This window comes from Acrocarpospora corrugata (assembly GCF_009687845.1).
Taxonomy (GTDB): Bacteria; Actinomycetota; Actinomycetes; order Streptosporangiales; family Streptosporangiaceae; genus Acrocarpospora; species Acrocarpospora corrugata.
In genome coordinates, this window is the sequence record NZ_BLAD01000037.1 from 227,416 (window position 1) to 284,306 (window position 56,891).

Genomic DNA, 56,891 nt, shown 5'->3' on the forward strand with positions numbered 1-56,891 from the left:
GGGGCCGGGGGAGTGGGGTAGGGCGGGGCGGTCACCAGGTAGTCCGGGAAGGCCGAGGGCCGCGGACGATCGGGTCCGGTGCCGGGAAACGGATTGCGGCGCATGCCGCTCCTTCGGGTCAGCGGGCGCGCGGCCCGCGTTGAACTGGGGTTCGGGTGGTCCGCGAGGACCAATGTTCAGTGACCTGCTATTTCTTCTCGACGACGTTCTTGACAAGATTCAATTCTTTGAGTCGGGAGCATAGACAGGCGAACTCGAATCACGCTAGGGGTTCGATGAAAGTTCACATAAATGGCACGCGAACGGGCGCTTTTCTTGACTCCAGTAAGCTTACTGACTGGCCATTTCTGTCAGGTGAGAAGGGGGTATCAGAAATGTCATGACGGTGCCCTTGACAACCGTGTGTCAAGGGCCTGACCATCACATTGATTGCCTGGCGTGCTAGGGGAGTCAGTCACCGCAGGGTGGCGGAGAAGGGCGCCAGGCAGTCGGAAAACTAAATCAGCGACTTATCTAGAGAGCTTTGCGAGCCTTATCTAGAGACGTTACTTCATATTCCCGATGCAATTCCCGCCGAGTAGAACGGTGGCCGCTGTGAACCTCGCCTATCCGTATTCAGATGCCGATGACCAGGAACCCGCGCCGACCCCGGTGCGCCGTCCGTGGCCGCACCGCAGGGCCGTTCGCGCGGTGCCGGAGGCCGGCCCGCTGATCGCGATGATCGGCGGCGGGCAGGCCGACAGGACCGGCCGCGAGCACCTCTACCGCCGGCTGCACGAAGCCGGGGTCCGGGTGCTCTCCTTCGACCGGTCCGCCCCCGCCGCGTGGCAGCGGCCGTACCTGGCCGGGCACAAGTGGGTGTCCGCGATGAACGCCGCCACCCTGTCGGCGGTCGTGGCCGCCCACCCGGACCCGGTCAACGGGATCATCTGCTGGGAGGACCGGCACTTCGCCGCCGCCGCCGCGGTCGCCGACCGGCTCCGCCTCCCCGGGTACGGCCGGACCGCCGCCACCGCCAGCCGGGACCGTGCCGTCACCCGGACCCTGCTGGAGGCCTCCGGCTGCGCGGTGCCGCGCTCGGCGCTCGCGGTCGACCTGGCCGAGGCCGAGGAGGCGGCCAGGACGCTCGGCTACCCGGTCGTGCTCAAGCCCCGCCTCAAGACCACCGGCTACCCGGCCAGGCTGGCCGAGGACCACGGCCGCCTCATCACCGGCTTCGCCGCCACCGCCGGGGCCGCCACCGCCGCCGCGGCCACCCTGGGCGCCCGCCGCGGCGTGCTGGTGGAGCAGCGCCTGGACGGCCCCGAGATCGTCGCGATCTGCCTGACCGTCGGCGGGGTCACCCAGCTGGTCAGCATCGTCCGCACCATGGTGGACTTCACCCCCAGCGCCGCCGACCTGGGCCACCTGGTCGACGCGGCCGATCCGCTGCTGGACGACCAGACCATCAGGCACGCCGCCAACGTGAGCCTGCGGGCGCTGGGCGTCCAGGACGGCGCCAGCCAGGTGAGCATGCGCCTCACCCCGGCGGGGCCGTGCGTGATGGCCGTCAACCCCGGGCTGCACGACCTGGTCACCCGGCTGGTCTACCTGGCCACCGGGGCGGACCTGGCCACCGCCGAAACCATGATCGCCTGCGGCGCCCCGATGACCGTCACGCCGCAGCGCCACCACCGGGTGGCCGCCGTCACCTACCTCAGCGCGCCCGCCCCGGGCAAGGTCTCCCGGCTGGAGCTGGGCGCCCAGCTGAGCGACCAGGTCGGCCGGGCCGCCTGGCTGGAGCGGCTGGTGCTGGACGTCGCGCCGGGCAGCGCCGTGGACCCGTCCCCCGACGGGCACACCGCGCGGATCGGGCTCGCCGTCGTCACCGGCCGCAACCGCAGGGAATGCCACGAACGGCTGGACCGGCTGCGCAGGGCGCTGAAGGTCACGGTCGTCGCCGCCGACGGCTCCGCGCCGCCGGCCATGTCGGTGTCGGGCTCCCGATAACGATCACGTTCGACCTCTTCCGGGAGACAAAGGGAATGGTAAGCCGAGCACCGCAGGACCCGTCGGAAGCCGCTCCGCCGAAGGCCCCCATCATGCGGTTACCCGCGGCCGAAGATCTCATCTCCGACCACGGGCGGAGCCTCTACGACTACTGTTCCCTCTGGCTCGGCGACAAGCTGGCCACCGTCAACGCGGTGCGCAACACCTTCGCGCTGGCGGTGGTGCACCAGGACCTGTACCCCGGACACGAGCACCTGCGCTCCTGGCTGTACGCCATCGCCCGGGTGCACTGCCTGGCCCAGCCCCACTACGGCGGCTTCACCACCGCCCCCTTCCCGCCGATCAGCGGCACCCCGCACGGGGACGACACCGAGCTGACCGCCAACGCCATGGGCGCGCTCGGCCGCCGCGAGCGGGAGGTGCTGGAGCTGATCCACCGGCACGGGCTCTCCATCCCCGCGGTCGGCCTGGTGCTCGGGGTGCCCACCGACGAGGCGGCCCGCCTCGCCCTGAGCGCCCAGGACCTGGTCGAGTCCTTCGTGACCTGCGTCCGGCTGGCGCAGACCGGCCGTTCGGTCTGCCGGGCCGGCGAGCCGATCGCGCTGGACTGGCTGGAGTCCCCGCGCAGGGAGCTCCGCAGCCGGCTCAAGACGCACCTGCTGACCTGCGGCACCTGCGCCCAGGCGGCCAACCTGACCGTCTCGGTCCCGGCCCTGCTGGCCCGGCTGCCGATCGCCGAGCTGGACGACCTGGCCCGCGCCAGGATCGAGCAGCCGGCCCGGCCGGAGAGCGTCGAGATCCGGTGGAGCCAGCACGACTACCCGCTCCAGCCGGACGCGTACGACACCCACGACGCCTACCGCGAGCCGGCCAAGCCGCTGGCCCGCCGGCACCGGCAGGAGAGCGGGCACGCGCCCAGGCGGCGGCCCGAGCCCGAGCCCGAGCCGATGTTCCGCGACTCGCGGGGACGGCCGCGCTCGATGCCGCTCGGCGCGCCCGTCTACGCGGACTACTACGCCGACACCGACACAGAAACCGAATCCTCCGGTCCTTCCGGCCCATACCCGACGGAAGACGCCCGGGAGGAGCGTCGCCCTCCCGCCCCCCGCCTGCCGGAGGAGGTGCGGGAGGGCCGCGCCCCGCTCCCGTGGGAGGACAAGGTCTGGGAGAACCGTCCCGCGCTCCGCCTGCCGGACTCCGCCTGGGACGACGCCACGCCGCTGCGCACCCGCCGCCCGCGCGCCAACCCGCACCTGATCCCCGGGCCGCGCCGGCCGCTGGACGACGACCTGGGCGACCTCGCCCCGGCCGAGGAGATCTGGGACCGCCGCATCACCGCCCGGGTCCCCGCCCCTGTGCGGGAACGTTCCGTGGTGACCGGCGCCGAGGTCTGGGACGAGAACGTCTCCACCCGCGGCAAGCTGTCCAGGCGCGGCACCAGGGCGCGGGCCAGGCGGCGCAGGGAGAGCAGGGAGCGGCGCAGGGAGAACGGGGAACGCCCCCGCCGCCCGGTCAGGGTGGTCGCGCTCGGCGCGGCGGCGCTGCTCATCGTGTCGCTGGCGTGGCGCGGCCTGTCGGCCCGGGACTACCACCCGTCGGGGCTGACCGTCGCCACCACCGGGGCGCGGGAGCCGGTCGCCGTGCCGCAGCTGACCAAGCCGGTGCCGACCCCGGCCAGGGCCGAGCCGAGCGCCGTGCCCGCCGTGCCCGTCACGTCGGCGAAGCCGAAGCCGTCTCCGGCGCAGCGCCGTACCCAGCCGGCCAGCAGTAAGCCCGTGGTGCGGCCGGTCGTCAAGCCGGTGGTCAAGAAGCCGGCGCCGGTGGTGCGCCCGGCCCTGACCGTACGGCCCCAGCGGATCGAACTGCAGGACGGCGTCGGGACCGTCGCCTTCTCGGTCAACGCGGGGACGGTCAAGTGGCGGGCCGTCAGCGAGGACGGCCTGGTCGAGCTCAATCCCGGCTCCGGCGCCATCGCGGCCGGCCAGAAGATCCGGCTGGAGATCGGCCTGACCGACGCGGGCCTGGGGACCTCCTCCTGCCTGTTCGAGTCGGACGACGTGCTGGACGTGGAGACCAGCGCGATGGACGTCATCACGATCAGGTGGACCGGCAGGAACAAGGGCGTCAGCACCGACGGGAAGATCACCCTCACCGTCGTCAGCTGCGCGTCCAACTGAGCTCGGGCTCCGGGGGCGGGCGGGCGCGCGGCAAGGCCGCCCCCGGAGACCGGATTATCTGCGCACCTCGGGCGGGTTGATCCCGTGGTCGCGCAGCGCCTTGTAGACGGTGGCCTGGGACAGGCCGGTCCTTCGTTCGATCAGCGACAGGTTGTGGGTGCCGGCCCGCCAGCACTCGGCGATCAGCTGGTCCCGCTTGCCGCGGGCGGCCAGTTCGGCGTCCGCGGTGTGCGCGAGGATCTCGCTCAGCCGGCCGATGCCCTGCAGGAGCCGCAGGCTGATGCCCTGGCGCAGCTGGGTCAGCTCGCCGATCTCGGCCACCGACCGCTCCAGCGCCTCCACCACCGGTGAGGGAGGCGCGTGCCGGCCCCGCCCGGGATGGCGCTGGTAGCCGTTGCCGCGGGCGGCCAGGATGATCCGCTCGACCTCGGACTTGGGCAGGCCGCTGGCCCGGCGCAGCGCGGCGGCGTTGGTGGCGCCGCTCTCCCAGCAGGCCACGACCAGTTCGGCCCGCTCCCGGTCGGCGCGGGCGATGGCCGCCCCGGCCGCGCTCAGGTCGGTCAGCAGCGGCCGCCACTCGGCCAGCCGCTCGGGCTCGTCGGCGTGCTCGGCCCGGTGCGCGATGATCTGCCGGAGGGTGCCCTGCCGCAGGCCCGAGGCCGCGGCCAGCCGGGCGCTGGCCGTCTCGCCCGAGATCAGGGCGAAGGTCCGTACCAGGTCGTTGCGGTCCCGGCGGCCGGCCGTCACCTCGGCGGAGACCTCGCGCCACCGGCGGGCCGCCTCGGCGGCCTCCGCCAGCGCCATGACCGCCTCCGGCCGCGGCGCCTTGGCGGCGCGCTCCCGCAGCCGCTCCCGGCGCAGCTGGGCGGCGTGCCTGGGGCAGCGGCCGAGATCCCTGGCCCGCTCCTGGCAGTCCGCCACCGCGCACGGCCGCCGCTCCCAGCGCGGCGGCACCCGGGTCGGGTCCCCGTAGGCGCGGCGGCGCTGGTAGTGCATCCCGCACAGCTCGCGGCTCCACACCGCCCGCTCGCACCCGTCGATCGCGCACAGGTGCTGCGCCGCCTCGGCCCGCGGCCGCTCGGCTGGCTCCTTCTGGCGGGTACGGCGCGGCCGGGCGTCCCCCGGGTCGCCGGTCTTGGTCAGCCGGGCGTAGTGCATGCCGCACAGCTTGCGGGCCACCACCGGCTTCTCGCAGCCGTCGATCGAGCAGGGCAGCCCGTGCGCCAGGTAGTGGCCGCGGCACAGCCCGCGCGTGAAGATCTTCAGCTCGCAGCCGTCCTCGCCGCAGAGCCCGTCGGTGGAGCGCAGCCGCGAGGCCGCCTCACCCGCCCGGCCGGACTTGCGCACCCGCTGGACGTGCAGCCCGCACATGCCGCTGTCGGCGGCTGGGCGCTCGCAGCCCTCGATGGAGCAGGGCTCGGCCACGGCGAGCCGCCAGAGGCGGTAATGCGAGGTGCACAGGCCGCGCCGGTGGACCTGGCGGTCGCAGTCGGCCGTGCAGGTGGAGCGTTTGTCTGGGGCGCCGTAGTAATGCTGGGCGCATACGCCGAGGGCCAGGACGGTCCGTTCGCATTCCCGGACGGAGCATCCCTTATCTGTCATGAGCGCTGGAGTGGTCATCGGCACCCGTCAATGCGACCTGTCAAGGTTTCCCCCGGAGCCCCGCGCGTTCCATGAGCCTGACCTCGTTGACGAGCTGCCGGGGCTCGTGCCCGAGATCCCGGAGCAGGCAGCAGATATAGGCGTGCACGTCGGAATCGAGCGGGCGCGCCTCGAACGCGCGTGAGACGAGGTAATGCACATAAGCCACGGAGAGGACGTAAGTCCGCCCGGACAGCTCCTCAAGCGAATTCACCTCAGATCCAGGAAGGAACTCCGGCGACCAGTTTCCGCGGACGAATTCGATCAGCTCCGGTCCCATCGCCGGCAGCGGATCGCGCAGCCGCGCGTGCGCGTGCGACGAGTACGGGCAGGACGGGATCTCCAGCTGGAACTCGCCGTCCACCGATTCCGCCCCCTCCAGCCGGTACGGCAGCGCCCGCCCGTTCGTCGTGATCGCGTCGGGGTCGGTCAGCGGGAAGGCGGCGTCCACGATCTGGGCCACCGTCACCGCGACCGGATAGCCGAGAGTGAGCCCGCGGACCGCGCCGCCCACCTCGTCCAGCTGGCAGTGCGCGGCCACGTAGGTGGCGAGCGACAAAGTGCGGTGGTACTCAAGGGATTCGATCTCCCGCTCCGCGATCGCCTTCGGCAGCACCTCACGGTAACCGTCGATGATGGCGTCGATGGGGAACAGCCGCCCGTACGTCTCGTCCCGGGAGGCGGTGATCAGCAGCAGATCGTTCCCGGCCTCGGCCAGCGGGTCGGGCGGCCCGCCCCGGGTGATGTTGGCGATCACGCCGGCCCGCCCGGCGGCGGCGCACCAGCGCAGCGCGTCGGACTCCGGCAGGGTCAGCCGGGCGAAGGGCAGCAGGCCGTCGAGGAGCGCCCGCGCCTTCCATAGATCGATCCAATTGGCCCGCCCGCTGGGTTCGGGGCCGGCCCACTGGAGGCTGCGTCCCGCCTGGTCGGCCCGCGCCCTGACCAGCCAGCCGGAGGCGGCGAAGTCGTCGGCGTAGACCAGGTTCCAGATGCTGAGCAGCGGGGACGCGTCCACGGTGAAGCGTGCGGCTTCCTCGCCCTGCCACAGCCGGTGGCCGTTCCAGGTGACGAGGAGGTCGCAGAAGGCGGCCTTGGTGGGCCGCCGGTACACCCCGTGCATGGGGTGACCGTCCACGACGAAACGGCCTGGCGGGGGTTCGGCGTCAGGCAGTGCCGGGCAGCGAGGATCTGGCGAGACCTCCCAGTCGCCCACGTGGCGCCTCCTCTTATGCATTAAGGCAACTTTAAGGCTTGTCCAAAACTAGATATTTCGACTTACTCTTTCTCGGCTCCGGCACTTCCCTCGCCAGTCAGAAGCAGTCGGAGTGGGTTACGGGCGGGACCAGATGTGCACCCTGGTGACATGAGGGAAACTCCTGCCTGTCCGGGGCTTTGAACGCTATCCAGGGGTGGTAATCGGGAGGTTGCAACCCAGTCAGCATTTAGTCATGGCCTGGAGACAGAAAGGCAGTAGTATCTCCACTGCGCTGTTTTCAACGGATTCCCGGTCAATGTCATGTTGTTGACGCGCACCTCCGAGCGGATTGGGGGCCAGGCGTTGCACTTCCGGATCTTGACCCGGTTGGAAGTGATCCCGGACGAGGGCGGCCCGCTGGCCATTTCGCCGATCAAGAGAAGGGCCCTGTGCGCGCTTCTGCTGGCCGGTGAACAAGGGCTGTCACCGGGTGAGTTGATGGAGGCCGTCTGGGGGGACGGGTACGCCCGCGACGGCTCGCTCAAGACCTGCCTCTCGCAGCTGCGCCGGGTGCTGCCCGGCCGGATCCCGGCCGGCGGTTCCGGCGGCTACCGGATCGAGTTCGACCCCGCCGACACGCTGGACGCGCACCGGTTCCGCGCCCTGGTCGCCGCCAGCGCCGAGGCGGTCAGGCTGGGCGAGCACGAGACGGCCGTACAGACGCTACAGGAGGCCCTGAACCTCTGGGGGCAGGGGGAACCCCCGCTGGCCGACCTGCCCGACCACACCGCCCGGCTGCGGCTGATGCGGGACGAGCTGATCTTCGAGCGCCGGGCCGCGCAGATCTCGCTCTTCCGCGAGCGGATCCAGCTCGGCGACCACCGCGACGTCCTGGGCGACCTGCGCCGCGGCATCGCCGAGGACCCGTTCTCCGAGCAGCTGCACGCGCTGCTGATGACGGCCCTGTACCGGTCCGGCTACCGGGCCGAGGCGCTCCGGCACTTCGACGCGGTCAGCACGCTCCTGCTGCGCGAGGCCGGCAGCGGCCCCGGCCAGGCGTTGCGCCAGCTCAGGGACGCCATCGACGTCGACGACGAGGCGCTGGTGCTGGACACCAGGGCGCCCGCGCCGGCCGCCGCCACGCCCGCCCCCGCGCCGCCGCCCCCGCCGCTGGCCCAGCTCCCGCCTGACGTGATCGACTTCACCGGCCGCGAGGACGAGGTCGCCCGGGTGGCCGAGTTCCTGACCCCGGGCCCCGACGTGATGGGCGTGCCGATCGCGTCCCTGATCGGCCCGCCGGGGGTGGGCAAGTCCGCGCTGGCCATCCACATCGCGCACCGGCTGCGCGCCGCCTTCCCCGACGGCCAGATCTACATCCACCTGGCCGGCATGTCCGCCCGCCCGCGCGAGGCCGCCGAGGTGCTCGGCGAGCTGCTCACCTCGATGGGGGCGCCCGCCGACAGCCTGCCCGCCGGCACGGGGGAGCGGGCCGCGCTGTTCCGGTCCATGCTGGCCGGCCGCCGCGTCCTGGTGGTGATCGACGACGCCGCCGGCGCCGACCACGTCCAGCCCTTCCTGCCCGGTACGGCGGGCTGCGCCGTGATCGTCACCTCCCGGGCGTACCTCACGGGCGGGGCCGGTATCCGTCCCTTTCGGCTGGACCCGCTCCAGCGCCAGGAGGCGCTGCGCCTGCTGGAGGAGATCATCGGGGCCGACCGGGTCGCCGCGGAACCGGAGGCCGCCGACGAGGTGATGGCCGCCTGCGGCGGCTTCCCGCTGGCCGTGCGGATCGCGGGGGCCCGGCTGTCCGCCCAGCCCAACTGGCCGATCGCCTACTTCGCCGGGCGGCTCAGCGACCGGCTGCGCGCGCTGCGGGCCAACGAGATGACCGTCAGCGCCAGCATCGCCGACAGCTACGACGCCCTGCCCGCCCCCGCCAAGCAGGCGTTCCGGGTGCTCGCGCTGGCCGGTCCCGGCGACTTCCCGGTCTGGCTGATCGCCATGCTGCTGGGCACCCTGGAGGCCGAGGAGCTGCTGGAGACGCTGTCGGACCGGAGCCTGCTGGTCACGGTCAGCGCGGGCACCGTCGGGCAGCCCCGCTACCGCCAGCACGACCTGCTCCGCGACTACGCCGAGCAGCAGCTGCAGGACCACGTGAGCGAGCGGGACCTGGCCGTGGAGCGGCTGCTGCTGGGCTGGCTGGAGCTCGTCGACCGGGCCGACGCACGCCTGCCCGGAGAGCCACACTTTCCTCGCCCGGCCCGCCTGAACGTGGAGCTGTTCGCCCCCGACGAGGCCCGGCACCTGATCGATTCCGGGCCCGGGGTCTGGTTCATCGCCGAATGCGCGAACATCCTGGCCGCGATCCGCCTGGCCTGCGACGAGAGGCGCTACCGGCTGGCGTACGGGCTGGCCCTGCGGCTCTCCTCGTTCCTGGCCCACCAGAACCGGCATCGCGAGGCCGAGGACATGTGGGAGCGGGTGATGAGCGCCGCCGCGGCCGAGGAGGACACCCGGCTGGCCGCCGAGGCCCGGCTCCGGCTGGCCGCCGTGGTCGCCAGGCAGCCCGGCGACGAGCACCGCCCGATCCAGATGCTGACCACCTGCCTGGAGGCGTTCGAGCAGGTCAAGAACGCCGAAGGGGTGGCCAGGTCACTGGCCTGGCGGGCCCTGGTCGGCTACCGGCAGGGGGCGCTCGACGAGGCCGCCGCGGACGCGGGGCGCGGCCACAAGCTGGCCCGCGAGGTCGAGGACGCCCCCGCCGAGGTGGCCTGCCTGCGGGTGCTCGGCCTGGTGGCGGGCGCGGAGGGCCGCCACGAGGAGGCGATCCAGCTCTGCGAGTCGGCCTTCACCCGGGCCGGGAAGATCGCCAGGGAGAGCGGCGAGCGCGTCTACGAGAGCCTCGCGCTGGACACCCTGATCACCGTACGGCTCGCCGCCGGCCACCACGACCAGGCGCTGCACCTGTGCGATCACGGCCGGGTGCTGGGCCAGGAGACCGGCGACATCCTGGCCGAGGCGGCCTTCGAGGAGTTCGCCGGGGACGCGCTCGCGGGCCTGGCCAGGCACGCCGAGGCGGTCGTCCGCTACACCCGCGCGGCGGGCCTGTTCGAGATCGCGGCCGACGACCGCCGTGCCCCGCTGTGCCGGGCCAGGATCGCCGCCATGCGGGCCGCTCAGGGCTCGCTGGAGGAGGCCAGGAAGCTGGCCGACCAGAGCGCGTCGGAGCTGGAGAACCTGGGGTTCCAGGTAGAGGCCACCGAGACCCGCCGGCTGGCGCAGGGCTGGTAAGCCGAACACCCGGAAAGACGGATTCGGACCGCCCGCAAAGCGAAAAATTCTTCCCTCGGAATTATCGGCTATGTCGGGCATGTAGTCATATACTCGCGACGGTCAAGGCACGTTCATGTCGTTCGCGGGGAAACTCCGGACGACATGACTACATGATCCACACCTGACGTGAATTGCGCGGGTTGCTATGGTTGATCGATGAAAGTGATCAAACGCTAGCTCAATGGGCACCGGCGAGGGTGACTACATGAAGCGGCAGAACGTGTTCGACCATGACTGTCCGAATGCCTCCAGGATCTACGATCATCTGCTCGGCGGGAGCGACAACCACGCTCCCGACCGGGTCGCGGCCGAGGAGCTCCTCAAGGTCGCGCCCGACGCCGCCGACGTGGCGGTGGGGAACCGGGCGTTCCTCAAGCGCGCCGTGAAGTACCTCGCCGAGCGTGGGATCAGGCAGTTCCTCGACATCGGCAGTGGCCTCCCGACCAGGGAGAACACCCACCAGATGGCCCAGGCGGCGGCGCCGGGGGCCCGGGTCGTGTACGTCGACAACGACCCCATCGTCTTCGCCCACATCCAGGCGATCCTGTCCGACGGCAATACCGTGGCCACCAGTGGCGACATGCGCGCGACCGAAAAGATCCTGGCCGATCCCCGCCTGAACGAGATGATCAGTTTCGACGGGCCGGTCGGTGTGATCCTCACTTCTGTCCTGCACTATGTCTCCGACGCTGACGATCCGCATGACATCGTCGGCCGCATAATGCGCGCGATGCCGCCCGGAAGTTATCTGGTCCTATCTCACAGTAAACACGGGGATGTGACCACCCAAGAAGACGAAGAACGAATTATCGAAATATATAACCGAACCAATAAACCACTTTATCCGCGGGACCGGGCCCAGATAGTCCAGTTCTTCGACGGGCTCGACATTCTGCACCCCGGCGTCGTCCCGGTGCAGGACTGGCACCCCAACGGGGACGCTCCTGGCGCGTCCGCGCCCGATTTCGTCCCCGGCCACATCCTGGGTGGAGTCGCGGTCAAGCCTCACTGACCCGGCACCGCGCCCTCGCCCACCCGGCGTATGTAGGTGATCATCAGCAGCGCCCCCGACTGACGGTATTCGACCTTGTCACCAGGGCGGAACCCGGCCAGGGGGCGCTTGAGCGGGCGCAGCAGCCGGCGACTGGCGGCACCCCGCGTCTCCACCGAGTACTGCACCGGGATCCCCGCCTTGCCGTACAGCAGGTACTCCGCGGTGCACCCGAGCTCGGCCGCCAGCGCCGCTGTCACCTCGGGCGACGGGACCCGCCTCCCCGTCTCGATCAGAGAGATGTAACTGTCGTTCACATGCGCGCGTCGCGCCAGTCGATCCTGGGTCAGGCCCGCCTCCTTGCGGAGTTGGCGGAGGCGGTCACCCAGCACCTCGGACACTGTCACTTGACAAGCCTTTCGACCCGAAGTCAATTGACGACATGCTTACATGCGGGCCCCCCGAATGGCTAGGCCCCATTTTTTGTGAAGCGCCGAGTTCTATAGAGAACTTGAATGTCCGGGATATTTAGCGGGAATTGCATTTGAGTTTGCCACAGCCGGTAGTTAGCCGGGGAAATATAACTGGAGCGGCGATGACCTGCGCAATCGGCCCGCCGCGATAGGGGCGGGCCGTTTCCCGGCGCGTCCGGGCCGTCACAGGGCGCCACGCCGCGACCGCGGCGTGGGAACGTTCCGAAGCGGCTCCCGGTTACGCGGAGCTATGCCCATTCGGTAGGTTTCTGGCGGCCTTGATCAGGAACTGCAGGCTCTGGTCAGGGGGCAGGGCCGCCGCCCGGATGCGGGTGTAAAGGGTCTCGTAGCGGGTCGCGGCGTCCGGCTCGGTCAGCACGAGGTCGTCCGTGACGGTGTCCACCGCCACCACCGTGGGGTCGCCGGGGTCGGCGAAGGTGTAGATCGAGAAGGCCGAGCGCGGCAGGCTGTAGCCGTCGATGATCGCGTCGATCGGCAGCACCCGCAGGGTGATCTTCGGGTCCCCGTTGACGGTAGCCGCAAGGTGATAAAGCTGTTGCTGCACGACTTCCAGGGGGGCCGCGCGCCGCCGTACGGCGACCTCATCGATGATCACTTCGTAGGTCGGGCCGCCCGGCCGGCGCAGCATCCGCTGGCGGCCCAGGCGCGCCTCGGCGGCCTTGTCCGGCTTGTAGCCGTCGGCGCCGTCCTGGCGGTCGGTGTGGGCGCGGGCCCGGGTGAACTCGGCCGTCTGCAGCAGGCCGGGCAGGAAGGTCATCTGGAACTCGCGGATCGTCTCCGCGCCCGCCTCCAGGTCGGCGAAGAGCGCCTGCCGCTCGCCCATCGCCTTGTTCGACTCCCACCAGCCGCGCTCGCCGGCCTCCCGGGCGATCGTGATGATCTGGGTCCACTGGTCGCCCTGCACGCCCAGCTCTTCCAGAATGGCCATGATGTCGGCGAGGTCGACCACGTGGCCGTTCTCCAGCCGGGAGATCTGCGCGCGCGGCAGCCCGATCCGCTTGGCGAGCTGCTCGTGGGTGAGGTGCGCGCCGATCCGCAGGTGCCGGAGCTCGGTGGCCAGCCGCAGGCGCCGTACATAGGGACTGATCATCCAAGCCTCCGGACGTTACGGCACCCGGGCCACGCCGCTGTGGCCGGTGATCGCGCCCTCGGGCGCGTCGTCGTTCAGGTCGGGCCGCCACTGGTGCCACTGGGTCAGCCCCGGCTCGACCAGTTCCAGCCCCTCGAAGAACGCGGCCACCTCGTCGCGGGAGCGCAGCCGCTGCCCGGTGGCCACATGCTGGTTGTAACGCTTGCTCGCCTCGCCCTGGGTGGCCGGGAGCAGGTCGCTGGCCGGGTGCGAGATGACCAGGTAACTGCCGGAGGGCACGGCGGCGGTGAGCGCGTTCACGATGCCGTACGGGTCGTGCTCGTCCGGGATGTGGTGCATGACGCCGAGCAGCAGGATCGCCACCGGCTGGGTGAAGTCCAGCGTCGCCGCCGCCTCGCGGAGCAGCTTCTCGGTGTCCCGCAGGTCGCCGTTGATGTAGTCGGTGGCGCCCTCGGGGGAGGTGCGCAGCAGTTCGTGCGCGTGCGCCAGCACGATCGGGTCGTTGTCCGCGTACACCACCCGGGCTCCAGGCACCGTCGCCTGGGCCACCTCGTGGGTGTTGTTCTCGTTCGGGATCCCGGTGCCGATGTCCAGGAACTGCCGTACGCCCATCTCGCCGGCCAGCCAGCTGACCACCCGGACCAGGAACGCGCGGTTGGCCCGCACGCTGTAGCGGAGCCCGGGACGGGCGGCGAGCACCGCGTCGCCCGCGGCGCGGTCGGCGGCGAAGTTGGTGGTGCCGCCCAGCCAGTAGTCGTACACCCGGGCCGAGTGGGCCGCGGTGGTGTCGATTCTGATGGGCTCCGACTCGTGGCTGTCAGACACCTGCTCCGGCCCCTGTCTGTCCGTCCGGCTGGATATCTCCGGGTTCGCTACTGTCCGAGGTTTTTGATCGTGCCGAGTATCCATCTGTATCGCGTGCCGGGCAAGACCGGGGTGACGTCCGGTTCGGGCGTGCACGGCCACATTCTGAACATGCGACACTTTTGTACAGTCCAGAATTGGCCGTTGTCCGGAAGACGGTTCATGAACCAGAACAGCAAGTTCAGCAACTGGCGCAAGTCCAGCCACTCCAGTGGCGGCGACAACTGCGTCGAGGTCGCGACCGCCGGGAACCCCGGCGGTTCCGACCCTGTCATCGGCGTGCGCGACTCCAAGCAGCACGGGCGAGGGCCGGTGCTGGAGTTCACCCCAGCGGAATGGCGTGCCTTCGTCAACGCGGTGAAGGACGGCGAATTCGACCTGAGCTAAGCCTCTCGGCCAGCGCTTATCCATGTTTTCCCGAGTTTTCCCGAAGAGCCGGCGACCCCGGCTCTTCGTGGTTTTCGGGCGTTGGTCATCTTGCGTCGGGCGCGGAAACCGATAGATACTTAGGACGTTCCGCACATTTGGATTGTCCAGCCGCGCGAATGCCCGGAAGATCGACGTGTGAGAGGGACCGTGTGAGAGGGACGGAGTCCGCACTCGCCTCGCCGCTCATCAGATTCGCGGAGACCGGCATGGACCGGGCCGCATCGCTCGCCGTCTGGCCGCTGGCCGAGGGATCGCGCGCCGTGGTGCGCAGCCGCGATCTCATCCGCGGCGTCCTGACCGGCCTGGGCCTCGGCGGCGAAGCGATCGACGACGGCGTGGTGATGGTCTCGGAGCTGGTCACCAACGCGCTGCGGCACGCCTGCGCACCCTTCGAGCTGCGCCTCTACCGGAGCCCGCCGATGGTGGTGTGCGAGGTCGTGGACGGCTCGGAGACGCTGCCCGCCATCCCCGGGCCGCTCGCGGTGCAGCTGACCCTGGACGCGATCGACGCCATCCCCGACCCGCTGCTGCTGGAGTCCGGCCGCGGCCTGGACGTCGTGCACCGCCTCTCCCACGGCTGGTGCGGCGCCTACCCCACCAAGATCTCCACCACCAACCGGGTCACCGGCGGCAAGGCCGTCGCGTTCGCCCTGCCGCTCCCCGTCGACCGGGCCTAGCCCGGCCCGCCGTCCCAGTCCGCGGGGTCCAGATCCGGGTCGTCCAGCGAGTCGTCGGTCATGACGAGCGTGTACAGCGCGGCCAGGCGGTCGGTCAGCAGCTCCGGATCAATCTCGGTCTCGGTGCTGGTCAGGTCTTGGTCGAGTTCCGGCATCGGTGTCATCCGATCGGGTCGGTGAGGGTCAGCTGGTAGCTGACCGTTCTGGTCAGGTCGGTGCCGTTCGCCTTCCCGGTGATCGTCACGGCGAACGCGAACCGCCCCGGCTTCGACTCCGGCGACGCGGTCAGGGTCAGTACGGCCTTGCCGCCCCCGATGACCGCCTTCGGCGCGAACGCCGCGCTCACCCCGCTCGGCAGCGGGCCGACGCCGAACACGACGGTGTCCATGAATCCATCCTCCCCAGTGACCGCCAGCGGCACACCAATCGTGCCCCCCACCGGCAGCGCCCCGGCCGTCTCCCCGACGGCCAACTCAAACTCTGCCACCGGTTGCGGCGGACCGAGCGTGGGAGTTCCCGAAACGGTTGGCGTCGGATCCTGCGGACCGAGCGTGGGAGTTCCCGAAACGGTTGGCGTCGGATCCTGCGGACCGAGCGTGGGCGTTCCCGGAATGGGGTCCTGCGGGCCGAGCGTGGGCGTCCCCGGGATGGTCGGAAGCGGGAACTGCGGGCCCGGGATGGTCGGCTGGGGGTTCGTCGGCCCGGTCGGAAGCGGGCCTTGAGGGCTGGATGTGGGCGTTCCCGGCGAGACGGTCGGAAGCGGATCCTGCGGGCCCAGGGTGGGCGTTCCCGGCGGCTCGCTCGGTGTCGGCGTCGGGGCGGGGGGCGGGATGGGGATGGTGCGGATCGCCGCCGCGAACGACGACTGCGGGCCGGAGGTGACCTTGAGGCTGCCCGCCAGTGCCGGGATTGGGACCGGGAGGTCGCGGTCGCCCAGCACGCCGAGGCCCAGCTGGCCGAAGTCGTTGCCGCCCCAGCCCCACACGTTCGAGTTCTGCCCCGCCCCGCTCCTGGCCAGGCCGAAGTACTGGCCGGACGCGATGCCGACGATGTTGGTCAGCCCGCGCACCCGGTCGGGGGTGGCGCGGTAGCCGTTGCTGCTGCCGATGCCGAGCTGCCCCCGGTCGTTGTCGCCCCACGCCCACACCTGGCCGGTCCCGCTCAGCGCCAGGCTGTACGACCACCCGGTGGCGACGCTGCCGACGCCGGTCAGTCCCGGCACCAGCGCCGGGACGGTCGCCGGGGTCGTGGTCCCGTTGCCGAGCTGGCCGCGGTCGTTGCGGCCCCACGCCCTGACCTGGCCGGTGTTCGTGGCGGCCAGGCTGTGGGTGTCCCCGGCGGCCAGGTCCACCACCCCGACCAGTGAGACCACCGCGCCCGGCGTGGCGCGCGGCACCGTGTTGCCCGTGCCCAGCTGGCCGTTGGCGTTGTCGCCCCAGCTGGACAGGTGACCGTTGCCGAGCAGCGCCAGACCGTGCCGCCCGCCCAGGGAGATTTTGAGCACGCCGGTCAGCGCGGGTACCTGTACCGGTGCGAAGCGGTTCGGACCGCCTCCGATGCCCAGCTGCCCCGCCACGTTGCTGCCCCAGGCCCACACGCTCCCGTCGGAACGTTTGGCCATGCTGAACGCGCCCCCGGCGTACACGGCCACGACGTTGGTCAGGCCGACGACCCGGACCGGGGTGTTACTCCGGTTGACCACGCCACCGTCGCCCAGCTGCCCGGAGGTGTTGAACCCCCACGCCCACACCGTCCCGTCGGCGGCCTTGGCCACCGCGTGACTACCCCCCAGCGCGACATCGGTGAACTGCAGATCGGTCCGCCCGGCGAGCACGGGCGTGGCGTGCACCTCCTGGGTACTGCCATCGCCCAACTGCCCGTAGTAGTTGGAACCCCAACTGGTCACATGCGACCAGCCGAACTGCGCCGCCGCCGGACCGCCCGGCAACAGCACAGCGGCCACCAACAGGACAGGCGACAGGACCAGCCCTGCGACCTGCCATCGGAACCGCGCCATCGGTGTCACGCCCTTCTCTGAATAACCGTCACCCCTATGGCGGGACATTCCGTTCCATCCCGTGCCACATCCCGGCCAACCTGCCGCGGGCGCCGGCCGGCCTTGATCGCGGTGGTTTCGGCGTTCCGTAAGGTGCGCGGTGGGTGCGGTCTACGGGCTTGGCGTGCCAAGGTAAACGGATGCCCGAATCAACAAGACTGCCCCGATCTGTTCAAGAGGCGATCGACGCGGAGCAGGCGGGGACGCGGTTGCGGTACCTGTGGTTCTGGGGGCACCGGCCGACGCGTGGCGGGGGAGTCGGCGCGGGCTGCCTGAGTCAGTGGTGGCCCGCCGAGTGCACCGAGGACGGCCATGTCTTCCGTACCGCCGAGCACTACATGATGTCCCACAAGGCGTGGCTCTTCGGTGACGAAGCCACCGCGCGCGAGATCCTGGCCGCGGCCACGCCGGGCGAGGCCAAGGCCCTGGGCCGGAAGGTGCGCGGGTTCGACGACGAGGTGTGGGCCGCGTACCGGTATCCGATCGTGGTGCGGGCCGGGATCGCCAAGTTCGGCCAGAATCCGGAGCTCAAGGCGTTCCTGCTGGCCACCCGCGAGCGGGTCCTGGTCGAGGCCAGCCCGCGCGACCGGATCTGGGGCATCGGCCTGGCCGCCGCCGACCCGGCCGCCGCGTCACCCTCGACCTGGCTGGGCCTCAACCTGCTCGGCTTCGCCCTCATGGACGCCCGCGACACCCTTCAGTGAACGACGATTAACTCCCGGGACAGGCTCTCCAGAGCCCGTGCCACCACGACGTCCCCGGCGAGGGCCGCGCCGACGACCGGATCGTGGTCCAGCAGGTACGCGAGATGCCGCAGCGCATGAGCGGCCACGTTGTCCAGATCCACGTGCTCAGGCGAGGGCGAGGCGGGACCGGAGCCCCGTGCCAGCCGGAAGGACTCCAGCTCGGTGCCCGGCAGGTACGGAAACGGATCCGGACAGACGACATACGTCAGGACGATCTGCCCTTGCGGTCGGTACCGCCAGCTGGTGGAGTGGACCACCGTGGAGGCGTCGCCGGCCTGCACGCCGGCACCGCGTCGGGCCGCCTGGTCAGGGGATTCACTCGCGCCAAGGCGGGTGACCAGGTGCCGGTAACGCCAGGTCCCGGCGGCGTCGACCCGAATCGGCAGCACCTCGACACTGACCTGACCGTTCACGGAAGCCCCCAGTAGGTGGTGGTTATTGCGAACAGTATGCAGCAACAACCAGGTCGCGTACTGATCCTGATGGGCTCAGGCGAGACGAGCCCGACCATGGTCGAGGTCCACCGCTCCGCCGTACTGCCCCTCGGCGACCGCCCCCGGGCCGTCCTGCTCGACACCCCCTACGCGTTCCAGGAGAACTCCGCCGACATCTCGGCCCGCGCCTGCGGATACTTCGCCCGCAGCGTCGGCCTGGAGGTCCAGGTCGGGGGCGACGTCGCCACCGCGGACTGGGTGTTCTCCGGCCCCGGCAGCCCGACGTACGCACTGGACCGCTGGCTCGCCTCCGGCACCGCCGCCGACCTCCGCGCCCGCGTCCGCTCCCGCCCCGGCGTGACGGTCCTGGCCTCAGCCGCCGCCTGTACGGCAGGCGTGGCGACCATCCCCGTCTACGAGATCTACAAAGTCGGCGCGGACCCGCACTGGCGCGAGGGCCTGAACCTGCTCGCCGCACTGGATCTCCCCGTCGTGGTGATCCCGCACTACGACAACACCGAAGGCGGCACCCACGACACCCGCTTCTGCTACCTCGGCGAGCGCCGCCTGTCCCGGATGGAAGCAGAGCTCCCCGACGGCGTCGCCGTCCTCGGCATCGACGAACACACCGCCGCCGTCATCGACCTGACCACCGGCCGGCTCCGCGTTGCCGGCCGCGGCGCCCTCACCATCCGCCTCCCCGGCCGCAGCACCCGCCTCCCCGCCGGCCTCACCCTCCCGCTCCCCGAACTCCGCCATCTCACCAGCGGCCACAGCACCCTGCCCCCACCCCCGCCGCCACCAGCCCCCCAGATCACCCTGGCCGAACTGATAGAAACCCGCGAAACCCACTTCGCCACCGCCCTGACCCGCAACGACGCCACCACCGCCACCCAGGCCATCCTCGACCTGGAAGCCGACCTGCTCGCCTGGTCCGCCGACACCGAGGAAGACGACGGCGGCGTCGACCAGGCCCGCCAGACCCTGCGCCACCTCATCACCCAACTGGGCCGCCAGGCCGACTCCACCCGCCGCCTGACCACCCTCACCGACGCCTTGCTGAAACTCCGCGACGACCTCCGCCACAACGGCCACTACGCTCTCGCCGACGCCCTCCGCACCGCCCTCCAAACCAGCGGCATCCACCTCGAAGACACCCCAACCGGCCCCCGCTGGTCCATCCCACGCCCCTGACGCACCTCGCGATCAAGCAGACTCGCCAGGACAGTCATCTGACGATCTTGTCGCCGGGCCGCCCCCGAACCGGTCAACCGCTGCGCCGGTCGATCAAAAGCGACGGCGGCGTACGCCCCTCCGCGTGCTTGCGTTCGATGTCCCGGGCGAATCCGGCGGCCTCCTCCCGTACGTGCCGGCGTACGAACCAGCCGGTGGCGGACGTTTTCGACAGCAGGCGCAGGACCGGTGCGAGGTTGATCTCGACCACGCAGCGGAGGCTGGAACCCGTGGCGCCGCGCGGTTCGGCCGACATCGTCCAGCGGACCTCCATCCGGATCGGAATCAGGTGGAAGAAGTAGCCGCGGCTGCGCGGTGAGAACAGCTCGAAATGCCGCCGGTCGGCCGAAACCTCCCGGTAGTGCTGGACGATGAGGGTCCCGCCGATGTCCTCCACGTTGACCGTGCCACGCACGCCGTCGTACATCGTCGTGCCTGCGGCACGGTGCGCCTTCGACGCGGCCTGGTAGTCCTCATCCGACAGCGTGAAAATCCAGTTCTCCAGATCGACCGACTCGATCGGCACCCGCAGCGGGACAACGTGCTCAGCCTTCATGACCATGCCTCCGGTTCCATTGGCTCTCCCGTGTCATCTCGGTGTGCCATGCCAACCACGTTAGGAAAACGGCCTGTGCTATCGCATCCGGATCCCCCTGGTGCGAGCCCCGTGCCGATAGCCGACCCGGCCAGAGGCACAGCACCCGCCCCCTTCTGAGCCCAGAGGCTGGAGCTCCATTCTGGAATCGGGCGCGCCAAAGGTCAGGTTCGACGTGTAACGGCCGAAATCTATGAGGATGGACTCTGTCCGTGGCGTTGGCGCAGGAAGTCCGAGTCCACCATCAGGTCGCCCACCAATCGCCATGCTCGTCTTTCATAGACCAGGTCACCGGTCACTGTGAAAGGCAATTTTTCCCGGTAGGCAACAATCGCCCAATCGTGGTCTTCGCCGCCGAGAGTCATATGTACGTTCCGGAATCGCCCTTTAACTGCGGCGTGCAAGATGATCGTGCCCGACTCTTCGTCTTCTCGATTTTCTTCTCGGGTCAAGGATCGAACTGTGCCAATGAGAGTTTCGCGCCGCTTCGGTTCTTCTTGACGAATAAGGCGTTCGCGAACCCGCCCTAGCTGTCCGAATGCCTGATGCTCCAGCTTGATGGGAGAATTCCCCACATTCGGCTTGATTTCCGCCGCAGCCCATTCGAAGGACAGGTCCAGTGCCCGAAGGCTGTCGGGCTCCGCCATCTCTTCGATCGCTTCGACGAGTCCGGCGCTGAGGCCCCATCGGGAGGGGTCGTCCAGTGCCTCGGGATTCTGGCCGAGCGTGAGGTCGCGGGTGGTTTCCAGGCCCTGTGCGAGCGTCTCCATAACCCGCCGGGGAAAGGGCTGGATCACATCAGAGGACTGATCTGGCTGCTCATTAGGGGAGTGGTCGCCGAGTCGGGTGACCACGGTGAAGACGAAGCTGCCTCGCTTGGTGTGGCCCAGTCGCACGTCTTCGTCAAGGAAGTCGGCCACCGCGGTCGGTCTGCGCCCAAGGTGGGAGTGCTTGGGATCGGCGGCCGTCGTGGCCGCGGCGCGCAGCATCTTCCAGATCGCGTCGACAGTGATTTCAGCCTGGCGAAACGGAATCGTGCCGTCGGCCATCGCCTGATCCAGCCGGACAAAGAAAAGATCCGCCCTGGCCGCCATGATTCGCTCCTGCAGTTTGTCGGCGTCCCAGTCGTTTATCCGGCTGATGGCGAACAGGGCGTCGTAGAAGCGCGGCAGAAAGTCCTCATAGTCGACGGCGAGCGGCAGAAGTATCCGGCCAAGGCGTTGCCCGTCGGTGCCGGGAAGCCGCCAGATCTCGCGAATGTGATCCTGCCTCGACTCAAGTTCCCAAGGCTGCGTGGCCAGGTACTGAGAGACCGCAACCGGAGTGATCGAGTGCGCAAGCTCAAGGATTGAGGAATCCGGCGCGAAGTCGCCTACCATTCGCCCCCCTCGCCGATGGTCTTCATAATGCCTCGAAGCTGTGGTACATCAAACAGATTACTTCGCGGTAGGCGGACGGTTTTGGCTGACGCGCCAGCGTCGATCGAACCCAGATCTGCAGCACTCTGCCAGTACATGCGGCTATCCGTGAGGAGCCTCCGCTCGTCCTGGTCCAGCCAGTCCCCCTCCGGCAGCAACAGGACTCCAAGATACGCAGGGACGAACCGCTTCGGGTTGGTCAGCTTCCTGAACCGATCGGCTGTCATCGTCCAGGACAAGTGTTCGGGCTTGAGGAGATCATGCTGGGAGGTGGCTTTGAGCTGTAGCTCAAACTCAGGGCAGTAGTAGGTGGCGTACTCGGCCGAGGAGGAGACCGTGATGTCGACACCGTCGTAGTCGGTGGCGTGGCTCTTGATGGAGCAACCGGCGGCCGAGGCGACCATGTGCACGAAGCTGAGGCTGAACTGCTCCTTCATGGCGTTGAGCGGGAGCTGAGTGATCTCGTCGGCAGGCAACTCGATCACAGGCCGCCGAACCCTTCCGCCACCCGGCCCCCTGCTTCCGCCGACCATCGAATCCGGAGCTTACTCTTGGCACCTCCCTCAAGGGATGCCAATACGCACGATCGAACCTCTACCAGGCGCCGCCGAGTTCCTTGAGGGTGAACTGGCCGCCCGCGCGGTTGTGGAGGGGGTGGGTCAGGTCGGGTTCGCCTTCTGTGGTGAGTAGGGCGGGGGCGTAGAGCTCGGAGTCGTCGCGGGGGGCGTAGCCGATGGCCAGGGCCTCGTCGAGGGACCACCAGCGGCGTTTGTTGGCGGAGACGCCCCAGACGATGTGGAAGCCGGGGGCGGTGAGGGCCGCTTCGATGAGGCGGGCGCAGTCGTCGGGGGAGATCCAGGTGGCCAGGCAGCGGGTGTCGGTGGGGCGTTCCGTGCAGGTGCCGAGGCGGATGACGGTGATGTTGAGGCCGAATCTGTCGTGGTAGAGGCTGCCCAGGGCCTCCATGACGACCTTGCTCACGCCGTAGAAGGTGTCGGGGCGGGGGTAGGCGTAGTCGGGCAGGTCGGCGGTGTCGGGTGGGCGGGTGTGGTAGCCGGCGGCGTGGTGGCTGCCGGCCAGGACGACGTTCCGTACCCCTTCGAGGCGGGCGGTTTCCAGCAGGGTGTGGGTGCCGGTCATGTTGGCGTGGACGATGTCGGGCCATGGGTGTTCGCGGCTCTGGCCGCCCAGGTGGATCACGGCGTCCACGCCGCGCATGGCCGCCGCCATCGCGACGGGGTCGGTGAGGTCGGCCACCACCGAGTCGGGTGAGTCGATGGGGACCAGGTCCGCCAGGCGGAGCACCCGTCCGTCGCGGGCCAGCCGGGGGCGGAGCAGGGTTCCGACCTTCCCGGCCGCGCCGGTCATCAGGATTCGCATGTCCCCATGGTGTACACGTCCCTGACGAAAATCCACATACATGGATACGTTCCAACCCATTGACGGATTTTTCGGTACTGGTTACGTTCACATGAACTCGCGACACGCTCCCGAAACAAGTCCATATATGTGAACATGAGGTGGTCTGATGTCACGCCATCTGTTCGGGGCCGTGATCGCCATCGCGCTCGCCACCACCGTGGCCGGGTGCGGTTCCGATGATGTCGCCGGCGGCGAACCGCTCGAAATCTGGATCCGGCAGCCGCCGGACTCCGACGCCGCCAAGACCGCGGCCAAGCTGGCCGCCGCCTTCACCACGGCCAGCGGGGTGCAGACGAAGGTCGTCGCCCTGCTGGACGACTTCGAGACCAAACTGCAGCAGCAGGCCGCGCAGAAGAACCTGCCGGACATCGTCATCAACGACACCGCCCAGCTCGGCAACATGCAGACCCAGGGCTGGCTGCGCGAGGTCGACAAGGCCGCGCTTCAGGGCGGCGACCAGCTGGCCGACCGGGCCTGGCAGGCCGCCCAGGCGAGCGACGGCAAGTACTACGCGGCGCCCTTCTCGGCGCAGTCGTTCGCGCTGATCGTCAGGAAGGACTGGCGCGAGAAGCTCGGCCTGGAACCCCCGCAGAGCTGGGGCGACCTGGCCGCGCTCGCCAAGGCGTTCACCGAGAAGGACCCGGACGGCAACGGCGCCGCCGACACGGCCGGCTTCGTCATCCCGGCCAGCACCAAACGCGGCTACGCCTCCTGGTACGCCGCCTCGATGATCTACGCCAACGGCGGCGCCTTCCTCACCCCCACCGGCCCCGGCAAGTTCGCCCCCGCCGTCGCCGACCCCAAGTTCGTGGAAGCCATCACCTTCCTGCAGGACCAGTTCTGCGCCGCCAAGACGGTCAACCCGGGCGCGGTCAGCAACGACACCACCGTCACCCACGAGGTGTTCGAGAAGGGCCAGGGCGGGATCTACCTGGTCGGTCCGTACGTGCTGGCGAGGTTCGAGCAGTCCATCGGCGCGGACAAGCTCGAAGTCGTCAAGGTGCCCAAGGGGCCGTCCGGCGGCCCCGGCACACTCGGCGAAGGCGAGAACGTCTACCTGATGGCGGGCTCCGCCGACGAGGCCGGTCAGCAGAAGTTCGCCGAGTTCGCGGTGTCCGCCGAAGGCCAGCGGATCGGCATGAACAAGGACGCCCCCGGCGCTATCGTCCGGCTCCCGGTCAACTCGACCGTGGACATGGGGGCTGAGCGCAAGGCGCCCGGCTGGAAGGTCTTCCAGGAGGCGTACGCGGACGCGGTCTACAGTTCGGCGGTGCCCAACTGGGCGCCCATCCGGCAGACCACCGCCGACGCGATCAACGCCGTCTGGGCCGACTGCTCGGCCGACGTCAAGACCGGTATGGACGGCCTGGCGACCAAGCTGACGGCGGAACTGCAGGCCCAGAAGGCATCGTGACGCACTCCCGGCGAGGTACGGCAGTGGTGTGGCTGCTTCTGGCGCCCGCGCTGCTGCTGTTCCTCTACTTCAAGTTCATCCCGATGGGGCTGGGCCTGTGGAAGAGCTTCTTCAAGGTCCAGCCGTTCCTCGGGGACGAATGGGTGGGCCTGGACAACTACCGCGCGATCATGGCGGACGACGCGTTCGTCGGCGCGGTCTGGCACAGCCTGCTGCTGGCCGTGGGGACCACCGCCGGGTCGCTCGCCCTCGGGCTCGGGCTCGCGCTGCTGATCGAGGGGCCGGCGCGATATCTCTGGTTCGTCCGGGCGGCGGTCTTCCTGCCGGTGGTCACCACGATGGCGGCGGTGGCGGAGGTGTGGCGGATCATGTACCACCCGGCGGACACCGGGCTGCTCAACACGATTCTCGGCTGGATCGCGATCGACCCGCAGCCGTTCCTGGCCAGCGAGCACTCCTCGCTCTGGTCGATCATGGGCATGAACGTCTGGCGCGGCGCGCCGTACGACATGATGATCATTCTGGCCGGGCTGGTGGGCATCGACCGGACCCTGTACGAAGCGGCGGCCGTCGACGGAGCGACCACCTGGCGGCGGCTGCGGCACATCACCCTGCCCGCGCTGCGGCCGGTCTTCTGGATCCTGTTCACCCTCGCCGCCATCCGCGGCCTGCGGGTGTTCGTCGAGGTGTACGTGCTGACCAACGGCGGCCCGAACGGCTCCTCCGAGGTCATCATGACCCTGATCTACAAGCTGGGATTCCAGCGCGGCGAGCTCGGGGTCGCGTCGGCGGGCGGCGTCGTCCTGTTCGCGGCCACCCTCGTGCTCACCGTCGCCGTCCAGCTCATGCGCCGCAGGCAGGCCCGATGAGATTCGACACCGCGCTCGGCCTGGAGGCCAGAAAGGGCCCGCTCGCCACCCTCGGCAAGATCGTCATGTACGGAGCGATGCTCGTCGTCTTCACCGGACCGCTCTTCGGCCTGCTGGTCAGCGCGTTCAGCCCGACCCTCGACCCGACCGCCTTCACCCTCTGGCCGGACGAGCTCACCCTGGAGAACTTCGCGCAGGCCGGCGAGAAGAACGTCTATCTCTACCTGCTCAACTCGTTCGTGGTCGTCGGGTTCGGCCTGCTGCTGCAACTGGTGGTGAGCGTGTTCGCCGCGTACGCGCTGGCCCGGAAGAAGTTCCGGGGCATGACGTTCGTGCTGCTCATCATGCTGACGACGATGATGCTCCCGGAGGAGATCATCGCGATCCCGCTGTCACTGGTGCTCGCCGACCTGCCGCTCCTGCACGTGAACCTGATCGACACCTACCTCGGGATGATCCTGCCGGTCGGCGCGTGGGGTTTCTCGATCCTGGTGATGACCGAGTTCATGAAAGAGGTCCCGATCGAGCTGGAGGAGGCCGCCAGGATCGACGGCGCCGGCGAGCTGCGCACCTTCTTCACCATCATCCTGCCGCTCTGCCGCCCCGCCCTCGGCGTGATCGGCGTCTTCGGCTTCACCATGATCTGGGATCAGTACCTGCTGCCGCTCATCGTGGCCAACGAGTCCGACCACTGGACGCTGCCCATCGCGCTGCGCTCGCTCCGCTCCGACGAGGAGGCCGGCATCGGGGTGCTGCTCGCGGCGTCGCTGCTGGCCCTGCTGCCGTCGGTGATCGCGTTCCTGGCGTTCCAGCGCCAGTTCATGCGTGGTCTGACCAGCGGCGCGGTCAAAGGGTAGGTGTCCATGTATCTGGACGGCATCCGGTATTCTGCCCGTCATATAGCACAACGACGGAAATGGGACAGCTATGGAGCCCCAGCTGGTCAAGTCCGCCGAGCGAACGGTCCGCATCCTCGAAGCCCTCGCCGCGTCCCCCGACCGTCTGACCCTCTCCGAACTCCAGCAACTCACGGGTTTCCCGCGGAGCAGCCTGCACGCGCTGATGCGCACCCTCGCCGAACTGAAGTGGATCGAGGCGACCGGGTCGGCGTACGGGATCGGGCCGCACGCCTTACTGACCGGGACCGCTTACCTGGACAAGGACCTGGCCCTGCCGCTCGCGCACGACACGCTGGAGGACCTGCGCGAGGAGATCGGGCATACGGTTCATTTCGCGCGCCGGGATGGGGCGCATGTGCTGTATCTGGCCAGCCGGGAGTCGAGGGAACGGCATCGGATGATCCCCCGGGTCGGGCGTCGGCTGCCCGCTCACGTGACCGCGCTCGGGCAGGTGCTGCTCGCGCAGTTGACCGACGACGAGGTGGGGGCGTTGCTGCCGTCGCCGCTGGTGCGGATCACCGATCACACGATCACCGAACTGGTACGGCTCAGCGGGGAACTGGACCAGGTCCGGGGGCGGGGGTACGCGTACGAGCGGGAGCAGGGCACGCCCGGGGTGGCTTGTGTGGCGGTCGCCGTCGACTACCGGATTCCGGCGACGGACGCGATCAGTTGTTCCATGCCGTCCGGGTTGCCCGCGGAGGAGATCGAGAAGGTCGCGGACGCTGTGATGCGGCATACCCGCAAACTCGCCGCGGCTTTGCGCCGAGAGGGTATTCGTTAGCCGCCATCAGGCGGGACGGCGCAGCGGGTGGGCGGGCCGAGCTTGTGCGTGACCCGGTTGAAGCGCCGTTCACGCAGGTGATGGTCCCCACCGCCTGGGCGCCAAAGAGGCGCGGCCCATTCTGTTGGTGGTGCCGCCAAGCGGGTAGCCACCGCGACAGCGGGGTCGGGCGGAGCCCGAGAGAGATCCAAAGGGTGGATGGGTGGGAGAACCACGCCTGCCCGGCGGAGCCGCCGTCATCGTCGCCAGGGCGGCCATCGGGGGCGGGCGGAGGCCCGCAATCAAACAAACGGGTGGGTGGGAGAACCACTCCGACTTTCGTAGGAGGAAATAATGCGTCTTGATGGGGTTCTCTTTTTTCCGGTTACTCCTTTTGCGGCGGATGGTTCGCTGAATCTGCGGGGGCTTGCCGAGCATGTGGCGGATGGGGTTGCGGCAGGGCCTGGGGGAGTTTTTGCCGCTTGTGGGACGGGGGAGTTCAATGCGCTGAGCTTGGATGAATACGCGGCGGTGGTGGCGACTACGGTGGAGGCAGTCGGGGGGCGGGTGCCGGTTATTTCGGGGGCTGGGGGTTCGCTTCCGTTTGCGCAGGCGTGTGCGGGTGCGGCGGCGAGGGCGGGGGCGGAGGGGTTGCTGTTGATGCCGCCCTATCTGGTGACGGCACCGGCGTCTGGCCTAGTGGAATATGTTCGGCAAATCGCTCAGGTTACGGATTTGCCGATTATTGTTTACCAGCGTGGAACTGCCAGGTTCACGCCTGATGCGGTGGTAGAACTTGCCGAACTTCCCAACGTCATCGGTTTCAAGGACGGCTTGGGTGATATCGACTTGCTTCAGCGGATCATCCTGCGGGTGCGTCAAGCCACTGACCGTGAGTTCACGTTCTTCAACGGGCTTCCTACCGCCGAACTCACCGTCCCCGCCTATCGCGGGCTTGGAGTTCCGCTCTATTCGAGCGCCGTCTTCGCCTTCGCCCCCGAAATCGCGCTGGCCTTCTACAAAGCGATCACCGATGGCGACGAACTGCTGACCCGGCGACTGCTGACCAAGTTCTACCTCCCCCTGGTAGACCTGCGCGACCGCGTACCCGGCTACGCGGTATCCCTGGTCAAAGCAGGCGTGCGGCTACGCGGCCTGGACGCGGGAACAGTAAGAGCCCCACTCGTGGACCCCACTCCCGAACACATCACCACCCTCGCGCAACTTATCGAAGCGGGCCTCGCAATCGCCTCATAACCCTGGTCGGCACCCAAAGTCTGGCGGTCGTTCCCCATGAACATCCGAGAGATCACCGTAACCCCGGTCGCCTTCCGCGACCCGCCCCTGCTCAACGCCGCCGGCGTACACGAGCCCTGGGCCCTGCGAACAATCGTCGAGGTAACCACTGACGAGGGCCTGACCGGCCTGGGCGAAACCTACGGCGACCTGGGCCACCTCACCAAAGTACGCGAAGCCGCCGCCGCCCTAATCGGCCTCGACATCTACCAACAAAACCAGATATATCACCGCATCACCACAGTAGTCGGCGACGCCGTAAGCGACCTCCACGGCCTGACCGGAGTGGCCACCAAAGAGAAAAGCATCGACCGCGTCTACTCCCCATTCGAAGTAGCCTGCCTCGACATCCAAGGCAAAGCCATCGGCCGCCCCGTCTCCGACCTCTTCGGCGGCGCGGTCCGCGACGCCGTCCCCTACAGCGCCTACCTCTTCTACAAATGGCCCGGCCACCCCGATTCCCCCGACGACCGTTTCGGCCCGGCCCTGACCCCCGAAGGAATCGTCACCCAAGCCCGCCTGCTAATCGACGAGTACGGCTTCCAATCGATAAAACTAAAAGGCGGCGTCTACCCCCCAGACCAGGAAATCGACGCGATCCTCGCCCTCCGCGAAGCCTTCCCCACCCACCCCCTCCGCCTGGACCCCAACGCCGTCTGGTCAGTGGAAACCTCAATCCGCGTCGCCCAAGCCCTCGACGGCACTCTCGAATACCTGGAAGACCCCACCTCCGGCATCCCCGGAATGGCCGCCGTCGCAGCCGAAGCCCCCATGCCCCTGGCCACCAACATGTGCGTGGTCACCCACGACCACCTCCCACCCGCCATCGCCCAGCGCGCCATCGGCGTCCTCCTCTCCGACCACCACTACTGGGGCGGCCTGACCCGCTCAGTCCAGTTGGCCCGCCTCTGCGAAACCTTCGGCATAGCGGTCTCCATGCACTCCAACTCCCACCTGGGCATCAGCCTCGCCGCCATGACCCACCTCGCGGCCGCCGTCCCCCACGTCACCACCGCCTGCGACACCCACACCCCCTGGCAGGACGGCCAGGACGTCATCGCCCCCGGAACGCTCCGCTTCGTCAACGGCGCCGTCCCCGTCCCCACCACCCCCGGCCTCGGCATCGAACTAGACCACGACGCCCTCGCCACCATGCACGAGCAGTACCTCAAATGCGGCCTCACCGTCCGCGACGACACCACCTACATCCGCCGCTTCGACCCCACATTCCCCACCACCAGACCCCGCTGGTGAACTGCGACCGCGTTCCCCGCCAGTGACCATCGCCCCCGCTGTCCGCACCGAGAGGCCCTGCTGGTGAACATCGGCTACGTCTTCCCGTGGGACATAGTCGGCGACCCCGCCGCCCCCGAACGCCTGGCCGCCACCGGCGTCGACGCGATAGCCCTGGCCGCCTCCTACCACTCCACCCGCGCCGCGACCCCCTTCCACCCCGCCCACCGCGTCCTGGAAGTCCCTCATTCGGCCTTCTACCTCCCCGTACGCCGACCCGCCTACGGCGTCCTCCACCCTCACGCACCAACCTGGACACCCCCGGACGCCTACCTCCAGGCCCGGGACGCACTCGCCTCAGTCGGCCTGCCGGTCCACGCCTGGACCCCCCTCACCCACAACACCCTCCTCGGCCGCCTCCACCCCGAACTGACGGTCCGCAACGCCTTCGGCGACCGATACCCGCACGCCCTCTGCCCGTCCCACGAGGACGTCCTCGACTACTGCACCCGCCTGATCAGCGAGATCGTCGAACTCGGCGACCCCGCCGGACTCATCCTCGAAGCCTGCGGCCCCATGGGCGTGACCCACCAGAGCGTCCACGACAAGACAGCCGGCGCCGACTGGTCCGCCACCCAGTCCGCCCTCCTCTCCCTCTGCTTCTGCACCGCCTGCACGCCGAAATACCCCGACCCCCGAACCCAGGCCCGAGTCCGCACCGCGATCGATACCTCCGCCACCTCGATGCAGGAAGCCCTGGGCGACCTCACCCAGCCGATCGCCCACCTCCGCACAGCCCTGACGACCACCCTGCTCACCCGGCTGATCCCCGCCACCCAAGGCCGCCCGCTCCGCCTCCACGCCTCCACCGACCACTGGTCCACCGGCTCCTTCGCCGCGCTCCCGCCCCAGAACCAGCACGGCCTCACCGGGGCCGCCGCCCTCTGCTGGGGCCCAGACGACGAGGCCACCACGAACCTCGCCCGCCTGGCGCATCCCGCCCGAAAACTCGGCGCGTACACGACGATCCTGCCCCCAAGACCCCCAGACCCCGACCAGCTCGCACGCTCCTTCGCGGCCTACTCAAAGGCAGGCGCGGACGAACTTCACCTCTACCACCTGGGCCTCGCGTCGCAGGCCCGGCTGGCCGCCATGACCGTCGCGCTCCGTTGATCTACATTGTAAAGTCCGGTGAGCTGTCCTGTGCACTTGAAGAATTCTTCAATTGCTAACATGATGTGATCGCAAGTGAGCTGGGACGGATCGGAGGCATGGTGCCGGGCTTCGCGGGTGGGCTTCGCCGCCGGGTCGAGGAGGCGCGGGCGGCGTCGCGGGCGGCGAAGGAGGCCGACGACCTGTACGCCGTCCAGGCGCACACGGCGGATCTGGAGGATCTGCTGCGTCTCGCCGAGGAACACGGTGTGTCGATAGAACCCGAGGAGGAGTAGCCATGCCCGTGCCGCTCTACCAGGCCAAGGCCGAGTTCTTCCGGACGCTGGGGCATCCCGTGCGAATCCGGGTCCTGGAGCTCCTGCAGGACGGGCCGCTTCCGGTGCGTGACCTGCTGGCCAGCCTGGACGTGGAGGCCAGCAGCCTGTCCCAGCAGCTGGCCGTGCTGCGCCGTACCGGCATCGTGGTGTCCACCCGGGAAGGTGCCACGGTCGTATATGCGCTGAGCAGCGATGAATTCGTCACGTTGCTGAAGGTCGCGCGGACCATCCTGGCGGACCTGATCTCCGGCCAGGAGGGCCTGCTGGCCGAGCTGCGCGAGTCCGACACCGCGCCGTCGGACTGACCCTGGAGTTCATGGTGAGTTTGCTGCGGAAGATCAGAAAGACGGGCCGGGTGGCCGAGCCCGCCCCCGAACGGACCCTGGAAGACCTGCCGGCGGCGGCACAGCTGCGCGGTTCCGTGCAGATCAGGCACGTGGACGCGGGTTCCTGCAACGGCTGCGAGGTCGAGATCGCCTCGGCGTTCGGCCCGGTCTACGACGGCGAACGGTATGGCGCCCGCCTGGTGGCCTCGCCGCGGCACGCCGACGCGCTCCTGGTGACGGGTCCGGTGACGCGCAACATGGCGTCGGCTCTGCGCCGCACGTTCGAGGCGGTGCCGGAGCCGCGGCTGGTGGTCGCGTTGGGCGACTGCGCCCGCGACTGCGGCGTGTTCGCGGGCGCGTACGGCGTGGCGGGCGCGGTGCGCGACGTGGTGCCCGTCGATCTGGAGGTGCCGGGCTGCCCGCCGGAACCTCAAGTGATCATTGAGGCGCTGCGGAGGATGACCGGTCGATGATCCTGGTCGGTGTCTGGTACGTCGCGGCGTTGTCGGCGTGCGCGCTGGCCGCGCTCGCCGCCGTGCTCGGGCCGGCGCGCGGGCGCCCGGCCCTGGTCGGCACGATCACCGTGGGAGCGGGTGCGCTCGCGGCGGTCGCGGGGGTGGCCGCGATGGGTGGCGGCGGCTGGCAGGCGTGGCTGCCCGAGGTGCTGCCGCTGGCGGGCGTACGGCTGGCCATCGACCCGCTGTCGGGCGTGTTCATCGCCGTCACGGGTGCGGTCACCAGCTGCGCCGCCCTGTACGGGGTGGGTTACGCCAAGGACGGGCACGGCCCGGCGGGACGGGTGACCCAGGCCGCGGTGCCGCTCTTCGTGGCCTCGATGCTGCTGGTTCCGGCGGCGGCGAGCGTCAGCACGCTACTGCTCACCTGGGAGTTGATGGCGATCACGTCGCTGCTGCTGGTGCTGGCGGAGCACCGGCGGCGGGCGGCGGTGGGGGAGGCGGCGCTCTGGTACGCCGTGATGACCCACCTGGGATTGGTGGCGATCCTGTCCGGCCTGTTCGCCTTCGCCGCTTCGGCGGGCGGGGAGTCCTTCGCCCAGTTGCGGGCCGCCGAACTGTCCCCGGCGATGCGCTCCGCGGTGTTCGTGGCGACCTTCGTCGGGTTCGCGTCCAAGGCGGGGATCGTGCCGTTGCACGTGTGGCTGCCCCGGGCGCACCCGGAAGCGCCGAGTCATGTGTCGGCGTTGATGAGTGCCGCGATGGTGAACCTGGGCTGCTACGGCATCCTGCGGGTCGGGCTTGATCTGCTGGGCGGCGGCCCGGCCTGGTGGTGGCTGCTGGTCCTGGCCGCGGGTGCGGTCTCCGCCCTGTATGGGATCTTGCACGCGGTGGTGGCCGCGGATCTGAAGCGGCTGCTCGCCTACTCCACCACCGAGAACATGGGCCTGGTGCTGATCGGTCTGGGCGCGGCCGGCTTCTTCGCCACCGCGGGCTTCGACGCACTGGCGGGCGTCGCGTTGACGGCGGCTTTGCTGCACGTGGTCAACCATGCGGCGTTCAAGACGGTGTTGTTCCTGGCGGCCGGTTCGGTGCTGCGGGCCACGGGCACCCGCGACCTGGACGCGCTGGGCGGGCTGCGTACGCGCATGCCGTACACGACCGGGCTGTTCGCGGTCGGCGCGCTGTGCGCGTCCGCGTTGCCGCCCGGCAACGCCTTCATCAGCGAGTGGCTGCTACTGCAGAGCCTGATCCAGTCAGGGTCGGTCTCCGGCCTGGCCGGGGTCGTCCTCATGCCGCTGGCCGTCGCGGTGATCGCGCTGTCGGCGGGGCTGGCGGTGGCCACGTTCGTGAAGGCGTTCGGCGTCGGGTTCCTGGCCCGGCCGCGCAGCCCGGCCGCCGGGGCGGCCCGGGAGAGCCCGCCGGCCATGGTGGGCGGGATGGCGCTGGCGGCCGGGTGCTGCCTGGCCCTGGCCTTGGCCCCGGTCCTGATCGTGCCCGCGCTGACCCGGCCCGTCCTGGCCGTGGTCGCCGGTACCGGGGTGAGCGCGCGCGACCTGATCCTGGCCGGCGGAGCCGGCGCGATCTCGCCGACGCTCATCGCGGCAGCCCTCGTGCTGGCCGTCGGCGCCGTGCTGGCGCTGACCCGGGCGGTGATGGTCCGGCGGAGCCGCCGCGTGGCCCGGCTGTGGGACTGCGGGGCCGGGCCGATGTCGGCCCGGATGGAGTACACGGCGACGTCCTTCGCCGAACCGCTTCAGCGGGTCTTCGACGACGTCCTGGCACCGGAGAACGACGTCGATGTGACCCCCGCACGCGAGTCGGCGTACCTGGTGCGGCGGGTGGCCTTCCACGCCCGCGTTCCCGACCGGATCGAGCGCCGCCTCTACGACCCGCTGCTGGCCGTCGCCGACGACGTCGGCATCCGAGCCCGCCGGCTGGCCAACGGCAGCGTGCACCGGTATCTGGCCTTCGGCTTCTGCGTCCTGACCGGCGCGCTGGTGGTGCTGGCGGTGATCGAGTGACCGACGTGGCCGGGGTGGTCCTCCAGGTAGTCCTCGTGGGGCTCGGTTCACCGCTCCTGGTGGGGGTGATGCGGCAGGTCCGGGCCCGGCTGGAAGGGCGGGCCGGAGCGGGGATCTGGCAGCCCTGGCGCGACCTGCGCAAGCTGATGCGCAGGCAGCCGATCACCCCGGCCGGAACGGGGTGGATGTTCCGCGCGGCCCCGCTGCTGCTGCCGGGTACCGCGCTGGTGGTGGCCTCGGTCGTGCCGCTGGTCACCACCGCGTCCCCGCTCGACGGCGTAGCCGACCTGTTCGCGGTGACGGCGCTGCTCACCCTGGGCTCGGTGGCTCTGGCGCTGGCCGGGCTCGACACCGGGACCGCTTTCGGCGGGATGGGGGCCAGCCGTGAGGTGACCGTGCTGGCGCTGGTCGAACCGACCATCCTGTTGTCGGTGTTCGCGCTGTCGGTGCCGGCCGGTTCCACGAACCTGGGCGACATCGTGACCGCCGCCGCCGAGCATCCGCTGTCGCTGATCTCGCCGGTCAGCCTGCTCGCGGCGGTCGCACTGGTGATCGTCTCCATCGCCGAGACCGGCCGCATCCCGGTGGACAATCCCGCCACGCACCTTGAGCTGACGATGATCCATGAGGCGATGACCCTGGAGTACGCCGGGCTCGACCTGGCCCTGATCGAATGGGCGTCGGCGATGCGGCTGAGCCTGCTGCTCGGGTTGCTGGCGGGGCTGTTCGCCCCGTGGGGCATCGCCACGGCCGGAGCCGGGCCGCTCGCGCTGCTGGTCGCCGCGGTGGTGATCGCGCTCAAGGTCACCGTGCTGGGCGGGCTCCTGGCCGCCAGTGAGGTGTTCATGGCCAAGCTGCGGCTCTTCCGCATCCCCGAGCTGCTGGCCGGGTCGTTCCTGATGGCGCTGCTGGCCGTGGCCGCCTCCTACTTTCTGGCGTGATCGACATGACCGAGGCGATCTACGTTCAGCTGCTGTACCTGGCCTGCGGGGCTTTCCTGCTCACCGGGGTGCTGGTGCTCTGGCGGCGCGACCTGTCCGCGATCATCCGGCTGTTCGCTCTGCAGGGCCTCGCGCTGGGGGCCCTGATCCTCGTGCTCGCCGCGTACCAGCGCGATCTCGCGCTCGCGCTGGTCGGCGTCGGCGTCGGGGGATTGCGGGCGGGGCTGCTGCCGTACGTGATGCGACGGGCGCTCGCCGCCGCGGGCGCGCACCGGGAAACCCGGCCACTGGTGAATGCGGCGACCTCGCTGCTGGTGGCCGCGGTGCTGGCGATGCTCGCGTACGCGATCTCGCGTCCGCTGACGCAGCTGGCACCGGGACCGACCATCCGGGCCGTGCCGGTCGCGCTGACCGTGCTGCTGGTCGGCTTCTTCGTCCTGGTCACCAGGCGGCGGGCGTTGTCGCAGGTGGTGGGGTTCCTGTTGATGGACAATGCGATTACCGCGACCGCGTTCCTGACCACCAGCGGCGTGCCGTTGGTGGTGGAGCTGGGCGTCTCCCTGGACGTGCTGCTGGCCGTGCTGGTCCTGTACACGCTGACCGACCGGATCCGGGCGTCCTTCGGCGGCACCGACCTGGACGAACTGCGGGAGCTGCACGACTGATGACCGCTTCTCTGGTGACCGCGCCGATCGTGGTTCCGCTCCTGTCGGCGGCCGGCTACGCCGTGTTCGGGTGGAACCGCCGCACGGCGTGGCTGGGAGCGGTCGCCGCGGCCGGGCTGCTGGTCGGCGCGGCACTCCTGGCGGCCGGGACGCGCGGCGGGGCCGTCCTGGCGGCGTTGGGGCTGCTGCGGGCGGACGCGCTCAGCGCGTACATGCTGATCGTGATCGGCGTGGTGGCCCTGCCGGCGATGCTGGCCGGGCCGGCCTACCTGGCGGCGGAGGCCGCCGCCGGGCACGTGAGCCCGGCGGCGGCACGCAGGTACGGCATGCTCACCCAGATGTTCCTCGCGGCGATGGCACTGGCCGTGCTGGCCGCCAACCTGGGGCTGGTGTGGGTGGCGGTCGAGGCCACCACGATCGTGACCGCCTTCCTGGTCGGGCATCGGCATACCCGCGAGGCCACCGAGGCGGCCTGGAAGTACGTGGTCATCTGCTCGGTCGGCATCGGTCTGGCGCTGCTGGGGGTCGTGCTGGTGTACTTCGCCGCCCTGCACGCCGGGCTCTCCGAGGCCCAGGGCCTGGACCTGGCCATGCTGACCGAGCGTGCCACCGGCCTGGATCCTGGCGTGACCCGGCTCGCCGTCCTGCTGCTCGTGCTCGGGTTCGGGACGAAGGCCGGTCTCGCGCCCATGCACGCCTGGCTGCCGGACGCCCACAGCCAGGCGCCGGCTCCGGTGTCGGCGCTGATGTCGGGCGTGCTGCTGTCGGTGGCGTTCTACGCGATCCTGCGGGTGAAGGTGATCGCCGATCAGGCGCTCGGCCCGGACTTCGCCCGCGTGCTCCTGGTCGTGGCCGCGCTGGGCTCCCTCGCGGTCGCGGCGGCCCTGCTGCTGGCCCAGCGGGACTACAAGCGGCTGCTCGCCTACTCCAGCATCGAGCACATGGGCCTGCTGGCCTTGGGCGCCGCGGTGGGCGACGCTCTCGCGCTGGCCGCGGTGCTGCTGCACGTCCTCGGGCACGGGCTGGCCAAGTCGGTGCTGTTCCTGGGCGCGGGCCACATCCAGCACGCCGTGGGAAGCAGCCGGATCTCGGCCCTGGGCGGCCTGCTCGCGCGGGCCCCGCTGCTGGGCGGCACGTTCGGGCTCGGCCTGCTCGCGCTGCTGGGGCTGCCGCCGTTCAGCCTGTTCGCCAGCGAGCTCGGCATCGCCCGGGCGGGCTTCCCGTCCGGGCTGGGCTGGGCGGTCGTCGTGGCGTTCACGCTGATGCTGGTCATCGTCGCCGCGGTCGGACGGCACGCCCGCCTGATGCTGCTCGGCCCGGCGCCCGCCGTGGCCGCCGAACCGGGCATCAGGGTGCCGCGGGCCGTGGCCGGTTCGCTGGTCGCCGCCCTGGCGGTGTGCGTCCTGCTGGGCGTCACGACCGCGCCGCTGGACGGGCTGCTGCGCTCGGCCGCCGCAATCGCCACCGGAGCCGCCCCATGACCCTCCGCACCGTCACCGATATCCGGCCCCGCGACGTCGTCCATGAGGCCGGGGCGCTGCTCGGCGCGGGCTACCGGCTCGCCTTGGTCTCCGCGCACGAGCAGGCGCGCGGGCTGGAGGTCGTCTACCTGTTCACCGCCGCCGCCCCGGATCGGCGGACCGAGCTTCGCCTGCTGCTGCCGCTGGAGCGGCCCGCCGTCGACAGCCTGGCCGGCCTGTCCTTCCCGGCGGGCCGGTTCGAACGCGAGATGCGCGACCTGTACGGCATCACCCCGCTCGGGCACCCGATGCCGCGCCGTCTGGTCCGGCACCACCACTGGCCGCGCGGCTGGTATCCGATGCGGGCTCAGACCGGACCGCCGCCCGCCTTCGGCGACCCAGAAGGGCCCTTCCCGTTCGTGACCGTGGAAGGCCCCGCCGTCTACGAGATCCCCGTCGGGCCGGTCCACGCCGGGCTCATCGAGCCGGGCCACTTCCGCTTCTCCGTGGTGGGTGAGTCCATCATCAAACTCAAGGCCCGCCTGTGGTTCGTCCACCGCGGCCTGGAGAAACTCTTCCAGGGGCGCGACCCCGCCGACGGGCTCCCGCTGGCCGAGCGGGTCAGCGGTGACACCTCCCTGGGGCATGCCCTGGCGTTCTGCCTGGCCGTCGAGGAGGCCACCGGGCTGGAGGTGAATCCCGCGGCGCACGCAGGGCGGGCGATGCTGCTGGAGCTGGAACGCCTGTACAACCACGTCACCGACCTGGGCGCGCTCTGCAACGACGTCGCCCATTCGATCCTGAACGCCCAGGCCGGGCGGGTACGCGAACAGTTGCTGCGGATCAACGCGGAAGTCACCGGCCACCGGCTGCTGCGCGGCGCCGTCACGATCGGGGGTGTGCGCCTGCGCGCGCTGCCCGACCCCGGCCGGCTGCGGGCGATCGGAGCGGACATCGCCGAGATCGCCGCGCTGGCCCAGGGCCACAGCGTCATCGCCGACCGGTTCACCGGAACCGGCATCCTCCCCGCCCGGGCCGCACGCGACCTCGGCACCCTCGGGTACGTGGCGCGTGCCAGCGGTCTCGACGTGGACGCCCGCCGCGACCATCCGACCCTCGACCTGGGGCCGTTCTCGCCGGTCGTCCAGACCGACGGGGACGTGCTGGCCAGGTTCCAGGTGCGCGTCCGGGAGATCGCCGCCTCGATCGAGCTGATCGCCCGGCTGGCCGAGGGCACAGCTGCCGGCGTCGATCCGAGCAGCGGTCCGCGCGGTACCGGAGTGGGCATCGTCGAGGGCTGGCGGGGGACGATCCTGCACCGGATCGAACTCGATTCCGGCGGCGCGCTCCGCCGGGTCAAGATCGTCGATCCGTCCTTCTTCAACTGGCCCGCCCTGCCGGTCGCGCTCAGCGGGGCGATCGTTCCCGACTTTCCGCTGGTCAACAAGAGCTTCAACCTGTCGTACGCGGGCAACGACCTGTGATCATCGGCTCCTGACGCCAAAATCAGGGCGTCGTTCCCGGGTGGGGACGACGCCCTGAATGGGAGGTGGAGACGGGATTTGAACCCGTGTACACGGCTTTGCAGGCCGTTGCCTCGCCTCTCGGCCACTCCACCGGGGAAGATCCGAGCGGAAGACGGGATTCGAACCCGCGACCCTCACCTTGGCAAGGTGATGCTCTACCACTGAGCCACTTCCGCGAACGCCATCCGGCGATTTCCGAATTCTAGCGGGTTTCCGCGAGTGATCGTCAATCCGGGGCGCGCGTGGCGAGATTGCGGAAGGCTCGGTCGGCGCCGCGTTCGATGGCGGGGAGCATCAGGAAGATCTCCAGGATGCGGGTCAGGCGGTGGACTTCGATGCGGTGGAAGTCGGGGCCTTCGGCGCGGGCGAGCACCAGGGACAGCGCGAGCGGGGGGAGCGGCGCGGTGATCAGGTGCAGGCCGGATTCGAGGGTCGAGGCCGTGGGGCGAGCAGGCGTCTCGGCGGGGTACGGGATGTTTTCCGGCGCGCGCCAGCTGGAGTAGACGGTCTCGCGAGGGATGCGGTCGGTCCCGGCGGCGGCCCAGTCGGCGCTGAACAGGACGGGCATCGAGTCGATGAGCGTGGCCAGCGCGCGCTCCCCCGCCGTGGTCAGGAACTTGAGGATTTCCAGTTCCGGGTAGGTGCCGGGGGCTTCGCGGGTGGACCAGATCCCCTCGACCTTGATGTCGTCGATGGCTTCCAGGGCGCTGATCAGGTATTCGCGCGGGGCCGCGTCCGGCCAGTAGACGGTGAAGTCGTCGACGGCGCGGCCGTCGCCGCGTTCCAGCACGACGACCTGGGTTATGTCCGCTCCGGCCGCGCCGAGCGCGCTGGTCACCTGCCCCAGCGAACCCGGACGATCCGGTACGGCGATGCGCAGCCGCAACAACATGGACGACCTCCCCGACCGCTGCCCAGCACCCAGGCTATCCGCCCTGCCGCGATCTTGTAACCCGAGGACACGCTCAAAGCCGCGACAATGGCATGGTGAAAGTCGGGACGCTTGAGGTCTGGCCGCCGGTGGTGCTCGCGCCGATGGCCGGCATCACCAACATCGCCTTCCGCACGCTCTGCCGGGAGCAGGGCGGCGGGCTTTTCGTGTGCGAGATGATCACGTCGCGGGCGTTGGTGGAGCGTAATCCGCTGACGTTCGAGATGATCAGGTTCGGGGCCGGTGAGCGGCCGCGGAGCCTTCAGCTGTACGGGGTCGATCCGGTCGTCATCGGCAGGGCCGCGCGGATGATCGCGGAGGAGGATCTGGCCGATCACATCGATCTCAACTTCGGGTGCCCGGTGCCGAAGGTGACGCGGCGTGGGGGCGGGTCGGCGCTGCCGTACAAGCGGAAGTTGCTGCGGGAGATTCTGCGGCAGGCGGTCGCCAACGCGGGCGGGTTGCCGGTGACGATGAAGATGCGGAAGGGGATCGATGACGATCACCTGACCTATCTGGACGCCGGGCGGATGGCCGCCGAAGAGGGGCTCGCCGCGGTCGCGCTGCATGCGCGGACCGCCAAGCAGCACTACGGCGGCAACGCCGACTGGGACGCGATCAAGCGGCTTCGGGATGCCGTGCCGGATATTCCGGTGCTGGGTAACGGCGACATCTGGACCGCCGACGACGCGCTGCGCATGGTCGCCCAGACCGGCTGCGACGGTGTGGTCGTCGGCCGCGGCTGTCTCGGCCGTCCGTGGCTCTTCCGTGATCTCGAAAACGCTTTCAACGGCGTCGAAGACCGCGCCCAGCCGACCCTGGGCGAGGTCACCCGCACGCTGCTCCGCCACGCCGAACTCCTCTGCGAGGTCATCGGCAGCGAAAGGTACGGCGTCGCCGACTTCCGCAAACACATCGGCTGGTACCTGAAGGGCTTCGTCGTCGGCGCCGAAACCCGCCGCCTGCTCGCCCTCTCCAACGGCCTGGCCGAACTCGAAGACCGCCTCGCGGACCTCGACCACGACCAGCCCTGGCCCGGCGAAGCCGCCGACGGCCCCCGCGGCAAGAGCGGCGAACGCCAGAAGGTCATGCTTCCCCACGGCTGGCTCGACGATCCGGACGAACTGACCGTGCCTTCGCCAGACGCCGAGGATACGACTTCGGGCGGCTGAAACCGGCTGGTCGCCGTTATCCGGCGCCGATTACGTTGTCACCACGTCTCGCCGCACCGGCGCCAAGAAGGCCAGGGATTGACGGCGTATTGAGTATCCGGTTACAGACGTACCAGGCCCGTGACGTGGATTACGGCGGAGCCGGCTTCGTCGGAGGCGGCCAGGTCTACCTCGGCGGTGATGCCCCAGTCGCCGTGGGCGGCGGGGTCTTCGATTACCTGGCGGACGCGCCAGAGTTCCTTTTCTTCCTCGATGTGGAGGAAGGCGGGGCCGCGGGCCGAGGGGCCGGTGCCGATTTCGTCGTGTTCCTCGTAGTAGGCGTCCATGGCGGAGGCCCAGTCGACGTCGGGGTGGAGTTCTTCGAGTTCTTCCTGCCGGTCGAGGGCGGTGAGTTCGACGAGGCGGAACATGACGTTGCGGACCAGGACGCGGAAGGCGCGGGCGTTCGCGGTGACCGGGCGGATCTTGGATTCGAGTTCGTCGCGGCTTTCGAGGGCCTCGGACGGGTTGGCGAGCTTCTCCCACTCGTCGATGAGGCTGGAGTCGACCTGCCGGACCAGCTCGCCGAGCCATTCGATCAGGTCGATCAGGTCCTCGGTCTTGAGATGCTCGGGGACGGTCTTGGAGAGGGTGCGGTACGCGTCCGCGAGATAGCGCAGAACGGTGCCCTCGGAGCGGGCGAGCTCGTAGAACTGGATGTAGTCGACGAAGGTCATCGCGCGTTCGTACATGTCGCGGATGATGGACTTGGGGCTGACCGTGTGGTCGCCGACCCAGGGGTGGCCCTGCCGGTAGGTCTCGTACGCGCCGAAGAGCAGCGTCTCCAGCGGCATCGGATAGGTGATCTCCTGGAGGAGCTCCATCCGCTCCTCGTACTCGATGCCGTCGGCCTTCATCTGGGCGACCGCCTCGCCGCGCGCCTTGTTGAGCTGGGCGTGCAGGATCTGCCGCGGGTCGTCGAGGGTGGATTCGACCACCGAGACGATGTCCAGCGCATAGGTGGGCGAGTCCGCCGACAGCAGTTCGAAGGTGGCCAGCGCGAACGTGGACAGCGCCTGGTTGAGGGCGAAGTCCTGCTGCAGGTCGACGGTGAGGCGGGCCCGGCGGCCCTGGTCGTCGGGCTCCTTGAGGGTCTCCACGATGCCGCCGGCGAGCAGCGACCGGTAGATCGCGATGGCGTGGCTGACGTGCCGGCGCTGCCATTTGCGGTCGTCGTGGTTGTCGGTGAGCAGGCGCTTCATCGCCTGGAAGCAGTCCCCGGGGCGGTTGATGACGGCCAGCAGCATCGCGTTGCTGACCTTGAAGCGGGAGTTCAGCGGTTCCGGTTCGGCGGTCTGGAGGTTGGTGAAGGTCTCCTCGCTCCAGTTGACGAAGCCCTCCGGCGGCTTCTTGCGGGCGTAGCCGCGGCGGCGTTTGGGGTCGTCGCCGATCTTGGCGAGGGCGCGTTCGTTCTCGATGACGTGGTCGGGGGCCTGGCAGGCGACATACCCGATGGTGTCGAAGCCGGCCCGGCCGGCCCGGCCGGCGATCTGGTGGAACTCGCGGGCGCGCAGGCGGCGGACGCGGCTGCCGTCGTATTTGGTGAGCGCGGTGAACAGGACGGTCCTGATCGGGACGTTGACGCCGACGCCGAGCGTGTCGGTGCCGCAGATGACCTTGAGCAGGCCGGCCTGGGCCAGGCGTTCGACCAGGCGGCGGTATTTGGGCAGCATGCCGGCGTGGTGCACGCCGATGCCGTGCCGTACCAGCCGGGAGAGGGCCCGCCCGAACTTCGTGGTGAACCGGAAATTTCCGATAAGCGTGGCGATGGCTTCTTTTTCGGCCTTCGAGCACATGTTGATGGACATGAGCGCCTGGGCGCGCTCCATCGCGGCGGCCTGGGTGAAGTGCACGACGTACACGGGGGCCTGGTTGGTGGTGAGGAACTCTTCCAGGGTCTCGTGCAGCGGGCTCATCCGATAGGAGTAGACCAGCGGAACCGGGCGTTCGGCGTTCTTGACCACGGCGGTGGGGCGGCCGGTCCTGCGGGTCAGGTCCTTCTCGAAACGCTCGACGTCCCCCAGCGTGGCCGACATCAGCACGAACTGGGCCTGCGGGAGTTCCAGCAGCGGCACCTGCCAGGCCCAGCCCCGGTCCGGCTCGGCGTAGAAGTGGAACTCGTCCATGATGACCATGCCGACGTCGGCGCGCGTGCCCTCGGCCAGCGCGACCTGCGCGAGGATCTCCGCCGTGCAGCAGATGATGGGCGCGTCCGCGTTCACGGACGCGTCCCCGGTCATCATGCCGACGTTCTCGGTGCCGAACACCGCGCACAGGTCGAAGAACTTCTCCGACACCAGCGCCTTGATCGGCGCGGTGTAGAAGCTCACCTCGTCCCGGGCCAGCGCCGCGAAATGCGCCCCGGCGGCGACCAGGCTCTTACCGGAGCCGGTCGGCGTCGCCAGGATCACGTTGCTACCCGAGACGACTTCCATCAGCGCCTCTTCCTGCGCCGGATACAGCGTCAGGCCACGCTCCTGGTTCCACTGCACGAAGGTCTCGAACAGGGAATCGGGGTCGGCGGTCTGGGGCAGTCGCTGGGTCAGGTTGAGGGTCACGCCTCCTATCCTGCCCTGAACAGCCGCTTTCGCCGAATGAAGGACTAGGTGGCTGGTGTTAAGCGGGCCATTCTGAGCATGGAATGCGCCAGGTGGACCACCCAGCACAGTTGTGGCGCGGCTGGCTGATCCAGCTGCGAGACCGGGACGGTTCCGATCCGCCCCATCAGACCTCGTCAAGGGACGGCTGGGCGATGACCCGAGCCGACCCTGCCCGCCCGCCCTGGCCGGTCAAGCCGTGACCATCGTCCAGGATCCGCCGGTGGCGGAGGCGATGCCCAGCACGGCCAGCCGTGCGAGGTTGACGGCGGCCGCCAGGAGGGAGAAGTCGGCGTCGATCTTCGCCCGGCCACGCATCCGGGCGCGGCGTCCGCCGTGACGGCGTCGCATCAGATGCGCGATCTTGCGTTCCACTTTGGGCCGGGTGGCCCGGTAGGTGGCCAGCCAGGCCGGATCGGCGCCATCGGCTCTTCCCCGCGCGAGATGTTCCTCATAGGGGCTGATGGTGATCCGGCGGCCGTCCTTGGCCGTGGTGCACCCGGCGGCCAGCGGGCAGGCCGCGCAGGCGGCGCCGAAACAGGCGGCGCCGCCGCCGTCGTTTCGGGGCCGGATGGCCGCGGTCACCTGGTTCGGGCAGGTGACCTGCCCGGCGTCCAGGTCGATGGTGAAAGCGTCCTTGGTGAAGCGTCCGCCCGCCGCGCTGGCCGGCTGCACCTTGACCATGGCCCTGATACCGGCCTCGGCCAGCCGCGCCAGCAGCGGGCCGGTCCCATAGGCGGCATCACCGTAAACCTCGGCCCGCCCGCCCTCGGCCGGGGAGGCGAGGACGTCGGCCAGCAGTTCGGCGGCGGGCTCGGCGTCACCGACGTTGCCCGCGCTCACCACGGCCGCGGTGATGATCTCACTGTCGGGATCCTCGGCCAGATGCCCCTTATATCCGTCGAAGGAGCGGCGCACCGTCTTATGGCCATGCCGGGCCTGGGGATCGACGGTGGAGATGATCCGGTCCCTGGCGACCTTGCGGGCGATCCGGAAGACCCCGTCCTCCTGGTCTCGGTCCAGGTCCTGGCCGAGCACGGTGGCCAGCAACCACGCGGCCTCGGCCACCTCCCGCTCCAGCTTCCGCCCCTCCAGGACGGCCAGCAGCGCGTACCCGTCCTTGGCGCGTGAATCGACCAGCGCCTCCCGCTCGGCGGCGTCGCTCCAGTCGATGACGGGTTTGCCCGTGCTGGTGTAGTCGTCCCCGCTGGAGATCACCGCCCGCAGCCCGGCCCGCAGCACGTGATCGGCCGCTCGCAGCAGAGCGCGGATCGCCGAGCGGATCAGCGTGATGGTGTCCTGAGTGGCCACCGCGTCGTAGATCGGCGCGCTGTCCAGGACCCGCCGCCGTCCCACCAGCCCGGCCTGGCCGGCCACCTCCACCGTCCGCTCGAAGATCCGGTCCGGCCGATCCGAGGCCGCCAACCTGGCCCGCATGTCCACCAGCACTGTGTGCACGAACCCCGGATGGTCGAAGTCCAGGCCGCCGGCGGCGTACTTCCACCGCACATCGAACGCGAAGCGATCCACCGCCTCGCGATCCGACAACCCTTCCAGCCGCTGCAGCACCATCACCACCGCCACGATCATCGGCGGCACCGACCGGCGGCCGTCGGCGGCGAACAGATCGGCGAACATCTCATCGGGAAACAACGCCCGGCACTCACGGTGCAGCACCGCGTAGATCGAGTTCGGCGCCAGCCGGCCCTCGCAGAAACCCACCGTGGAGGAGAGCAACCCCGGCTGCATCGGAGTCTGGCCCACTGCCATCGCTCGACCTCTCCCCGCTCTCGGTGACCAACAACGATCACCCTGGCACACGGGAAGAGGTCACCGCGAGATCACCAGAAAAACACCAGTCACCTAGAGGCGTTCGAGCACCACCACGGGGATCTCGCGCGCGGTCTTCTTCTGGTAGTCGTCGTAGGCGGGCCAGGCGGCCGTCATCACCGGCCACATCTCCGCCTTCTCCTCGGCGGTGGCGGTCCTGGCGTGTGCCTTGAACCGATCCCCGAGCACCTGGAACTCCACCTCAGGGTTGGCTTCCAGGTTGAGATACCACTCCGGCGGCGTCGGCGTCCCGCCCTTGGACGCCACGACCAGGTATTTGTCCTCCCACGGCTGATAGATCAGCGGCGTGGTGTGCTGGTTCCCGGTGCGCCGCCCTTTCGTGGTCAGCAAACCGGTCGTGGTCCCCTGCCAGTCGTGGCCCTCCGCGCCGTCCGTCGCGAGGTACCTCTCCACATGTTCCGCACCATAGAGCATGATGATTCACCTACCCTTTCCCCGCGCCTAACCATCTGCCGCGTCGATCAATTCCAGGGCAACCTTCAGTGACGCCTCGTTCCGCTCGGCCTCGTTCGCGTCGCCCTCGGGCAGCAGGAACCAGACGGCGTGCATGGCGAACAGCGCCAGCGAACGCTTCAGCTGCACGGTCAGCGGGTCACTGGAATCGGTGAACAGCCGGAGCAGGGTCAGCATCTTCAGCCGGGTCTGGCCCATCAGCGGATGGTCCTTGAGCGCGGTCTGGTTGCGTTCCATGAACCGCATCACCTGGTGGTGGCGGCCGCCGTGCAGCCAGTCGGCGTACCGGCGGACGATCTCGCGCCGTGACTCCATCGACTTCGGCTGTTCGCGCGCCCATTCGATCAGTTCGTCCAGGAACGCCACCCGGTCGGCCACCATGCCGGCGACGATGTCTTCCTTGGTGCGGAAGTGGTAGTACAGCGCCGCTTTCGTCACCCCGAGCGCCTCGGCGATCTCCCGCAGCGAGGTCGCCTCGTAGCCCTGCTCAGTGAAGAGCCGGAGCGCGATCTCCTGGATGCGCGCGCGGGTGTCGCGCGGACGATCCTCGGTGGTCTCCGACTCCGGGGCGAACGCACGGTTTGTGCTCGTTCGCTCGCTCATGATCACCCTTGTCCCTTTAATTCAACTTGACGGGCGGCAAGTAAGGACTTTAGCGTATCTTAGGTCACTAGCCGGTCGGCAAGTAAGTAAGAGTTTATCAAGGGGGCCCCAAATGACGGAAGCTTCGGCCGCTCCAGCGCGGTCGAGAGAGGTCATGATCGTCCTGCCAGGTCTGATGCTGGCCATGATGCTGGCGATGCTGGACAACATGATCGTCGGTACGGCCATGCCGCGCATCGTAGGCGAACTGAACGGCCTGGAGTACTTCACCTGGGTCACCACCGCCTACGTGCTCGGAACCACCGTCTCCACCCCCATCTGGGGCAAGCTGGGCGACCTCTACGGCCGCAAGAACATCTTTCTCAGCTCCATCGTCATCTTTCTGGTCGGCTCCGCCCTCTGCGGCATGGCCGGTTCCGCCCTCTTCGGCGGCGTCAGCGGCGGCATGACCGAACTGATCGCCTTCCGCGCGCTGCAGGGTCTCGGCGCGGGCGGCCTGATCGTCGGCGTGATGGCCATCATCGGCGACCTGGTCCCGCCGCGTGAGCGCGGCCAGTACCAGGGCATCATGGCCGCGATCATGTCCCTCGCGATGATCGCCGGACCGCTCGCGGGCGGCTTCATCACCGACCACCTCGACTGGCGCTGGGCCTTCTACGTGAACCTGCCGCTCGGCGGCATCGCGCTGGTCTGGCTGTTCCTCAAGCTGGACCTGCCGAAGTACCGCACCGAGCACCGGATCGACTGGCTGGGCGCGGCCGTCCTCACCGTCGGCATCACCGCGCTGGTCCTGATCACCTCGTGGGGCGGCCAGAGCCACGGCTACCCGTGGGGCTCCTGGCAGATCATCTCGCTGGGCGTGCTCGCGGTCGTGACACTCGCCCTGTTCCTGCCGATCGAGCGCCGCGCCGCCGAGCCGATCATGCCGTTGCACGTCTTCAAGGACCGCAACTTCAACCTGATCTCCTGGATCGGCTTCCTGCTCGGCTTCGCCATGTTCGGCGCGATCAGCTTCCTGCCGCTGTTCCAGCAGACCGTGCAGGGCTCCACCGCCACCAACTCCGGCCTGCTCCTGCTGCCGATGATGGGCGCGGCCATGGTCGTCTCCCTGTTCGTCGGCCGCACGATCACCAAGACCGGCAAGTACAAGATCTTCCCGGTGCTCGGCGGGGTCGGGATGGCGGCCGGCATGTGGCTGCTGTCCCTGATGGACGTCAACACCCCGGCCTGGCACACCGGCGTCTTCATCGCCGTGCTCGGCCTGGGCATGGGCTTCCTGATGCAGACCACCATGCTCATCGCGCAGAACAGCGTCGAGCAGAAGGACCTCGGCGTGGCGAGCAGCGCCAACACCTTCTTCCGCTCGATCGGCGGCTCCTTCGGCGTCGCCCTGTTCGGCGCGATCTTCAACAACCATCTCACCAGCAGCCTGACCGAGAAGTTCGGCCCTCAGGCGGGCGAGATGGTCTCCTCGGGCGGCCAGATGAGCCCGGCCGCCATGGCCCAGCTCCCGCCGGAGATCAAGACCGGCTTCCTGGAGTCGCTCGCCGACTCCATCAGCGGCGTCTTCGGCTGGGCGATCGTCTTCGCCGTGGTCGTCCCCGTCCTGGCCGTCTTCATCAAGGAGATCCCGCTGCGCAGCGGCAACGACGCCACCCCCGAGGTGGCAGAACCGGCCGCCGCGCTCTGATCACGGTACGGCTGCCGCCCCCTACCGGGGCGGCAGCCGTATTTCTTTTCCCAGCAGAGTAACCCCTTGCGTTCACTTCCCTACATTTTTCATCTCTTGTCACTCTTATTGAGAAAGTGATGATCCCCATGTCTGCCTCAATCGTGTGCCACGGAGTGCGTGGGGGTACGCATGGGAACGGTACGAGGAAATTCGCCTCCCGGCTCGGGCTGCTCGAGTTACCCGCCTGCGCCCTGGACCCGGTCGTGACGCCCGGCTGCCGGGCGGAGACCGGCGAGGCGCGCCGGCTCACCGTGCGGAACGATCTGGCGAACGGCCGGATCAGGGCGGAGGTGACCGCGCGGCCCGAGGGCGGCGGCTCGGTGTTCCTGCCGGCCTCCTTCGCCGAGCCGCCGGATCCCACCTCGGCGACCGGCAGCTTCGCGGCCACCGACCTGAAGCCGTCCGGCGCCCGGCAGTCCGGCAACTCGGGCGGCGACTTCTCCTACACCGTCCCGGTCCCGCTGCCGCCTTCGGTGTCCGGGCACGCGCCCGAGCTTTCGCTGTCCTATTCGTCTTCCGCGGTGGACTCGCTGACCGGCTACACCAACAACCAGGCGCCCTGGGTGGGGATGGGATGGGGGTTGTCGGAGGCGTACATCGAGCGGCGGTTCCGCTCCTGCGCGAGCGACGCGTTCTTCTCCGTGATCGCGCCGGAGCTGAGCAAGAACATCAATCAGGGCAGCTGGAAGCACTGGTGCTGGGAGTCCCCTGACGAGAACGACGAGGATGCGGCGACCACCGATCGCGCCAACTCGCATCTGGTGCTGTCGCTGGAAGGGCGTTCTTCGGCGATCGTGAAGGACCGCACGTCCGGGACGTACAAGACGGTGGAGGATTTCGGCTGGAAGATCGAGCAGATCGCCGCCGGCGCGGAGAGCGGGCAGCCCTACTGGCGGGTGACCACCCAGGAGGGGACCGTCTACCGGTTCGGCTTCCGGCGCGACGCCTCCCTCCAGGCGCCCTACCTGGGGGACGATCCGGGGGAGCCGTGCCACAGCCAGTATCCGAAGCACAATTTCATCACCGGGCAGAGTCCCGCGCTCGGGGCCGGTTCGTTCTGCCGGTCGCCGTGGCGCTGGTATCTCGACCAGGGGCCGACCTGAGATCAACGTGGTCGACTACTTCTACGCCCGCGAGGAGAACGGCTACTGCGGCGGCTGCGGGGTGGGCGGCGCGCTCCGCTACGACCGGGGCGGCTACCTGTCCAGGATCGAGTACGGGCACAACTCCGGCGTGGCGGGTTCCGTCCCGGCCGCGCAGGTGGTGTTCAACGCCGTCAACCGGGGGACCCCGCCCTCCGGCCACGGCGGTCCCTGGTTCGACGACACCCCGGGCGACCTGAACTGCGTGCCCGGCTCGACCAGCTGCCAGAACGCCAGCACCGCCTTCTACATCACCAAACGGCTGGACTCGATCGTCACCTCGGCGCGGCTCGGCACCGGACCGTGGGACGAGGTGGCCAGGTACGAGCTCGGCTACAAGTGGGTCGCCTCCCATCCCGTGACGCCGGGCGGGGCCGTCAACCAGCTGCTCTGGCTCGACCGGATCAAGACGGTCGGCCTGGCCGGCGACGCCCCGGACGTCGCCCTGCCGGTCATCGCCTTCGACTCGATCCTGCGCGACAACCGGGCCGACCACGCCCGCCTGGTCGAAGGCGACCGCACCGCCCGGCTGAGCGTCCCCCGCGTCGCCGCGATCGCCAACGGACTGGGCGGCCGGATCGAGGTGCCTACTGCCGGCCGAAGGGCTGCAACTGGACCAGCAGCCCGACCGGCTGGGACACCAGGGTCGCCGACTGCAGATGGCGGCGAACCAGAAGTTCCTGGACCGCGGGATCGTCAACGGCGACATCTTCATTCTGGCGTCGCCGACCGCGCGGAAGGGCTCCGTCTATGAATGGGAGATCAGTTACCTGAAGGGCAAGGGCTATGTGCTGTCGCCGGACGGAAAGAGTTTGATTCCGCCGCCTTGACCGGCGGCTCCGGGCCGGTCAGCGGAAGAAGAAGAAACGGCCGCCGCCGTCCTCGATCTCCGGCAGGGAGGTGGAGTCCAGGCGGAGCGTGTCCACGCCGGACTGGGGATAGCCTTCGCGCCGCAGCAGAGCCCTGGCGTGTTCGAGGTACCCGGCCAGTTCGGCGGGATCGCGGACGCGCTCGGCCTCTTCGGCGGTGGCGAAGATCAGCCAGATGGTCATGTTGTCCGGACTGCCGTCGAATGAGCAGATGATCTCGAAGTCGACCGGTCTGGGGGCCAGGCCGGCGAATCCGTCCACCTTCAGATAGCTCTCCACCTCGATCAGATGGGCGTAGTGGATCCGCGCCTCCGCCGCTTCGCGCTGCTGGCGGAGGCGCTTCCTGGCCCGCTTGTTCATCGGCTCGTCGGTCACGTTCTCACGATCACGCCTTGACCGCCGCCGCGGTCAAGGCGTCCACGATGTATTTCTGTGGCCACCGCTTCCGGATGGGTGTGGGCGGTTCTGCCTAGGCGGGCCGCTCGGTACGGTCGCCCGACCAGTCCGTGTGGAAAGTCCCGTCCCGGTCGATCCGCCGGTAGGTGTGCGCGCCGAAGAAGTCGCGCAGGCCCTGGATGAGGGCGGCGGGCAGCCGTTCCCGGCGCAGCCCGTCGTAGTAGGCCAGCGCCGAGGAGAAACCGGGCGTCGGCACCCCGATCTGCGCCGCCGTGGACACCACCCGCCGCCACGCCTGCTGCGCCTCGGTCAGCGCCTCGGCGAAGGTCGGGTCGGCCAGCAGGGTCGGCAGCTGCGGGTTCGCCTCGTACGCCGTCCGGATCCGGTCCAGGAACCGGGCCCGGATGATGCAGCCGCCCCGCCAGATCGTCGCCATCGCGCCACGGTCGATGTTCCAGCCGAACTCCTCGCTGGCGGCCGTGATCTGGTCGAAGCCCTGCGCGTACGCGATGATCTTCGACGCGTACAGGGCCAGCCGGACGTCCTCCACCAGGGAGTAGTTCGGCGCGGTCCCGTTCGGGCCCTCCAGGTTCCGGGCGGCGGCCCGCTGCTCCGGGTGGCCGGACAGCGCGCGGGCGAACACCGCCTCGGCGATGCCGGTGACCGGCACGCCCAGGTCCAGCGCGCTCGCCACGGTCCAGCGGCCGGTGCCCTTCTGCTCGGCCTGGTCCACGATGACGTCCACCAGCGGCTGCCCGGAGGCGTCCACGTGGTCGAGCACCTCGGCGGTGATCTCGATCAGGTACGACTCCAGGTCGCCCCGGTTCCACTCGCGGAAGATCTCCGCCAGCTCGGCGGGGGAGCGGCCGAGCGCCTGCCTGAGCAGGTCGTACGCCTCCGCGATGAGCTGCATGTCGGAGTACTCGATGCCGTTGTGCACCATCTTCACGAAATGCCCGGCGCCGTCGGGGCCGACGTGCACGCAGCACGGCACCCCGTCCACCTGGGCGGCGATGCTCTCCAGCATCGGCCCCAGCTCCCGGTAGGACTCCACGGAGCCGCCCGGCATGATGCTCGGGCCGTTCAGCGCGCCCTCCTCGCCACCGGAGATACCGGCCCCGACGAAGTGCAGCCCGCGCTCCTTCAGCGCCGCCTCCCGCCGCCGGGTGTCGGCGAAGTGCGCGTTGCCGCCGTCGACGATCATGTCGCCGGGCTCCATCAGCGCCGCCAGCTCCTCGATCACCGCGTCCGTGGCAGGACCGGCCTTGACCATGATGATCGCGCGGCGCGGGCGGCGGAGCGACGCCACGAACTCGGCCATCGAGCTCGCGGGGAGGAACGCCCCCTCATCCGAGTGATCCGCCATGATCTGCTTGGTCTTGCTCTCCGAGCGGTTGTGCAGCGCCACCACGTAGCCGTGGTGGGCCAGGTTCCTGGCCAGGTTGCGGCCCATCGTCGCTAGGCCCGTGACTCCGATGTCTGCTGTCTCCATGAGCCGCTCCTTTCCGTCAGGCCAGGTCAGTAACCGTACGACGAGCCCCCGGCTTTACTCGGCGTCGGTGTGGGGGTCGGCGTCGTGGACGACCCGGTCGCTGCGGCGGCGCCGGACGGGCGGAGCAGCCCCAGCAGTCCATGCTGGGCCTTGCTAATCCCGGCCGAGAACCAGATCGCGTTGGTTCCGCCATTCTCGGCGGTCCCACGCTCCAGGTCCCACAGCCCCTCGATCGCGATCGGCGATCCGTTGGCGTTACGCAGCGGGCCGAGGTAACGGCCGTTGCGCGGATTGTACGCGTTGACCCATCCGTCCCCGAAGTTGCCCACCAGCAAAGCGCCGGAGAACCCGCCGAAGCCCTGCGGTGCGATCGTCATCGCCCACGGCGCGTTGAGCGCGCCCCGGCTGACGACCCGCCCGCGGAAGCGGCCGTTCGCGGTGAACGTGCTGACGAAGCCCTTGCCCTTGCCTGGCACGACCTTGCCGGTGGTCTTGTCCCGCACGGCGTACGCGACCAGGACGGAGTCGCCGACGACCTCGACGTTCCACGGCGAGTAGGTGGCGGGCATGGTCGGGTCGCGGAACTGCCAGCGCGCCAGACGTACCCGGTTGAACTGGCTGTCGAAGACGTGCACCTTGCCGTGCGAGAACGATGGCGCGAGCAGGAACTGGCCGCGGTTGGTCTCCATCAGGGCCAGGCCCTTGTAGTCGGCGTTCCGGGTGAACGCGGCGATCTGGGCGTTCTTGGCGTCCACTTCCGCGTTCCAGGCGGTGATCGCGCCGGACGGGCTGGAGAAGATGAACGTGGCCGGTTTGTCCTTGATGGTGAAGCCGTCGCCCTTGTTGACGACCTGGCCGGTGGGCGCGCCGCCCGGGATGGCGACCTCGGTCTGCTCCTTCTTCACCGAGCCCGAGTAGACGGTCGCGGTGCCGGTGCCGGTGCCGGACACCCACAGGGTCTTGCCCATGGCCAGCCCCCACGGGTTGACCAGTTTGGGGTCGGTGACGGTGGCTTTGCCGGCCACGTCGGAGACGAGGTTGACCTGGCTGAAGCGGGTCGCGATACCGGTGGGTTTGTGTCCTGCGGCCGGGGTTTTGGCGGGGGTTTTGGCGGGGGTTTTGGTGGGGGTGTGGATGGTCGCATGCGCTGTGCCGGGGATGCTCAGGATGAGAGCGCCAGCACAGACAACGGCGATGCGTGATCGCATCGAGCCTCCTAGAAACCTGCTCGGGGTTCTTGACTGCTGAGGTAGCTGAGTTCGCGAAGCTCCCTTACGGGCCGAGATACGCGGTCATTTCCGGATCGGTTCAGACAATCTAAAACCCAGTAATCAGATAGGCTTAGTGGAGTTAACGGCCCGGCAAAGCCGGTCGAAGGCCCGGACCTGGGCGTCTATCGTCATCGTGTGATCAATGGAGACCCGCACGTGTTCCTACCTCAGCCGGCGCAGTCCACCCTCGCCGTTCCCCCGCCCGGCGACGGTCCCGGCTTCTGGGCGGGCGCCCCGAGCGCCGTCGCCGCCGACGGGTTCGTCTACCTCGCCTACCGGCTGCGCCGCCCGCTCGGCGAAGGCCGGGGCTACGCGGTGGCGGTCGCCCGCTCGGCCGACGGCGAGCGGTTCGAGACCCTGCTCACCATCACCAAAGAGCAGATGCACACCGAGTCCCTGGAACGTCCCACCCTGGTACGGACTCCGTCCGGCCGCTGGCGGCTCTACCTCAGCTGCGCCACCTACGGCACCAAGCACTGGCGGGTGGAACTCCTGGAAGCCGACGATCCGGCCGGGTTCGACCCCGGGCAGACCCGGGTGGTCCTCCCCGGCGACCTGAAGACCGGCGTCAAGGACCCGGTCATCGTCCACCACGGCGGCGGCTGGCATCTGTGGGCGTCGTGCCATCCGCTGGAGATTCCCGCCGAGGCCGACCAGATGGTCACCGACTACGCGACCAGCTCCGACGGCGTCGCCTGGACCTGGCAGGGCACCGCCCTCGACCGCCGTCCCGGCCACTGGGACTCCCGCGGCGTCCGCGTCTCCGCCGTCCGCTTCACGCCCGAGGGCGTCACCGCCTACTACGACGGCCGCGCCTCCGCCCAGGAGAACTACGAGGAGCGCACCGGCGTCGCCACCGGCCCCGACCCGTCGACGCTCACCGCGGTCGGCACCGGCCCGCACGCGGCCTCCCCGTACGGCGGCCTGCGCTACCTGGACCTGGTGCCGCTCCCGGGCGGTGGAACGCGCCTTTACTACGAGTGGACCCGCCCCGACGGCGCCCACGAACTCCGCACCGAGCTCCGCACCGAGTTCCGGCCTTAGGTTCTGGGGCGGCCGTTGCGGGACTGGGACTGGCCGGTGGGGCGGGTGCCGACCAGGCCGCCGGAGCGCGGGCGGGGGCGGAGCCAGTCGGAGAAGTCCTCGCCGGTGGTGGCCTGGAGCAGGGCGACGTCCTGGGTGAAGTGGGGGAGGAGTTCGGCGCGCTGAGCCCAGGTGAGCGGGCGGCGGGGATGGGCCCGGTGCTGGAGCAGGCGGGTGAGCGGGGCGGTCAGGCGCTGCCCGGCCAGGCGGTCGGTGATGCGGACCAGGGCGGCCAGGAATCGCGTCCGGGGGGATTTCGCCGGCTGGGCGGTGACGTTCTCGCGGGGGATCGTGGTGAGCAGGTCCTGGTCGACGTCGAGGAAGGCGCAGATGCGGTTCAGGGTGGGGGCCGGGCGGTCCAGCAGGTCGCGGTAGCGGAAGACGAGGACCTGGTCGCGGGGGAAGAGGGTGTAGAGGTGGGCCAGCTGCTCGCCGTACCGGCCTAAGGCGAGGTAGTGCCAGAAGGGGGCCCAGCCCTCGCGGACGCGGCGGGGTTCCTCGGCGCAGGCGGCCAGGAAGTCGCCGACGGGTTCCAGGCCCGCGGACCAGAGGTGGGTCCAGTTGGAGTGGGCGCGTTCCACCGGGTCGCGCAGGATCACGATCAGCTTGGCCTGCGGGATGAGGGTGTGGATGCGGCGCTGGGCCGCGTAATCGTACAGGTAGAACGGGGTGGATTCGCCGTTCAGGGCGCCGGGGCGGAACAGGGCCTCGTAGTCGGGGCGCCGCCAGATGTGCTCGCGGTAGGTCTCGGCGTCGCCGGGGCCGCCCTTGGTCGGGGGCGGGCCGTCGGAGAGGAAGAACTTGGGTTCCTTGACCGCGGATAGGTGCAGCCGGGGGTGGCCGGCCAGGGCGGCGTGCAGGGCCGTGGTGGCGGCTTTGGGGGCGCCGATCACCAGGAAGTCGGGCAGCGGCAAGACAACCTCCTACTTTTCCTACAAACTTAGTTGGTAATAGTGCCTCCCGGAAGAGTTTTCTGGTTGCATGGGGGGTGGGGGCTGCCGCCGCTTTGCCCGGCGGCAGCCTTCTCGCCGGGCTAGCAGTAACCGAGCATCGTGGTGAGCGCGGACTTCTCGGCGCTCTGGAGCTTCAGCGCGTACTTGTACTTCACGGCGATCCAGGACTTGGCGTACGTGCACCAGAACGCGGTCCGGGAGGGCTTCCAGGCGGCCGGGTCCTTGTCACCCTTGGACTGGTTGACGTTGTCGGTGACGGCCCAGAGCTGAGGGCTGCTCAGTTCGTTGGCGAACTGCTGGCGCTTGGCGGTGGTCCAGGCGTTGGCGCCCGACTTCCAGGCCTCGGAGAGCGCCACCATGTGGTCGATGTCGACGTCGGAGGCCAGCGTCCAGGTGGCGCCGTCGTACGGGCTGTACCAGCTGCCGGAGGTGGCGGAGCAGCTGGAGTTGGTGACCACGCCGGAGCCGTCCCGCTTGAGCACGGTCTCCCGGGTGTCGCAGGAGCCCGAGATCGTGATCCAGTGCGGGAACAGGTCCCGGTTGTAGCTGGCCGCGTTGGCCTCGTTGGCGACGGTCAGCGCGGCGAGCTGCGAGGTGGCGGTCGCCGTCGACGGAATCCCCGGCGGCGTCGCCGAAGCCGGCGAACTGACGGCGAGGCTCAGGGCCAGGGTGGCGCATAACGCCGCGAACAGAGCGATGACTCGCTGCACGAGTCCCTCCTTCGGTCCGGCCCCGGCCAGGCGATTCCTGGACGGCCACGAGGCCGAACTACGAAGGACGGTGACATTAGCTACCAAGCCACGAAATATCAGGCTTTGACCATCCAGAAGTGGACTATTCGTGTGATCACGCCTGTTCTACGCTCGCGCAATGCGCTGATCTGCGGCGATGTCGCAACGTGACTTTGCAAGCCGTCCGAACTGGATGTGAAGTTCCTGTAAACGCGACCTGGCCGACCCCGCGGCCCGGGCGAAGCCGGTGCTGCGCTGGATTCACAGGTCGAGCCAGTAACCGCTCGGGGCGGTTTGCCAGAGATGCCAGAGGGCGCCGTCGTCGCCGCGTACGAAGATTTCCAGGCGGCCGTCCTGGTTGGCGGCGATGACCGGGCCTTCGGACACGCGCGGACCGGGGATGCTGAACCAGCTGCCCCAGCCGTTGTTGGGGGCCGTCTGCTCGATGATCGAGATCTGGTCGCCGGCGTTGCGGGCGCATACGGTGAGGCGGCCGTCCTTGTTGCGGGCGACGGCGGGTTGGATCGCGTGACCGCCGCGAGTGCCCCACCCGCTCCAGCTTCCGTCGGGTTTCTGCCAGATGTGGTGCAGGGATTTGTCGGGCCCGGTCCCGAAGACCTCCAGGCGACCATCGGCGTTGGTGCCGACCACGGGATTGATGATCTTTCCGCCAAGGGATTTCCAGGGATGCCAGCCGGGGCCGCTCGGATTCTGGGACAGCAGGTGGAGGGCGCCGTCGGTCCCGACCGCGAACACCTGGAGCCAGCCGGCCTTGTCCAGGGCAACCGTGATGGGCGGGCGGATCGTCCCCGCGTTGAGGGGTTCCCACGTGCCCCAGCCATTGCTGGGTTTGGTCTGGGCGACGTGGATGAGTGCCCCGCCGGGCGTACAGGCGAATACGTGCTGGCGGCCGCCGGGGGTGCGGATCGTGGTCGGAGAGTGGATGTTTCCGCCCAGGGTGCCCCAATGGCTCCAGCCGTTGTTGGGGCGGGTCTGCCAGATCGCGGCCAGGGAGTTGTCGCCGGTGACGGCGAACAGCTCCAGCCGGCCGTCCTGGTTGCGGCCGACGGCGAGCTGGCGGAGGACGTTCGCGCCGAGGGATCCCCACGCGCTCCAGACACTGTTGGGGGCGACCTGCCAGATCTGGTGGACTTCGCTGTCCATGCCGACGCCGAAGACCTCCAGCCGGCCGTCCAGATTGGCGCCGACCGTCGGCTCGTAAATCTCACCGCCGAGCGAGCGCCACGGCCAGCCGTACCGGGGTCCGTAGATCACCTGGGCGCCTTGGACGTCGTCGCGGGTCAGTTCCGCGGTGTCGTTGAGGGTGGCGTACATGACGGCTCGGGGATCGTCGGAGTGCCCCAAGCCGATGGCGTGTCCGAATTCATGGAGAGCGACACGGTTCAGCCTGTTTGAGGGCCATGAATCGTC

51 protein-coding genes and 2 tRNA genes (1 of these 53 running past the window's edge) are annotated in these 56,891 nt (G+C 69.5%); 28 read left to right on the forward strand and 25 right to left on the reverse strand.

Annotation, left to right across the window (positions count from 1 at the left end; genetic code table 11):
* The first annotated feature begins 585 nt into the window (after positions 1-585).
* Complete coding sequence (locus Acor_RS04285) at positions 586-1,989, forward strand: ATP-grasp domain-containing protein (RefSeq protein WP_170316783.1); 1,404 nt, start codon at positions 586-588, stop codon at positions 1,987-1,989.
* A gap of 92 nt (positions 1,990-2,081) precedes the next feature.
* Entirely contained in the window at positions 2,082-4,166 is a 2,085-nt protein-coding gene (locus Acor_RS04290; protein ID WP_155335183.1) for an RNA polymerase sigma factor, read from the forward strand.
* Positions 4,167-4,220: 54 nt separating this feature from the next.
* Here Acor_RS04290 and Acor_RS04295 read toward each other — a convergent pair whose 3' ends face one another.
* Positions 4,221-5,768, reverse strand: a complete 1,548-nt coding sequence (locus Acor_RS04295; RefSeq protein WP_155335184.1) for a hypothetical protein — start codon at positions 5,766-5,768, stop codon at positions 4,221-4,223.
* Between the two features lie 40 nt (positions 5,769-5,808).
* Complete coding sequence (locus Acor_RS04300; protein WP_155335185.1) at positions 5,809-7,020, reverse strand: hypothetical protein; 1,212 nt, start codon at positions 7,018-7,020, stop codon at positions 5,809-5,811.
* A gap of 303 nt (positions 7,021-7,323) precedes the next feature.
* Between Acor_RS04300 and Acor_RS04305 the strand changes: the two genes are divergently transcribed.
* A complete protein-coding gene (locus Acor_RS04305) occupies positions 7,324-10,293 on the forward strand; it encodes an AfsR/SARP family transcriptional regulator (RefSeq protein WP_155335186.1) in 2,970 nt (989 codons plus the stop codon).
* A 223-nt stretch (positions 10,294-10,516) separates the two neighbouring features.
* Positions 10,517-11,347: an SAM-dependent methyltransferase gene (locus tag Acor_RS04310; RefSeq protein ID WP_246238416.1), complete on the forward strand. Its 831-nt coding sequence runs from the start codon at positions 10,517-10,519 to the stop codon at positions 11,345-11,347.
* Here the strand turns inward: Acor_RS04310 and Acor_RS04315 are convergent.
* The 3 genes from Acor_RS04315 to Acor_RS04325 form a co-directional block, all read right to left on the reverse strand.
* Positions 11,341-11,733, reverse strand: coding sequence for a helix-turn-helix domain-containing protein (locus Acor_RS04315; RefSeq protein WP_170316784.1), 393 nt, complete (start codon positions 11,731-11,733; stop codon positions 11,341-11,343). The two genes, Acor_RS04310 and Acor_RS04315, sit on opposite strands and share 7 nt — an antisense overlap.
* Before the next feature lie 304 nt (positions 11,734-12,037).
* Positions 12,038-12,910, reverse strand: a complete 873-nt coding sequence (locus tag Acor_RS04320) for a helix-turn-helix domain-containing protein (protein ID WP_155335188.1) — start codon at positions 12,908-12,910, stop codon at positions 12,038-12,040.
* Positions 12,911-12,925: 15 nt separating this feature from the next.
* Positions 12,926-13,735, reverse strand: a complete 810-nt coding sequence (locus tag Acor_RS04325) for an SAM-dependent methyltransferase (RefSeq protein WP_246238417.1) — start codon at positions 13,733-13,735, stop codon at positions 12,926-12,928.
* Between the two features lie 183 nt (positions 13,736-13,918).
* Here Acor_RS04325 and Acor_RS04330 point away from each other — a divergent pair, with 183 nt between their 5' ends.
* Together Acor_RS04330 and Acor_RS04335 are read left to right on the forward strand one after the other, a co-directional pair.
* Positions 13,919-14,161: a DUF397 domain-containing protein gene (locus Acor_RS04330; protein ID WP_308805623.1), complete on the forward strand. Its 243-nt coding sequence runs from the start codon at positions 13,919-13,921 to the stop codon at positions 14,159-14,161.
* Between the two features lie 191 nt (positions 14,162-14,352).
* Positions 14,353-14,880, forward strand: coding sequence for an ATP-binding protein (locus Acor_RS04335; RefSeq protein WP_155335190.1), 528 nt, complete (start codon positions 14,353-14,355; stop codon positions 14,878-14,880).
* On the opposite strand, the gene Acor_RS04340 is transcribed toward Acor_RS04335, so the two are convergent.
* Positions 14,877-15,035 carry a hypothetical protein gene (locus tag Acor_RS04340; RefSeq protein ID WP_155335191.1) on the reverse strand — a complete coding sequence of 53 codons (159 nt, stop codon included), beginning with the start codon at positions 15,033-15,035 and terminating at the stop codon, positions 14,877-14,879. The two genes, Acor_RS04335 and Acor_RS04340, sit on opposite strands and share 4 nt — an antisense overlap.
* A gap of 5 nt (positions 15,036-15,040) precedes the next feature.
* The gene (locus Acor_RS04345) at positions 15,041-16,897 is read right to left on the reverse strand and encodes an RCC1-like domain-containing protein (protein ID WP_170316785.1); all 1,857 of its coding nucleotides are present in this window, start codon (positions 16,895-16,897) and stop codon (positions 15,041-15,043) included.
* A 179-nt stretch (positions 16,898-17,076) separates the two neighbouring features.
* Between Acor_RS04345 and Acor_RS04350 the strand changes: the two genes are divergently transcribed.
* Positions 17,077-17,640 (forward strand): NADAR family protein, encoded by a 564-nt coding sequence (locus Acor_RS04350; RefSeq protein ID WP_155335193.1) that lies wholly within the window; start codon positions 17,077-17,079, stop codon positions 17,638-17,640.
* Here the strand turns inward: Acor_RS04350 and Acor_RS04355 are convergent.
* Positions 17,634-18,095, reverse strand: a complete 462-nt coding sequence (locus Acor_RS04355; protein WP_155335194.1) for a hypothetical protein — start codon at positions 18,093-18,095, stop codon at positions 17,634-17,636. The two genes, Acor_RS04350 and Acor_RS04355, sit on opposite strands and share 7 nt — an antisense overlap.
* Before the next feature lie 69 nt (positions 18,096-18,164).
* On the opposite strand from Acor_RS04355, the gene Acor_RS04360 reads away from it, so the two are divergent.
* On the forward strand, positions 18,165-19,310 hold the full coding sequence (locus Acor_RS04360) for a type 1 glutamine amidotransferase family protein (protein WP_218034121.1): 1,146 nt from the start codon (positions 18,165-18,167) through the stop codon (positions 19,308-19,310).
* A 73-nt stretch (positions 19,311-19,383) separates the two neighbouring features.
* Here Acor_RS04360 and Acor_RS04365 read toward each other — a convergent pair whose 3' ends face one another.
* The 4 genes from Acor_RS04365 to Acor_RS04380 form a co-directional block, all read right to left on the reverse strand.
* The gene (locus Acor_RS04365; protein WP_155335196.1) at positions 19,384-19,905 is read right to left on the reverse strand and encodes a hypothetical protein; all 522 of its coding nucleotides are present in this window, start codon (positions 19,903-19,905) and stop codon (positions 19,384-19,386) included.
* 230 nt (positions 19,906-20,135) lie between these two features.
* Positions 20,136-21,323, reverse strand: coding sequence for a hypothetical protein (locus Acor_RS04370; protein ID WP_155335197.1), 1,188 nt, complete (start codon positions 21,321-21,323; stop codon positions 20,136-20,138).
* Positions 21,317-21,847 (reverse strand): DUF4365 domain-containing protein, encoded by a 531-nt coding sequence (locus Acor_RS04375; RefSeq protein WP_246238418.1) that lies wholly within the window; start codon positions 21,845-21,847, stop codon positions 21,317-21,319. The genes Acor_RS04370 and Acor_RS04375 overlap by 7 nt, the downstream gene beginning before the upstream one ends.
* Positions 21,848-21,956: 109 nt before the next feature.
* Positions 21,957-22,742, reverse strand: coding sequence for an NAD-dependent epimerase/dehydratase family protein (locus Acor_RS04380; RefSeq protein ID WP_246238419.1), 786 nt, complete (start codon positions 22,740-22,742; stop codon positions 21,957-21,959).
* 148 nt (positions 22,743-22,890) lie between these two features.
* On the opposite strand from Acor_RS04380, the gene Acor_RS04385 reads away from it, so the two are divergent.
* The 15 genes from Acor_RS04385 (at position 22,891) to Acor_RS04455 (ending at position 38,103) form a co-directional block, all read left to right on the forward strand.
* Positions 22,891-24,198, forward strand: a complete 1,308-nt coding sequence (locus tag Acor_RS04385) for a type 2 periplasmic-binding domain-containing protein (RefSeq protein ID WP_155335199.1) — start codon at positions 22,891-22,893, stop codon at positions 24,196-24,198.
* A 23-nt stretch (positions 24,199-24,221) separates the two neighbouring features.
* Positions 24,222-25,067, forward strand: coding sequence for a carbohydrate ABC transporter permease (locus Acor_RS04390; RefSeq protein WP_246238420.1), 846 nt, complete (start codon positions 24,222-24,224; stop codon positions 25,065-25,067).
* On the forward strand, positions 25,064-25,924 hold the full coding sequence (locus tag Acor_RS04395) for a carbohydrate ABC transporter permease (protein ID WP_155335200.1): 861 nt from the start codon (positions 25,064-25,066) through the stop codon (positions 25,922-25,924). Before Acor_RS04390 ends, Acor_RS04395 begins: the two co-directional genes overlap by 4 nt.
* Before the next feature lie 70 nt (positions 25,925-25,994).
* A complete protein-coding gene (locus Acor_RS04400) occupies positions 25,995-26,750 on the forward strand; it encodes an IclR family transcriptional regulator (protein ID WP_155335201.1) in 756 nt (251 codons plus the stop codon).
* Between the two features lie 333 nt (positions 26,751-27,083).
* Entirely contained in the window at positions 27,084-27,986 is a 903-nt protein-coding gene (locus tag Acor_RS04405) for a 5-dehydro-4-deoxyglucarate dehydratase (RefSeq protein ID WP_155335202.1), read from the forward strand.
* Positions 27,987-28,022: 36 nt separating this feature from the next.
* Positions 28,023-29,279, forward strand: a complete 1,257-nt coding sequence (locus Acor_RS04410; protein WP_155335203.1) for a glucarate dehydratase family protein — start codon at positions 28,023-28,025, stop codon at positions 29,277-29,279.
* 63 nt (positions 29,280-29,342) lie between these two features.
* Positions 29,343-30,431, forward strand: a complete 1,089-nt coding sequence (locus Acor_RS04415; protein WP_155335204.1) for a hypothetical protein — start codon at positions 29,343-29,345, stop codon at positions 30,429-30,431.
* 65 nt (positions 30,432-30,496) lie between these two features.
* Positions 30,497-30,706: a hypothetical protein gene (locus Acor_RS04420; RefSeq protein WP_155335205.1), complete on the forward strand. Its 210-nt coding sequence runs from the start codon at positions 30,497-30,499 to the stop codon at positions 30,704-30,706.
* 2 nt (positions 30,707-30,708) lie between these two features.
* Positions 30,709-31,053: an ArsR/SmtB family transcription factor gene (locus tag Acor_RS04425; protein ID WP_155335206.1), complete on the forward strand. Its 345-nt coding sequence runs from the start codon at positions 30,709-30,711 to the stop codon at positions 31,051-31,053.
* Positions 31,054-31,064: 11 nt separating this feature from the next.
* On the forward strand, positions 31,065-31,547 hold the full coding sequence (locus tag Acor_RS04430; RefSeq protein WP_246238421.1) for an NADH-quinone oxidoreductase subunit B family protein: 483 nt from the start codon (positions 31,065-31,067) through the stop codon (positions 31,545-31,547).
* Positions 31,544-33,553 carry a proton-conducting transporter transmembrane domain-containing protein gene (locus Acor_RS04435; protein WP_155335207.1) on the forward strand — a complete coding sequence of 670 codons (2,010 nt, stop codon included), beginning with the start codon at positions 31,544-31,546 and terminating at the stop codon, positions 33,551-33,553. Before Acor_RS04430 ends, Acor_RS04435 begins: the two co-directional genes overlap by 4 nt.
* Positions 33,550-34,494, forward strand: coding sequence for a respiratory chain complex I subunit 1 family protein (locus Acor_RS04440; protein WP_155335208.1), 945 nt, complete (start codon positions 33,550-33,552; stop codon positions 34,492-34,494). The genes Acor_RS04435 and Acor_RS04440 overlap by 4 nt, the downstream gene beginning before the upstream one ends.
* A 5-nt stretch (positions 34,495-34,499) precedes the next feature.
* Positions 34,500-35,159, forward strand: a complete 660-nt coding sequence (locus Acor_RS04445; RefSeq protein WP_155335275.1) for a hypothetical protein — start codon at positions 34,500-34,502, stop codon at positions 35,157-35,159.
* Positions 35,159-36,640 carry a proton-conducting transporter transmembrane domain-containing protein gene (locus Acor_RS04450; protein WP_155335209.1) on the forward strand — a complete coding sequence of 494 codons (1,482 nt, stop codon included), beginning with the start codon at positions 35,159-35,161 and terminating at the stop codon, positions 36,638-36,640. The genes Acor_RS04445 and Acor_RS04450 overlap by 1 nt, the downstream gene beginning before the upstream one ends.
* Positions 36,637-38,103, forward strand: coding sequence for a hydrogenase large subunit (locus tag Acor_RS04455; RefSeq protein ID WP_155335210.1), 1,467 nt, complete (start codon positions 36,637-36,639; stop codon positions 38,101-38,103). Before Acor_RS04450 ends, Acor_RS04455 begins: the two co-directional genes overlap by 4 nt.
* A 63-nt stretch (positions 38,104-38,166) precedes the next feature.
* Here the strand turns inward: Acor_RS04455 and Acor_RS04460 are convergent.
* The 3 genes from Acor_RS04460 to Acor_RS04470 all read right to left on the reverse strand — a co-directional run bounded on the left by Acor_RS04460 (position 38,167) and on the right by Acor_RS04470 (position 39,037).
* Positions 38,167-38,237: transfer RNA gene (locus tag Acor_RS04460), tRNA-Cys, on the reverse strand.
* 12 nt (positions 38,238-38,249) lie between these two features.
* Positions 38,250-38,321, reverse strand: a tRNA-Gly gene (locus Acor_RS04465).
* Between the two features lie 50 nt (positions 38,322-38,371).
* On the reverse strand, positions 38,372-39,037 hold the full coding sequence (locus Acor_RS04470; RefSeq protein WP_155335211.1) for an ACT domain-containing protein: 666 nt from the start codon (positions 39,035-39,037) through the stop codon (positions 38,372-38,374).
* 92 nt (positions 39,038-39,129) lie between these two features.
* On the opposite strand from Acor_RS04470, the gene dusB reads away from it, so the two are divergent.
* Positions 39,130-40,248, forward strand: coding sequence for a tRNA dihydrouridine synthase DusB (dusB, locus tag Acor_RS04475; RefSeq protein ID WP_155335212.1), 1,119 nt, complete (start codon positions 39,130-39,132; stop codon positions 40,246-40,248).
* Between the two features lie 101 nt (positions 40,249-40,349).
* Here dusB and Acor_RS04480 read toward each other — a convergent pair whose 3' ends face one another.
* The 4 genes from Acor_RS04480 to Acor_RS04495 all read right to left on the reverse strand — a co-directional run bounded on the left by Acor_RS04480 (position 40,350) and on the right by Acor_RS04495 (position 45,791).
* Entirely contained in the window at positions 40,350-42,845 is a 2,496-nt protein-coding gene (locus tag Acor_RS04480; protein WP_218034122.1) for a DEAD/DEAH box helicase, read from the reverse strand.
* Positions 42,846-43,076: 231 nt separating this feature from the next.
* On the reverse strand, positions 43,077-44,654 hold the full coding sequence (locus Acor_RS04485) for an IS1182 family transposase (protein ID WP_155335213.1): 1,578 nt from the start codon (positions 44,652-44,654) through the stop codon (positions 43,077-43,079).
* Positions 44,655-44,747: 93 nt separating this feature from the next.
* Positions 44,748-45,128: a nitroreductase family deazaflavin-dependent oxidoreductase gene (locus Acor_RS04490; protein ID WP_308805624.1), complete on the reverse strand. Its 381-nt coding sequence runs from the start codon at positions 45,126-45,128 to the stop codon at positions 44,748-44,750.
* Between the two features lie 48 nt (positions 45,129-45,176).
* The gene (locus tag Acor_RS04495; protein ID WP_155335215.1) at positions 45,177-45,791 is read right to left on the reverse strand and encodes a TetR/AcrR family transcriptional regulator; all 615 of its coding nucleotides are present in this window, start codon (positions 45,789-45,791) and stop codon (positions 45,177-45,179) included.
* A gap of 112 nt (positions 45,792-45,903) precedes the next feature.
* On the opposite strand from Acor_RS04495, the gene Acor_RS04500 reads away from it, so the two are divergent.
* From Acor_RS04500 to Acor_RS04510, 3 genes are all read left to right on the forward strand, one after another.
* Positions 45,904-47,481 (forward strand): MDR family MFS transporter, encoded by a 1,578-nt coding sequence (locus Acor_RS04500; protein WP_155335216.1) that lies wholly within the window; start codon positions 45,904-45,906, stop codon positions 47,479-47,481.
* Between the two features lie 128 nt (positions 47,482-47,609).
* A complete protein-coding gene (locus tag Acor_RS04505) occupies positions 47,610-48,626 on the forward strand; it encodes a SpvB/TcaC N-terminal domain-containing protein (RefSeq protein ID WP_170316786.1) in 1,017 nt (338 codons plus the stop codon).
* Between the two features lie 7 nt (positions 48,627-48,633).
* A complete protein-coding gene (locus tag Acor_RS04510) occupies positions 48,634-49,419 on the forward strand; it encodes a hypothetical protein (protein WP_155335218.1) in 786 nt (261 codons plus the stop codon).
* Between the two features lie 94 nt (positions 49,420-49,513).
* Here the strand turns inward: Acor_RS04510 and Acor_RS04515 are convergent, their stop codons facing one another.
* The 3 genes from Acor_RS04515 to Acor_RS04525 form a co-directional block, all read right to left on the reverse strand.
* On the reverse strand, positions 49,514-49,909 hold the full coding sequence (locus Acor_RS04515; RefSeq protein WP_155335219.1) for a hypothetical protein: 396 nt from the start codon (positions 49,907-49,909) through the stop codon (positions 49,514-49,516).
* Positions 49,910-50,003: 94 nt separating this feature from the next.
* Positions 50,004-51,422, reverse strand: a complete 1,419-nt coding sequence (gene gndA, locus Acor_RS04520; protein ID WP_155335220.1) for an NADP-dependent phosphogluconate dehydrogenase — start codon at positions 51,420-51,422, stop codon at positions 50,004-50,006.
* A 26-nt stretch (positions 51,423-51,448) separates the two neighbouring features.
* A complete protein-coding gene (locus Acor_RS04525) occupies positions 51,449-52,630 on the reverse strand; it encodes a TIGR03118 family protein (protein ID WP_155335221.1) in 1,182 nt (393 codons plus the stop codon).
* Positions 52,631-52,828: 198 nt separating this feature from the next.
* Here Acor_RS04525 and Acor_RS04530 point away from each other — a divergent pair, with 198 nt between their 5' ends.
* Entirely contained in the window at positions 52,829-53,737 is a 909-nt protein-coding gene (locus tag Acor_RS04530; protein WP_155335222.1) for a hypothetical protein, read from the forward strand.
* Here Acor_RS04530 and Acor_RS04535 read toward each other — a convergent pair.
* From Acor_RS04535 to Acor_RS04545, 3 genes are all read right to left on the reverse strand, one after another.
* The gene (locus tag Acor_RS04535; RefSeq protein WP_155335223.1) at positions 53,734-54,690 is read right to left on the reverse strand and encodes a sulfotransferase family protein; all 957 of its coding nucleotides are present in this window, start codon (positions 54,688-54,690) and stop codon (positions 53,734-53,736) included. The genes Acor_RS04530 and Acor_RS04535 overlap by 4 nt on opposite strands.
* Before the next feature lie 119 nt (positions 54,691-54,809).
* On the reverse strand, positions 54,810-55,439 hold the full coding sequence (locus Acor_RS04540; RefSeq protein WP_155335224.1) for a GmrSD restriction endonuclease domain-containing protein: 630 nt from the start codon (positions 55,437-55,439) through the stop codon (positions 54,810-54,812).
* A gap of 282 nt (positions 55,440-55,721) precedes the next feature.
* On the reverse strand, positions 55,722-56,891 hold the 3' portion of the coding sequence (locus Acor_RS04545) for a DUF8189 domain-containing protein (protein WP_155335225.1). It continues 585 nt past the right edge of the window; only the last 1,170 of its 1,755 coding nucleotides appear in the window; its start codon lies beyond the right edge, outside the window; its stop codon occupies positions 55,722-55,724.

What these genes read in the sequence shown, in the direction of transcription:
- Acor_RS04290 (WP_155335183.1), top strand. Translation starts at nt 2,082, where the DNA reads ATGCGGTTACCCGCGGCCGAAGATCTCATCTCCGACCACGGGCGGAGC.
- Acor_RS04295 (WP_155335184.1), bottom strand. Translation starts at nt 5,768, where the DNA reads ATGACAGATAAGGGATGCTCCGTCCGGGAATGCGAACGGACCGTCCTG.
- Acor_RS04305 (WP_155335186.1), top strand. Translation starts at nt 7,324, where the DNA reads ATGTTGTTGACGCGCACCTCCGAGCGGATTGGGGGCCAGGCGTTGCAC.
- Acor_RS04310 (WP_246238416.1), top strand. Translation starts at nt 10,517, where the DNA reads ATGGGCACCGGCGAGGGTGACTACATGAAGCGGCAGAACGTGTTCGAC.
- Acor_RS04320 (WP_155335188.1), bottom strand. Translation starts at nt 12,910, where the DNA reads ATGATCAGTCCCTATGTACGGCGCCTGCGGCTGGCCACCGAGCTCCGG.
- Acor_RS04340 (WP_155335191.1), bottom strand. Translation starts at nt 15,035, where the DNA reads ATGCCGGAACTCGACCAAGACCTGACCAGCACCGAGACCGAGATTGAT.
- Acor_RS04345 (WP_170316785.1), bottom strand. Translation starts at nt 16,897, where the DNA reads ATGGCGCGGTTCCGATGGCAGGTCGCAGGGCTGGTCCTGTCGCCTGTC.
- Acor_RS04350 (WP_155335193.1), top strand. Translation starts at nt 17,077, where the DNA reads ATGCCCGAATCAACAAGACTGCCCCGATCTGTTCAAGAGGCGATCGAC.
- Acor_RS04360 (WP_218034121.1), top strand. Translation starts at nt 18,165, where the DNA reads ATGGGCTCAGGCGAGACGAGCCCGACCATGGTCGAGGTCCACCGCTCC.
- Acor_RS04365 (WP_155335196.1), bottom strand. Translation starts at nt 19,905, where the DNA reads ATGAAGGCTGAGCACGTTGTCCCGCTGCGGGTGCCGATCGAGTCGGTC.
- Acor_RS04370 (WP_155335197.1), bottom strand. Translation starts at nt 21,323, where the DNA reads ATGGTAGGCGACTTCGCGCCGGATTCCTCAATCCTTGAGCTTGCGCAC.
- Acor_RS04380 (WP_246238419.1), bottom strand. Translation starts at nt 22,742, where the DNA reads ATGCGAATCCTGATGACCGGCGCGGCCGGGAAGGTCGGAACCCTGCTC.
- Acor_RS04385 (WP_155335199.1), top strand. Translation starts at nt 22,891, where the DNA reads ATGTCACGCCATCTGTTCGGGGCCGTGATCGCCATCGCGCTCGCCACC.
- Acor_RS04395 (WP_155335200.1), top strand. Translation starts at nt 25,064, where the DNA reads ATGAGATTCGACACCGCGCTCGGCCTGGAGGCCAGAAAGGGCCCGCTC.
- Acor_RS04400 (WP_155335201.1), top strand. Translation starts at nt 25,995, where the DNA reads ATGGAGCCCCAGCTGGTCAAGTCCGCCGAGCGAACGGTCCGCATCCTC.
- Acor_RS04405 (WP_155335202.1), top strand. Translation starts at nt 27,084, where the DNA reads ATGCGTCTTGATGGGGTTCTCTTTTTTCCGGTTACTCCTTTTGCGGCG.
- Acor_RS04410 (WP_155335203.1), top strand. Translation starts at nt 28,023, where the DNA reads ATGAACATCCGAGAGATCACCGTAACCCCGGTCGCCTTCCGCGACCCG.
- Acor_RS04425 (WP_155335206.1), top strand. Translation starts at nt 30,709, where the DNA reads ATGCCCGTGCCGCTCTACCAGGCCAAGGCCGAGTTCTTCCGGACGCTG.
- Acor_RS04430 (WP_246238421.1), top strand. Translation starts at nt 31,065, where the DNA reads ATGGTGAGTTTGCTGCGGAAGATCAGAAAGACGGGCCGGGTGGCCGAG.
- Acor_RS04435 (WP_155335207.1), top strand. Translation starts at nt 31,544, where the DNA reads ATGATCCTGGTCGGTGTCTGGTACGTCGCGGCGTTGTCGGCGTGCGCG.
- Acor_RS04445 (WP_155335275.1), top strand. Translation starts at nt 34,500, where the DNA reads ATGACCGAGGCGATCTACGTTCAGCTGCTGTACCTGGCCTGCGGGGCT.
- Acor_RS04450 (WP_155335209.1), top strand. Translation starts at nt 35,159, where the DNA reads ATGACCGCTTCTCTGGTGACCGCGCCGATCGTGGTTCCGCTCCTGTCG.
- Acor_RS04455 (WP_155335210.1), top strand. Translation starts at nt 36,637, where the DNA reads ATGACCCTCCGCACCGTCACCGATATCCGGCCCCGCGACGTCGTCCAT.
- Acor_RS04470 (WP_155335211.1), bottom strand. Translation starts at nt 39,037, where the DNA reads ATGTTGTTGCGGCTGCGCATCGCCGTACCGGATCGTCCGGGTTCGCTG.
- dusB (WP_155335212.1), top strand. Translation starts at nt 39,130, where the DNA reads ATGGTGAAAGTCGGGACGCTTGAGGTCTGGCCGCCGGTGGTGCTCGCG.
- Acor_RS04485 (WP_155335213.1), bottom strand. Translation starts at nt 44,654, where the DNA reads ATGGCAGTGGGCCAGACTCCGATGCAGCCGGGGTTGCTCTCCTCCACG.
- Acor_RS04495 (WP_155335215.1), bottom strand. Translation starts at nt 45,791, where the DNA reads ATGAGCGAGCGAACGAGCACAAACCGTGCGTTCGCCCCGGAGTCGGAG.
- Acor_RS04500 (WP_155335216.1), top strand. Translation starts at nt 45,904, where the DNA reads ATGACGGAAGCTTCGGCCGCTCCAGCGCGGTCGAGAGAGGTCATGATC.
- Acor_RS04505 (WP_170316786.1), top strand. Translation starts at nt 47,610, where the DNA reads ATGTCTGCCTCAATCGTGTGCCACGGAGTGCGTGGGGGTACGCATGGG.
- gndA (WP_155335220.1), bottom strand. Translation starts at nt 51,422, where the DNA reads ATGGAGACAGCAGACATCGGAGTCACGGGCCTAGCGACGATGGGCCGC.
- Acor_RS04525 (WP_155335221.1), bottom strand. Translation starts at nt 52,630, where the DNA reads ATGCGATCACGCATCGCCGTTGTCTGTGCTGGCGCTCTCATCCTGAGC.